The following is a 57,671-nucleotide window of genomic DNA, read 5'->3' on the forward strand; positions in this document are numbered from 1 at the left end:
AAGATAAATTCCTATGTCTTATTATTATTATCGGTAAAGAATCGCCAACTTCAATATGTAATTAGGTCAATTATATGAAAAGCATCTAGCGCTATTATCTTTTATAAAGATTTTACAGTTTTCGTCAAAAATACAACACACAAAAAAATTGACAGCCAATTAAAGCAATCGGCTGCCAATTTATCATATTCCAATTCTGTAATCATATTCTTTCGCTTTATCGGGCTTCGAATTTTCAAATTCGGTCTTTAAAAAAGGTTTATACGATGGTTCTACTTTTTTTACAAATGGCATGGATGCTAGTTTTTTAGATAGATCATCCACTTCATCTTGATTACAATATAAGATTACATATTTCATTCGCTTGGAAACAAAGTGCACATTTCCAAAACGCCGCAAAGATTTTGCGTTTTTTAAACTAAATAGCCAAATGATTAATCCCTGTCTTCCCTTAAGCATATGATTTCCCCTTTTTCATCATGCTACCATTTATGCGGAGCATCCACATCCTCCACCTGTTCCACAGCCACCACCACATGATGAACCACTTTCGAAGAATGGATTACCAGTAGGCACCTTGATATGCTCCGAGACGGACCTGCCAATTAATGTACTAACCTCATCTAAAAGTGATTGTAGGTCGGTCTCAGCCCTCCGAAAATTCGCTACATTTTCATCCATGTCCATTTCTCTTTTACATACACGAGTGTCAGTCATAATTTGCTTATAGTCTGGATGATACCGACCAAATCTTTGAACGTCTTCATAAAGATCCTTCATTTTTACAAATTCGGCAATCTTTTTTCGCGTTCCTGGATCGCTTTGTAATTTATGATAAAAGAGCCTATAATTTTCGGCAATATCAGATGCTATGATCCAATCTCCAATCATTTCAGCTTTTTCAATTAATTTTACACTTTCGATTGTAGCAAGCAAAAAGCTCACCTCCAATCGTTATTTTATCATGTTTTTACTACTCTTGCGACTACAATTAACTGATTATGACGGAAAACTTATCATACAGTCTATTTTGTTCGTTGTCCTTTATAACAACTTCCACTTTTATATCTTGTATACCTGGCTTTAAGTCTTTAACAATAAATGCTGCTGTATCATACTCTGCGTACTCTTCCCCATTTACGTATAACATTATTCTCACCTTATCATGAACCGTTTCTTTACTATCATAAAAGATACCTGGTATTATACACTCAATAAAAAGATTATTTCCTTGTACTGTATGACGAACTTTTAATTCTGCACTCCCCATATGACTATCAGCCATTGTCTCCGCATGGGCTGCTTCAGGCTCCGGAATTTGTTTACCGCATCCGACTATAAAAACGATTAAAAACATATATAGTACCGCTTTCCTCATTGTATCACTCCTCTGCCTTAGCTTTTACAAAAAAAAGAGGTTCATACTAAGAAAAGCGGAAGTCGCCCCTAGCGCCAGAAGCTAGATACCAAAGGAATAACGGCTAAGAGCGCCACGTCGTGTGGCAACGCCGTTATGACTCGCATCGTACGAGCCTAAGCGCCCGTTCAGTGAGTACGCCTAAAGACATACTCGGAACGGGCGCCAGGTAACAAATAATACAACATGCGTATCGGAACTAGATACAGTAGTATTTTATATAAATTGGTTAAACCTTATAATCTAATGTACAAAAAGTTACTCCGACGTATTCATCGACTGCAACATCCCCATCATCATCGATGCCATTTGTAACCCATTTGAAAATTTTTCAACTTTATGCGGAATCGTCTTTTGAAAATAATGTAGAGAAGCAATCTCAAACTGGCTAAAACTTTCCGGATCTCTCGATAATTTTCGATACCAATAAGGTTGCTCACGAATAAACCGGTTTAACTCATTGTTTTCACGTATATAATGCATAATATCCTGCCTCACACACATCTCTCCTTTAAAAACATCAATCTTTTCTAAAAGCAAATGGATGTTGCTTTGCCGATGGTTCTTGTTCCGTGGTTTGACCATTTTGTCCTTGGAATTGCGATAAAACTCCTTGAATTGCTCCTATTGCTTGGCTCAAATTATTCACTTGATTTTGCACCTGGTTTGCATCCATATTTTTCAAAAGGCCAGTAAATTGATTTATCCAACCTTTTTCCTCTTTTCCCGTGACGCTTTCCTTTTTCCCTATATTATTCTCACGGTAATCATCCCATTTTGGGTCTTCAGCTCCTAACAAATACCAATCTTCATATAATTCTTGCCAAGTATTTTCTTTATTTTTAACTATTTGTGTGATCTTCGGATGTTGCTTAACAAATTGTTTGAATTGCTCGACTGATGGATGTAATTTATTCACCATCATATACTCACCTCGACCATTATCTGACTTCCTCTTAACAGTTTATGAGAAACTGGGTCCCTTGTGCATATGCTTTATAATCGAAACGTTTGTTTGTTTATTAAAAAGAGGCTGGGACAAAACCTACCTCTGAAACGAAAAAGCCGGAGAAATTTTACGATGAGTAAAATTTCTCCGGCTTTAATTATTTTTTTAATAAAAAAAGGCCTACTTCTGATAAAATTAAGTTACCACACTAAATCCAATCAGAAAGTAGGATCCTTATGTTTAAAAATTATAACATGAATCAATTAGTTTTACCTTTAGATTTAGAAGTAAATTTGCAAAATAACGATATTGCCTTCCACATTCACTGTTTAGTTGAAAGCATCCCGCAGGAAGCCTTTGAACCATTTCTTCGAAATGAGGGATGTCCTGCCTATCACCCCCGCATGATGCTTAAAATCATCTTATGTGGCTACACTCAATCTGTATTTTCGGGTCGTAAAATTGAAGCACTTTTAAAAGACAGTATTCGCATGATGTGGCTCGCACAAGGATACGAACCGAGCTATCGTACAATTAATCGCTTTCGTGTGCAACCTGAAGTTAAAGAATTAATTCGTCAATGCTTTGTACAATTTCGCTGTCAGTTAGTCCAAGAAAAGCTTATTGACCAAGAAGCAATTTTTATTGATGGTACAAAAATTGAAGCGAATGCGAATAAATTTACATTTGTCTGGAAAAAATCAATTGAGAAATATCATCAGGGATTAATTGAAAAATCAAATCAACTCTACAATGAGCTACTTGAGAAAGAGATTTTACCCGAAATTGAGCGTGAAAGCGAAGAAGAATTAACCCTTGAGGAACTCGCCCGCATAGTTCAAAAAGCAGACGATGTCATTAACGACTATGACAAAAAGATTGAAGCATCTTCAGACAATACAGAAAGAAAAACGTTAAGGAGTGAACGGAAGTTCCCAAAACAGGTCCGCAAACAGTTACTGGATTACATCGTTCGTAAACAGAAATATGAACGACATTTTGAAATCTTTGGCACGCGTAATAGTTATTCGAAAACAGATCATGATGCGACGTTCATGCGTATGAAAGATGATTATATGAAAAATGGTCAATTGAAACCTGGTTATAATGTACAAATTTCGACCGAAGGTCAATATACACTTGCCTATAGTTTATTTTCGAATCCAACAGACACACGTACATTAATTCCATTCCTAGATGAAATCGAGCAACATTATCTTCCATTACCGAAGTACATTGTCGCGGACGCAGGATATGGTAGTGAACAAAATTATGATGATATTCTTTCAAATCGTAAACGAGAAGCGTTAATTACGTATAACATGTATTTGAAAGAACAAAATAAAAAATATAAACAAAACGAATTCAATTCAGTTAACTGGCTTTACGATGAAGAGAAAGATACCTATACTTGCCCTAATCAACAGCGCGTTGTCTTTAAATATCATTCTGTTCGTACAGATAAGTCAGGTTTCGAGCGAGAATTTAAAATCTATGAGTGTGAAGACTGTTCAGATTGCCCATTCCGTTCATTATGTACGAAAGCAAAAGAAGGAAATCATCGAAAGATAATGGTGAACAAGAAATGGGAACAACAAAAAGAATATGTGAGAGCGAAGCTTTCAGAAGAAAAAATGAATTCTATTTACCGTCGACGCAAAATCGATGTAGAACCAGTTTTTGGATTCTTGAAGGCTAATTTGTGTTTCACTCGATTTTCAGTTCGCGGAAAATCGAAGGTCGAAAATGAAATGGGCCTAGCGTTAATGGCCGTGAATTTACGAAAATTCACGGTCAACACATTGGTTCGAACATAAATAACAAACGATAAAAGAGAAAGGTGAAATTGAGCGCGCTCAATTTCACCTTTCTCACTATTTGGAAGCTAGTTATGTCCCAGCCTCTTTAATCTGGATTATTTTATTGTTATAAAATTTTGTGTGTAATATTTCTGGTAAACACCTACACCTAATTGTGTGAAATCTTTTCCCAATAATGCAGTTCTATGTCCTTCAGAATTAAGCCAACCTTCCACTACTGCTGGACCATCAATATAGCCTAATGCGATATTCTCGCTAGCCGCTTGAAAGTCTATATCGTTTGTATCCAATCTCTCAGATAAATCTCCATGATCAGGAGAACTGTGGGAAAAATAATCATTATCGAACATATCCTTACTATGTTCATACGCTACTTCAGCTACTGGTTCGTTCCATAATAATTGGTTTAATTCAAATCTTTTCCGAATCACATTTGTAATATCGAAAATTTGTCTGGCACTTCCTTTTTCAATTTCAGCCCATTCTGCCTCATTAGGCGTTGAAGGTGTTATTAGTTCGCCGCGATATGGCATTTCATATGGACTTTGGACCACGAGTGTTTTTTTATCTGAAAATCTAACACTTGACAATTCCCCAGTAAATTTATCAATAGCCAATTGAGCATATATATCTCCCAATTGAACAAGTGGACGGATGTTTAAATCCTCTTCCGAAAGTTCAAAGCGATATGTTCCTTGATCAAGGGTTATTGTAATCTCCGTATCCAGAAGTGTAGTTCGATAAATTTCCTCAATTGTTTGCCCAATTGTATATGGACTCACATTTAGACTGCTTCCAATAACATATAATGTCACGACAGATCCATTTTGTATGCCAGCTTGCATATAGGTTCCATCGAAACCATTATAAATCCACCATTCATAGCCATACGCTGTAGGATCTTTTCTACGTGGTTCTCCATAATCCTTAACCAATGATTCAGCAGACTTACCAATGTATACGGACAAGCCTTCTTCTGGCCTTTTCGTACCATCTTGAATGTCGTCATCCAAATTATTATCTATATCCTTCTTAGGCGGATTACTAAAATTATAATCCTGTAGTATCTCATCATTGTCAGGTGCTGAGTAATAGTAAATACTAATGATAAAAATAATTGCAGATATGATCATTACTCGAAAGAGAATACGCAGCAATACCGCTCCTTTCTTTGAAATTATGCCTACATTAAATATTGACATAAGGACGAAGATTTCGTGTATTCACCAATTATTGGCGAATACAATCATTTTCTATATTATATCATCAATTAATGGAGTTCACTAAATTATTGTGATGTCAATGAAAACCTATCAATGCACTATTCCATTTCTCTTGTAGATTTTGTCACAATTGAGATGTATATTTACTTAGCTTCTCAAATTCAGTTGCATAGCATTGCAACATATAGAATTTTCGACTATTATTAGACTTGAAGAAATATTATTGCTTAACCTATTAAAAGTCAATATTGGTGAATATTTAGGAGGGAAATTATAATGAGATTTGATAATAGTGGACTAGAAGCATTTAAAGTGGATTTAAACCGTCTTGATGAAATTATGGAACAAAACGGAATGATTCGTGCTGGACAATGGGATTATGAACGTGCAACATATGATCATAAATTCCAAATTAAAGAAGGTACATATTATTTACGAATTCCTAGCTATACGCTAAATGGAGATGTTGGTGCACACGATGCAGATATGCAGTTAATGCATCCATATCTTGGTAAGCACTACTATCCACATGGTGTGGAGTACGGAGAAGACGAATACTTCCCTGCACATCTTGTTAAACAGTGTGAACAAATCCTTGAAAAAATAAAAAAAGAAGTAGAAGTATTTGCCGAATAATACATTTAAATAAGGAACACGGATACCCGTGTTCCCTTATTTAATCATTAAGATATTTATTGGAGAGTGAGAGGGATCCTATTTTGATTGGTTTTCTTACTAGAAAGCATATTATTATTTTTTTCTTAATCCTTGTTCTTGTTTTATTATCATGGTATATTTTGCCTGTTTCTGTCCCTTTAATAGCCGCAATTATTACAGCTATACTTCTCGATACTGTTGTTGTATGGGCCGAGCTCAAACTTAAAATAAAGCGGCAGTTAGCGGTTATTATCACCTTTACCATTTTCACACTAATCTTAGGAGCAAGTGGATTCTTTTTAGCAACTAAAGTTATTGGCGAAGGAATTAAATTAATTGAAGACTCTCCCACCTATATTAATAATCTTACTATTATGTGGAAAAATATCGATATCTACTTTCAAAATGCAGCAATAGATTTTCCACAAGAAATGGTAACCGCAGTAACTGAAGAAGTAAATGATTTTTTCGAATCATTTGTAAAAGGTTTAAAGCAATACATAAATATTGAAAATATTAGTGCATTACTATCTTATATACCTAATTATCTCGTTAGCTTTTTAGTTTATTTAATTGCATTATTCATGTTTATGATTGATTTGCCTCGAATCCGCAGTGGATTTCATCGTTATTTAAGTGAAAAAACGGCTGCTAAAGTAAATTTTATGACTTCAAGATTATCCTCAGTTGTTTTAGGCTTTTTTAAAGCACAATTTTTAGTAAGCATCATTATTTTTATTGCTGCTTTTATTGGATTATTAATCATTCAGCCAAAAGTTGCGATTGTTATGGCGCTAGTCATTTGGATCATAGATTTAATTCCTATCATCGGCTCCATTGTAATTCTTGCCCCGTGGTCTTTGTATCACTTTTTTACTGGCGATATTGCCTTAGGAACAAAACTTGCTATATTAGCGATAATCCTGCTCTTAATTAGGCGAATTGTCGAGCCAAAAGTAATGGGAACACATATGGGACTTTCTCCATTAGCAACGTTAATCTCCATGTATATTGGACTGAAATTATTAGGCGTATTAGGACTTATTCTTGGTCCTCTTTTGTTAATATTATTTAAATCAGCAAAAGAAGCAGAGTTGATAAAAGTAAACTTTAAAATATAAAAAATGAGGCTGCTCCTATCAGAATCAAGATGATATATCCATCGTCAGATTCTTTTAGGACTAGCCTCATTTTTATTAAAACCCTAAAATAGCTTTGATTAATGACGTTGTTTCTCCGCCTTGATAAATAATATAAAGTAAGAGATACACAATGACACCTGTTATACCAGTAAAAAACCAGATAATACTCGTATAAGGACCTAATTTGCGATGTATCTCTCGCTTATTCTTATAACCCGTCCATAAAGAAATAATTCCTATAACTGCACCAGTAGTAGCAAGTGTAATATGAAAAATAAGAAAAACTGTATAAATCATTTTATATTCATCAGGTCCACCAAAAGAAGTATTGCCTACAAAGATCGTGCGGCTTGAATAAATAATAAAGAAAATAATCGCAAATACACCAGCAAGTGTCATCGCTTTTCTATGCCCTGCGATGTCGTTTTTTCTAATTTTACTCCAACCGATTGCAACGAGCACTGCACTTATGACAATACATACTGTACTTATTGTTGGCATTATCGGAACTGTCATAATCTATAATTCCTTCCTAAAACTTAATATATGTATGGAGAGCAGTTACCACCTATGATCATTCAGCATGACGAGGTTCTTGATGCTGGAGCCTTGTAGCTGCTTCATTGATTTGATTACCTTCTTCCTGCTCTCTCTTATACCATTCAAAGAAAACTTTCGCTAACATAAAACCAAGTACAATTTCTTGAATTAGTTTCATTATGACGCCACCAAGCTGTTGATCTTCTTGCGCTGGCATATTTGTAAATAATTCTGGTCCACTGATGGATAAGTTAGATAAAGTACTACCTGGTACACAAAGTGCCATCGCCTTCATCCACATTTCTCCATCAGTATATGTCCCATACATCGCCGCGGGAGCAAAAATGATTAATGCACAGGCAGGAGTAAGCAAGACACCATCACCGATAATATAACCTACTTTTTTCAAACCGTGTAATCGGTGTTGACCTTCTAATTTATTTAATAGTGGCCACCATAAGAAAATAGCTAAAACAAATAGAAATATTGTATATAGCGCATGAACCACTATATTCATTTTAACAGCATCCATTACTAATGGGATATGATAAATAGAAAAGAATCCATTAAATACAATCAAAGCAACTAATGGTTTTGTAAAAAAAGCAAAACCCTTTTTAATTGTCGGATATTCAATTACTTTAAGCCATACCCAATTCGGAATACTTGCTACAAGGATTGGTGGAATGACTATATATAGAAAAGCCATTTGCACCATATGAAAAGTGAACATAATATGTGCTACAAGATCTACTGGAGAGCCTTTTGTAACATAAAGCAAGATCATAGAAATTAAAAATAGGACTGCTTGGCCTTTTTTTAACGGTTCACTATCTTTAAATTTATGACGATATTTAACTGTTAGTAAAAAGTAACCCACAATCAATAACAAGACAAAAATCATAAAATATGGACTCCATAGTGCTCGGAATCCAAAAATACTTAAAGGCATTACACCCTCACCTCTTCTTTAGAATGGATCCACCTATCCTTCATTATACTTTTCCGTTCACCTATATTCAATGATAGCGATTGACAAGTTAATGACAATAAAAAAGCGGAATTGACCCTTTAAGAAATATAACACCTAAAATGGCACTTCCTGTGTCAACATCTGTATAACCACCATTCACAAGGCGACTACATACCCCTAGAAACCTCCGTATAAGACAAAGGGAGAATTTTTTATCAACTTCTCATAAGCAGTAGCAGAAAAGCGTGTTACTGTAGCCAGACAATAAAAAAATGAAGCACTGAATATTAGCTATTTTGTGGCTCTCCAACAAGCCAATCAAAGCATTGATGGTTTTAGGGTGGTAAACCTTAATCGATCATATCGTTTATAATGATGAATACTAACGCAAAAAGCCAGCCGAAACCGGCTGGCTTTTTATGAAATTACCACCAAACAATTGTCATGAATGTAAGGATTGTTACAAATCCAATAATCATGCCTCCGTACATAAACAATTGTGGAGCTTCATGCCCTTTATGACTCATATGCATGAAATAATAAAGTTGAAATATTACTTGAACAATAGCTAGTAAAAGAATTACTGGAATGACAAACCATTTATCAAAACCAGCGTAAACAGTAGCAAAAGCGATAATTGTTAAAAAAATCGATATCGCAAATGAAACCACTTGGTAACGCATTTCTTCTGCATTTTTTCTACGGCGATATTCATATTCAACTTGAGAATTGCCAGAAATCAAATGTTGGTTTTCCATCTTTTATCCCACCATTCCCATTAAATATACGACAGTGAAAATAAATACCCAAACAACATCAATAAAGTGCCAATATAGGCTGGCAACGTAAAACTTTGGAGCGTTGTATAGGCTTAATCCTCTCTTCGCGTTTCGAACCATCAGTGCAATGATCCAACTGAGACCAAATACTACGTGACCTCCATGGAATCCAACAAGTGTATAAAATGCTGAACTGAATGCACTTGAAGTAAATCCAAAACCTTCTTTAGTATAGTGCACAAACTCATAGATTTCTAATCCTAAGAATGTTACACCTAAAAGAACTGTTATTAATAACCATGCTTGCATTTTTTTGAAATGATAATTCTTCATATGGTAAATCGCATATACACTCGTGATTGAACTTGTTAGGAGAACCATTGTCATTAGAAATGCTAATGGTAATCCAAAAATATCTTTTGCAACGATATCCGTATTAGTAGGAACTTTATCCTTTAGCGCCAAATATGTTGCAAAGAGTGAGGCGAATAATACTGTCTCGCCTCCAAGAAAGAACCAGAAACCCAAAAATTTATTTTTTCCTTCTAAGCTAGCTCTTTCGGGTGCCTCAGGCCATGTTTTTGGTGTAAATTGCTCTTCAACATGCATTATGCCTTTACCCCCTTATTTTTATTATCGTCCTCTAATTCTGCTTTCGTAATATGGAAACCATGATCATCTTTCAATGATCTTATTAACATAGAACCAAATGCAATGACAAGTCCGATGATTAATACTGGAAGACCCCAAGCTTGCTCTGTGCGATAAATTACACCAAATGATGCAATAAACAGACCAAGTGAAATAAATATCGGTAAGATCGAACCGTTAGGCATATGCACATCACCGACTGGCTCTGCAGGTGTCATTTCCGTTTTACCTTCCATTTTTTCAATCCAGTAAGCATCAATTCCGCGAACTAAAGGAAGTTGCTTAAAGTTATAAAACGGAGGTGGTGACGGTATGGACCATTCAAGCGTACGGCCGTCTCCCCATGGATCGCTTCCAACCTTAACATTTTTCACTTGTGTGATAATAACATTATAAAGCAGAATTAAGATTGCAACAGCCATAAAGCCTGCCCCAATAGAACTGATTAAGTTACCTGTATTTAAACCTTGACCAGGTAAATAAGTTACAATTCTTCTCGGCATACCCATTAGACCTAAGAAATGCTGAATGAAGAATGTCAAATGGAAACCTAGTAAAAATAATACGAATGTTACTTTACCTAATGTTTCATTTAACATTGTCCCAAACATTTTCGGCCAATAAAAATGAGTCGCTGCCAATATTCCTAACACAACCCCACCAACAATTACATAGTGGAAGTGAGCTACGACAAAATATGTATCATGAAATTGATAGTCCGCAGGTGCTGCAGCAACCATGATACCTGTCACACCACCCATTACAAATGATGGGATAAATGCGGCCGCATATAGCATGGGAGTTGTAAATTTAATACTTCCGCCCCACATCGTAAACAACCAGTTAAATATTTTAATTCCAGTTGGCACGGCGATTGCCATGGATGCTACTGCAAAGATTGCATTTGCAATATTACCAAGACCAACTGTGAACATATGGTGAGCCCAAACCATAAATCCTAGGAAACCAATTAATACTGTAGCGAATACCATTGAAGAATATCCGAATAGGCGTTTCCTTGAAAATGTAGCGAATATCTCAGAAAATATACCGAATGCTGGCAATATTAGAATATATACCTCTGGGTGACCAAATATCCAGAAGAAATGTTCCCAAATAATTGTGTTTCCTCCCATTGTAACATCGAAAAAGTTTGCTCCAAACATTCTATCGAATGTAAGCAAAAACAATGCAACTGTTAGTGGAGGGAAAGCAAATAATATTAGTGCTGATGCAACAAAAGTTGTCCAAGAAAACATCGGCATGCGCATATAAGTCATACCAGGTGCTCGCATATTAATAAGCGTAACGAGGAAGTTAATTCCTCCCATTAATGTACCAAACCCAGATATCTGAATACCTAGTGCATAATAATCAATTCCATGGCCTGGCGAGGCAATCGAAAGTGATGCATATGATGTCCAACCTGCATCAGGTGCTCCTCCAAAGAACCATGAAAGATTTAAAAGCAATCCTCCAAAGAAGAAAAGCCAGAAACCTAAAGAGTTTAAAAACGGAAATGCCACGTCACGTGCACCGATTTGCAATGGCATTATTAAGTTCATAAACCCTATTAATATCGGCATGGCTGCTAGGAATATCATCGTAACCCCATGCATCGTAAGCATTTCATTAAATAGACTAGCATTAACAAAGTTGCTGTCCGGAACAGCTAATTGAATTCGTATAATTAGTGCTTCAAGTCCGCCAATTAAAAAGAAAAAACCACCTGCTGCAATATATAATACAGCAATCTTTTTATGGTCTACTGTTGTCATGTAGTCCCATAGCGTAGCTCCAAAACCCCTTTTTTGAGCAATACTACTACTCACATTTAGACCTCCTCTTCAAAAAAACTTATTTATTCTGTACTTTTAATCCCATTAAGTATTCCGTTAAAGCCTCTATTTCTTCAGGCTTTAATTCCGGATACGTACCAGTCATTTTATTACCTGGTTTAATTTTCTCCGGATCTTGAAGCCATCTCTCTAACTCTTCTTCTGTATGATCTAAAATCCCTGCAATCTTTTCTCTTTCACCAAAGTTAGTTAAGTTTGGTGCTCGTCTAGTTTGTGCAGGTGCTTCATTGCTAGGCGATACAGCATGACACTGGATACAGCTTTGAGTAAAGATTTCTTCCCCTTGTTTCGCAAGATCTGTCGTAGCTGCAGGCGCTTCAGCGTTTTGCATATCAGCTACCCAATTATCAAAATCACCTTTTGACATTGCTTTTACTTTAAAATCCATATATCCATGAGAAGGTCCACAAAGTTCCGCACATTTTCCGTAGAAAATATCGCCTGCTTCCTTCGATTTTTCAGGATCTACTTGCAACCAGAATTTATTAATATTATCTGGGTTTGTATCAAGTTTACCACCTAATGGAGGGATCCAGAACGAATGCTTAACGTCAGCAGATGTTACTTGAAAATAAACCTTTTCGTCTGTCGGTATAACAAGGTCTTGACTCGTTACGATACCTAGATCAGGATATTCAAATTCCCACCAATATAAATGTGCTCTAACGTTAACAACTAGCGCTTCAGGATTACCATCAGCATCTTTCTTACCAATTGCAGAAACATCTCCTTGACTGAATGTCTGTGCAACTGTTGGTACTGCTAAAATTAAAAGTAGTATGATAGGAATAACAGTCCAAACAATTTCTAAAACATGACTACCTTCAACCTGTTTAGGAATCTTGTTTTCGTCACCCTTTTTACGGCGAAAACGGACCATAATAATAGTAAATATTACTACCACTACTACGATAACCAATGCCATGATTCCGATACTAAGTAGTATCAAATCATATTGCTGCTGAGCAACTTCACCTGCTGGTTTTAATGCAGATAAAAATGGCTTGCCACAGCCTGAAAGTATAAGCGCTAACATCGTAAAAACTGATAATAAACGCCCTTTTCTCAGCCATTTTTTCATAGTGAATTCAAACCCCTCTTTCTTAATTGTCATTGCGGTAACAAAGACCGATTATTTCTATATATGGATTTCTTATAAAAGAAAGAATTCCCTAGCAATTAGTACACAGCATTTTATGCTGTTTGACGTGCCTTGATGTTTTCTTTAAATAACAGACAGGATGACCATTGCTGTAAACAGAATCGTCAAATAGTTTAAAGAATATACAAACATTTGTGTCGCCCATTTAATATCATCCTTTTTCCTATACCCCATAAGTCCGATTGTAAGCCAACCTAAATTTAAAACCGTCATAAGAATAATAAACGGAGTACCTAAGGATTTCATGAAAAACGGAATTGGGAGAAGCAATACTATCCACGCAACAATATGTAGTTTTGTAACAGCGAAACCTTTAACAACAGGCAACATAGGAATGCCAGCTGTTCTATATTCTTCCACTCTTCTCATTGCTAATGCATAGAAATGGGGAGGCTGCCAAATAAACATGATGAAGAACAGCATCCAAGCCATTGGAGGCAATGTAGGATCTACCGCCGCCCATCCTATTAATGGTGGAACAGCTCCAGATATGCTGCCAATAATCGTATTACTAACATACAATCTTTTCGACCACATACTATAGAGTACCACATATGTAAAGACTCCAATAACGCCGATAATTCCAGTAGTGATATTCATCATAAAAAGCATTAGCAACCCTATTATAACAAAAGTAAAACCGATTACTAGCACTTTTGATCCGCTAATTTTTCCTGTGACTGTTGGTCGGCCCTTTGTCCGTTCCATTACTGGATCAATATCACGATCGATGTAGTTATTTAATGCACATGCCCCTGCTATAATTAGAGATGAGCCTAACATCGTAATGATCACAATATTAAGGGATTGTAAGAAATGTCTATCTGTTAGCATAAACGCCAACCATAAACCAGTAAATGTAGTAATCGCGTTTGAATTTACAATACCAATCTTTATTAATGCCGTAAAATTTTTCCATGTAGATGTGGGATGACTTACAGCTTCTTCGACTGTTGTTAAAACACGACTGTTTCCCATTCTTATTACCTCCCTTCTAGAAATATAATAATTACATTCCCTTTCATACTATAATACATAAGTGCTAAGTTTTCTCTTATTTAATAAAGATTTCAGTATTTGTTCACTAATTTACCACTTTTTCCAACTATAAATATATTATGTATGACAAACGCACATAGTATATTGTATCATATTTGCCAAAAAAAAAGGAGTAGACCTATTAAGGCTTCTAGTAATTCATTGATATTGTCATAAGTCTATAACAATTAAATGGATTTACTGGGTTGTAACAATTTTGTCGGTTGTTTTTTTCTAATTGGTTATGTAGTATCGATAATGGAATTGATTATTATCACTTTGAAAGACTGAAATAAATTATCGTAAGAAGGTGAAGATTTGCTCCGCAGTTTAAAATGGTTCTCCGTACTGACAACATTAGTAATGACTGGTGTATTGATTGGTGGAGCTTTAGTTACAAAAACCGGCTCTGAGCTTGGATGTGGCAGAACATGGCCACTTTGCAATGGTAAATGGGTCCCAACCGAAATAACCCCTGAGCTTATCGTGGAATTGGCACATCGCCTTGTTTCCGGGAGTGCTGGCTTACTCGTTTTAGGTCTTGCAATATGGGCCTGGAAAGCAATTGGGCATAAAAGAGAAACGAAGCTTCTCGCAATTCTATCTGTTTCTTTCTTACTATTACAAGCATTAATTGGGGCTGCTGCAGTTATGTGGCCACAAACTGATTTTGTATTGGCGCTTCACTTCGGAATATCATTGATTTCCTTTGCAACTGTCTTTTTATTAACCTTACTAATATTCGAAGTGGATCAGAAATTTGATACGAAAACACTTATTATTGATGGGAGAATGAAGTTTCACATCATAGGAGTAACGCTATATAGTTATGCTGTTGTTTATACTGGGGCGTTGGTCAGACATACAGAATCAAGCCTTGTATGCAAAGATTGGCCGTTTTGTAATAATAGCGCTTTTTCATTACCAGCCAATTTATATGAATGGATTCAAATGGGACATAGATTGGCCGCAGGTCTAATTTTTATCTGGATTGGATACATTACAATCCTCGCAATCAAGCATTATAAACATCAGAAAGTAATGTACTGGGGATGGATCATCGCATTTATCATCGTGACACTCCAGGTTATCGCAGGAGCTGTTGTCGTACTTACAGGTTTAAACATTTATGTCGCGTTGGCACACGCATTTTTCATTGCTTGTCTGTTTGCTTTACTAAGCTATTTTGTTATGTTACTTACTAGAAACAACCTTACAAAGGATGTTCAAAAAGTCACCAAATGAGAACCAGAAAATTCCTTTGTTGCTCGGTTTTTCCGGTTCTCACGAGCTATATAGGAAGATCTTCTGTTAAAGAGGAACCTCTGTGTTGCTTATCTCATGTGAGCAACACAGAAATCAGCACATCCTGTGCAAGTCCGATTCAGAAAAACAAAAAACATGAACAGCGATTAATGCTGTACATGTTTTTTAATAGGTATTAGCTTATATTGTCAGTGCTTGATGAAAATTTCTGTTCCAAAGCTCCAAGATTCACATATTATTTATCCATTTCAATTAATAAATCTCCTGTTTGAATCGCCTCGCCACTTTCCGCATATATATTCTTAATTGTTCCCGTAAATGGAGCTTGAACAGTTGTTTCCATTTTCATCGCTTCCGTGATCATCAAATGATCCCCTTTGGTCACTTGCTCCCCATTTTTAATGAGTACCTTTAATACGGTTCCTGGCATTGTTGCACCTATATGCGCTTCATTTTTGCTATCGGCTTTCCGTTTTGTTTGCACAGAGGATTTAACACTCTCGTCTTTAATAACAACTTCCCTCGGCTGACCATTTAGTTCAAAATACACAATTCTCGTTCCATCAGGTTGCGGCTGACCAATAGAAATCAGTTTTACGATTAAGGTCTTACCAATTTCGATTTCGACTTCTATTTCTTCTCCAAGTCTCATTCCATGCAAGAAGGTCGGCGTGTCAAGCACACTAATATCACCAAATGTATTAATAGTGCGCACATAATCGATAAATACTTTTGGATAAAGTGCATATGCAGTCACATCATAGTCTGTTGGTTCCACACCTGTTTCAGCCTTTAATTCTTCCCGTAATTTAGTAAAATCTACTGCTTCTAACAATTCACCAGGTCGGACGGTAATCGGTTTGCGGTCTTTCAAAATTACCTTTTGTAATTGTTTCGGGAATCCTCCATGGGGTTGCCCAAGATATCCTTCAAACAATTCAATAACAGAATCAGGGAAATCAATTTTCATGCCATTGTCGAGGACATCTTCCTCTGTAAGATTATTTTGGACCATGAATAATGCCATATCACCTACAACCTTTGATGAAGGTGTTACTTTCACGATATCACCAAACATTTGGTTTACTTGATTATACATGGTCTTTACTTCATCCCAACGACTACCTAACCCAACCGCTTTTGCTTGTTGCTGTAGATTGCTATATTGCCCACCAGGCATTTCATGTTGATATACCTCTGCATGAGGAGCCACCATGCCACTTTCAAAGTCCGCATAATATTTACGTACATCTTCCCAATAATATGTGAGTTGATTTACTGCGTCCATATTAAATTCAGGTTCTCTTCCTGTTCCTTCTAAAGCATATAACAAAGAATTTAAACTCGGTTGTGATGTCTGACCTGACATGGAGCTAAGTGCAGTATCCACAATATCAATCCCTGCCTCAATTGCTCTAGCATACGTGAATATTCCATTTGCACTCGTATCATGCGTATGCAAATGAATAGGAATATTTACAGTTTCTTTAAGTTCTGAGATAAGCCGATATGCTGCTTGTGGTTTTAATAAACCTGCCATATCTTTAATTGCTAAGATATGTGCTCCTTGGTTCTCCAATTCTTTTGCTAAGTGCTTATAATATTCGACATCATACTTCGCTCTCGACGGATCATTAATATCACCTGTATAACAGATAGCTGCCTCCGCAATTTTCCCGGATTGACGAACAGTATCAATCGCTACTTCCATTCCTTTAACCCAGTTTAAACTATCGAAGATTCGAAAAACATCGATACCCGTTTCCGCTGATTGTTGTACAAACTCCTTGATGACGTTATCAGGGTAATTAGTATATCCTACAGCGTTAGAAGCCCTTAATAACATTTGAAAAAGAACATTTGGAATATTTTTTCTTAAAGATATTAGCCTTTCCCATGGATCTTCTTTTAAAAATCGATACGCAACATCGAATGTAGCGCCGCCCCACATCTCCATAGAGAATAGATCTGGTAACATTTGGGATGTTTGTTTCGATATTTGTAATAAATCATAACTTCTGATTCTTGTAGCTAATAAGGACTGATGTGCATCCCTAAATGTTGTATCTGTCAATAATACTTTATTTTGATTCTGTATCCATTTTACAAGTCCCTCAGGGCCTTTTTGATCCAATATTTGTTTTGTACCAGATAGCGTAGTCTGATCCAACGTCAACTTTGGTGTTCTTGGTTCAGGATAAACTGGTTTCTTTCTGTTTTCCACACTTGGAAAACCATTCACAGTAACTGTGCCTATATATGAAAGCATTTTCGTACCGCGGTCCTTGCTTTTAGCGAATGTAAATAACTCGGGTGTTTGATCTATAAAAGACGTATCATAAGCACCTGTCATAAATTGTTCATTTTCAATGACATTCACTAAGAATGGAATATTAGTCTTAATTCCTCTGATTCGAAATTCTTTTAAATTTCTTACCATTTTAGCTGCTGCTTGTTTAAATGTCATTGCATGAGTTGATAACTTCACAAGTAATGAATCGTAATATGGCGTGATTACCGCGCCTTGAAAAGCATTTCCTGCATCGAGACGAACACCAAATCCTCCACCAGACCTATATGCCATAATTTTACCAGTATCAGGCATAAAATTATTTAATGGATCTTCCGTCGTTACACGGGATTGAATAGCAAAACCATTCGTTTTTATTTCATCTTGATAAGGAATTTGTATTTCTTCGCTATGTAATGAATGTCCTTCAGCAATAAGTATTTGAGAATGAACAATATCTATACCAGTAATCATTTCAGTAATTGTATGCTCTACTTGGATACGAGGATTGACTTCAATAAAATAAAACTCATCACCAGCTACTAAAAATTCAACTGTACCTGCGTTGATATATCCTACATTTTTCATTATATCAACAGCCGCGTCACAAATTTTCATTCTCAATTCATTCGATAAAGAAACGGAAGGCGCAGTTTCCACTACTTTTTGATGTCTTCTCTGCACAGAGCAATCACGCTCAAATAAATGCACAATATTCCCTAGCATATCACCTAATATTTGCACTTCTATATGTTTTGGATTTTCAATAAATCTTTCTACGTACATTTCCTCGCTGCCAAAAGCCGCTTTTGCTTCAGATTGGGCACGTTCATAGGCTTCTTTCATTTCTTCTGCCTTATGTACAATTCTCATCCCACGTCCGCCACCACCAAGAGAAGCCTTAACCATTAATGGAAAGCCACTTGTTTCACTAAAAGCAATGGCATCTTCCATACTTTCTACTGGCCCATCACTACCAGGTATCACAGGTATACCGGCAAGAAGTGCTTGCTCCTTTGCTTTGACCTTATCTCCAAACATATCTAAATGTTGAATCGATGGACCAATAAAGATGATTCCTTCTTTTTCACACCGTTTAGCAAGTTCAATATTTTCTGAAAGAAAACCGTATCCTGGATGGATTGCATCTGATCCAGATTTTTTCGCTATTTCAATAATACCGTCAATATCTAAATATGCATCGATTGGTTTTTTGTCTATCCCTACTATATATGCTTCATCAGCTTTATACCGATGATAAGATCCAGTATCTTCGCGTGAATAAATGGCAACTGTACGAATATCTAGTTCAGTACAAGCACGGAAGACCCTAATGGCAATTTCTCCCCTGTTAGCAACTAAAACTTTTTTGATTTTCTTCATACTACTCTCCCCTTCACAACAATTTCTGTATACAAAATTTATGATAAATGATCAACGTTGAGTCATATTACCGATCTGTTGTTTTGACCGGAATGAATCAAGCGTAGGATCAGACATTGATTTTTCTTTTTTGTATTTTTCATCATAATTTTTAAACATTGAAACATTAGTTAAAATTCCCATACATATGGACAAAACAATAATGGAGGAACCACCATAACTTATAAAAGGTAGTGTTACACCAGTTATCGGAATGATCCCAGACATTCCGCCCAAGTTGATAAATGATTGAAGTCCAAGCATCCCTGCTATTCCGATCGCAAGCATACTACCAAATGGATCACGACACCTAATACCAATAAAAATACCACGGAGCACTAAATAACCAATCCCTAATACAACAAAAGCCACTCCAAAAATGCCAAGTTCCTCCGCTATGATTGCCATGATAAAATCTGTGTGTGCCTCAGGTAAATATCCTAACTTTTGGACACTTTGACCTAACCCTAGACCTTTTAATCCTCCTGAACCTATCGCCAAGTATGAATTAACAAGCTGGAATCCTTGATCACCAGCGGTTCCAAACGGATCTAAGAAACCATCAATTCGTTTCATATTTCCATCGGTAAAGAAACTATCGAATTTTAAAATGACGAAAGGTGTAAGTAAACTAACTAATAGAATACCAAGCATAATAAGTTTCATAATAGTCCGAAACCGCATGCCTGAGCATAGGATAATCATTATACCAATTAAAAATGTAATCAAAGCTGTTCCATTGTCGGGTTCAATTTTAATTAAAAAACAAACAAATACTAAATAAATAACTGGCGGGAGTACCCCTCTATTGAGTTGATCAATATATTGTTGTTTATTCGCATAAACAGCCGACAAATAAATAATGACACTTATTTTAACGAACTCTGATGGTTGAATTTTCCTTGTACCAATATTGATCCAGCTTTGTGCATTATTCGTAACATGCCCGAAGAAAAAGACAGCAAATAACCCTGCAACAGCAAGAGACGTCATGATCATTAGTAACTTTTTATTTCGAAATGCCTTATATGGAAATATCGCAAAAAATATAAAAGCCGCAAATGCAAAAAGTAAATTCATCTTTTGTTTTTGATAGAAAAAATCAGCTGGATATTCATAATACTGCACAGCCATTATCATACTTGAACTGTAAATCATCACAAGACCAAACAAACAAAGTAGTATGTATACAACTATAATGGAGTAATCATATGATTTTAATATTTTTTTTAGCATCGAATTCTTCCAATCTATGATTAAGTTTAGAAAAAGAGCCTCGGCTAATTTCTATACCGGTGCAACCTACGCGTCATGCAGATTCGGAGGCGTTTGTCAGGGGTGACAGATATTGACGGATCTTGTCCTATAAAAAAACCCAAACAATTACATTGAACTGTTTGAGTTTTAATATAAAGTTATCGCTAAAAATCCTACGAATACAAATGATTTAAAGGAATATTGTAATAAAGATCCTTACTTTCTTAAAGAAGCCTCATGAAGTGCAGTAAGCTGTCTTTCTAAGGAATCCATTAATTCCTTCCCGTTTTTTTCATCTACTAGTCCTAGACGGACTGCAAAGTCTATCTCACGGGACAGGCCAAACATTTGTGTGTCCAGCACTTCCTCGTATAAAGGGCATTGAGGCATTGTTAAGTTGTCCATTTGCACCTGTATTAAACGTAAGATTTTCTCTGCGTCTGCCTTCAGAAGAGCAAAGGCTTTTTCTCGATGATCTATTATTATTTCAGACACCACATTAATCCCCCTGTCTCCGAACAAATAGACAATACTATCTTTAAATTTTACCGCTATTTCTGACAAATTGCAAGAGGAAAGCTAGAATTGAAATGTTGATGAAAATCATGCGAATGATTTGACAAATAACTTTTTTTAGCAAAATTCCAGAAAAGTCGTTTGGCATATTCACTTTTATTTTCAAAGCATTCACGATATAATCTAGATGATGGACGAAAGGAGTTTTTATCATGGATACAATTATTCCATATAAAGGAAAGGTCAAGTTCCCGATTACGCTTGATGCAGGTGTTTGGATTTTTGATGATCGCCGAATTGATTTAAATACATACTTCATAGATGGCCCAGAAAACACTAATGCCGATGAAGAAAACTTTACTGTTGTTTCGAAACATTGGGATCGTGTGATTAAGGAAGGCGCGATTGCACCACCTACACTAAAATCTGAGCGCCAATTTGAAAAAGTAAAAATCTTAACAGGTACATTTGGTATTAAGATGGAACCTTTTTTAAAAAACGCTGAGCCGTCGGAGGATGCAACATCATTAGTTATTGAAACAGCGGATGGTGAATTCCTAGTACCATTGGAAGAAGCATACCATTTAATTCTAGCCTTTTCCAAAGATGGAAAACCTTTAAGAGAAGATGGGCCTGTTCATATTATATTTGCAGACGGTTCCAATCAAAAGAATCCAATTAAAAATGTAAACGCATTTCGAGTAGAGTGACAAGAATATTTTTCGTACCCAAAAAGCAGGCGGAATCCCCGCCTGCTTTTTATTTTCACAGTAAATCTGCAGCAAGTTGAGCAAGTTTAGAGCGCTCACCTTTTATAAGCTTAATATGTCCTGCAACTGCTTCATCTTTGAATTTTTCCAAGATGTATACCAAACCGTTATTATATTCATCTAAGTATGCATGATCAATTTGTTCCGGATCACCCATGAAAACTATTTTGCTACTTTCCCCTACCCTTGTAAGAATTGTTTTAGCTTCATGCTTTGTTAAGTTTTGGGCTTCATCAATAATAATAAATTGTTCAGGGATACTGCGCCCTCTTATATAAGTTAGCGCTTCGACCTCAATGGAGCTCATCCCCGCTAAAATCGCATCAATTTCACCAGGCTTTTTCGTGTTAAATAAGTATTCTAAATTATCATAAACTGGTTGCATCCACGGCCTTAACTTTTCTTGCTTTTCACCCGGTAAATAGCCAATATCCTTTCCAACTGGTATTATCGGTCGGGTTACAAGAAGCTTTTTATATGCCCGTAAGTCTTCCGTTTGCATTAGCCCTGCAGCTAAGGCTAATAAGGTTTTTCCTGTTCCAGCTTTTCCAATCATTGTAACGAGCTGAATATCTTTTCTAAAAAGCAGCTCTGTAGCCATTGTCTGTTGTACATTTCTCGGCTTTATTCCCCAAACAGAATCATAATGGTTCACTAACTTCTTTATATATGTTCCGGTATGATCTGTCATCCCTATAGCCGAGGCTGAACTTCCAAGCTCATCTTTCATAATCAAGAACTGATTTGGATATAGTTTTTTATCAAAAAACTCTTTGCATTCAATTTGTCCTTTTTCATAAAAGCGTCTAAGTTTATCAATGTCAACAAAAATCTCTAGCATTCCTGTATACATATGATCGGTTTCAACGACACGGTCATTTAAAAAGTCTTCTGCATATAAACCAATTGCATCAGCTTTCACCCTAAGCAAAGCATCTTTACTAACTAGAATAACGGAACGGCCATCCAACTTCGTTTCTTCTTCCAATGCAATATTTTTAGCAACTGCTAATATTCGATTATCGTTTGTTTTTTCTATAAATATTTCCTGCAATTGGTGAAAGGAACGATGATTTAATTCTATTCTTAATGTTCCACCGTTATCTAACTTTATTTGCTCATGCAATTTTCCTGTTAATCTAAAGCCGTCGATCAATTTAGAAACATGTCTTGCATTCCGGCCAATCTCGTTCATATAACGTTTTTTAGAATCGACTTCTTCAAGTACAACTGCAGGAATGACTACTTCATTGTCCGCAAACGAGAATAGGGAGTTGGGATCTTGCAACAAGACATTCGTATCTAACACGTAAATTTTTGTCAAATTAATGCCTCCTGCTTCTTTTTAATATTCTATGTGAACTGTTAGTAGCCGGTTCCAATCAATTATTTGCAACGCAAGACAACTCCTTTTATTAAAATATATGTATTCCTGCATAAAGAAAGAATAAAAACACAAAATATATGAAGAAAAGCGGAAGCGTCAAGTAGCTTGATTAAAAAGGTCAGACTCTATGTCATCTTCGGCAGAGCTTCCCCCCTCAACCCGTTATACGCGCTGAAGACAGGTCCTAAACTACAACGTTGATTGAGGCGAAAAGGAGAATGTTTAGAGCTAGACTATTAATCACTATGTCAGTGTGATCTACATTCTGCGAACCTAAATAAATTGGAGGTAAAATGATGCGTAAAGTTAGTTTTATCATCATGCTTTTATTGTTTTTATCAGCCTGTTCACAAAATAACAACACCAAACCTAATATCCAAAATGAGAATACTTTACCGCAAGGAGTTTCTGTAAAAGACAGCCATATAAATATGAAGAACGAGACAATGTCAGATGAACAACGTGCTGAATACTTATCAAATTTGGCTGCTGGCATCCCAGATGTAAATAATGCTACAGCTGTAGTTATTGGGAATTTTGCTATGGTAGGAATTGATGTGGAAGCTAACTTAGATAGATCCAAAGTGGGAAGTATTAAGTATTCAGTAGCTGAAAGCTTAAAACACGATCCACATGGAGCAGGTGCCATGGTCATTGCAGATCCTGATCTATATGCTCGTTTAACAGAAATTGGTGACGATATTAGAAATGGTAAGCCTGTAGAAGGTTTTATGAATGAACTTTCAGATATTGCCGGACGATTAATGCCAGATGTACCTCCTCAGGAAAGTGGTAAAAATCCGGAAGATGCATTAAAGAAACCTAAAAAAGAAATGAATACGAAGAATCAACAACAATTAGACGAAGAACAACATGACCAGTCTCGTGAATAAAATATTATTGTTAACGATTATTTCATGATATACTATGTAGAAAATGAATGAGTTACATTCAGCAGAGGTGTTTTATCATGAAAGTTCAATGCGTCATCTGTGATCAGCAATCAACTATCGATACCGATTCACCACTAGCCAAAAAATTACGTAATCATCCAATACACACATTCATGTGTGTTACATGCCATAAACGAATTAAAGAAAATACAGAAGTACGACTGGCGAAAAGCTCTTTCCAATTATATACGTATAAAACTGAAATGAATGAGTTTTAAATATGGTATCGTTGAGATAACTCAAAATACAACGAAATAAAAACGTTACAAACAATTGAGGGCACTGAAAAAGTCTTAATTTAATGTAAGGATCTGTTATAGAATACAGTTGATTTCCGCTACAATCAACTTGGTTTTAGTAGTTTTGTCCCATTCATGCAAACGCAGCAAGATCGCTATACCTCCTGCGAACAATTAACGAATATTCACTTTTTCGCAAGGTCATCTGTACTATAATTGAGGTATCTTCTTATGAATTAGCTTTAGCTTATTCGTAATCATAGAGGATATATGAAATGCGACTTTCGGGAACTTATTCACACAGGCAATCACCGCAACCTTATGGGGCTTACCCTAAGGTTGCTTTTTTAATTGATCAATCTACAATCTGATTCTTAGTTTTTGCCCCCACCATGAGATTATTGACATCACCATGAAATATAGGATTTTCCTCCCCCTCTATTTCCCCTTTTATTGATTCGGTTCTATTACTGAAGATTACCGGATTGGTGCCGTTGGTGAGTCGGTTTCCTTATACGTATTCTAGATTCCAGCGTCCGCACGACTTCCCTTCACTTCTACTTTAAAAAAATAGTAGCACAAACCAGGGCCTTGGTTTGTACTACTATTTTTAGTATGTTTCACTCCATTCAACGGAAACAACTAAAAAATCAACATTCAAGCTTAATAGATCCTAAAGTAAAAAAGGTATAATACCCTGAATTCTAAGGGATTTATACCTTTTTTGCTTACAATTACTGTTTCAATATAAAATGGGTGGATAAAGTTTTTTAATTTAAAAACCTCAAACCCTAACCCCACTCTGATTTTTAGGACGGAGTTAAGATAAAGTTAGTTAATTTTAAATGTAAAATCATCACTATACTTAACCATATAACAATAAAGTCGTTAAAATCCGAATGTTATTACACAATCACTCCCTATATACAACCATTATTATAATGTGGTATAACTTGTAATAAATTGCGGGGTGAAGCCGGATTATTTATTTTTTGGAGGGAGAGATTTTCATGATTTCACTACGAAAAATCACATTAGAAAACCGACGCGAGGTATTCAGGTTAAAAGTTGCAGATGACCAATGCCGCTTTGTTGCATCCAACCTCTCAAGTGTTGCTTCGTGTTATGTTCTTGCCACCAATGGAGGTAGACCACTTCCTTTTGCAATTTATGCTGATGAGCAGGTGGTAGGTTTTGTTATGATAGTTTATGGCATTACTAGTTACGAGCTTCCGAAAATCGCAAATAAAAATTATTGTATATTGCGCCTTATGATTGGTGAACAGTACCAGAAACGGGGTAGGGAAGTTATGAAAAAAGTACTGGAGTACATACGCACATTCCCGGTAGGACACGCTCAATACTGTTGGATTTCATATGAAACCGATAACAACATTGCTAAAAATCTCTATGAAAGTTTTGGCTTTCATGATAACGGTGAGATATGCGAAAATGATCCAGTAATTGTATTAAAGCTCTAACTTGAATAGGAAAATAAACATAGCATGGAGCTGACAAATTTCAACTAAAGTATAATGATCCTAATAAAGGAAAAAAGACGACCAAAAATTCATACTTCTGAACTTTGGTCATCCTTTTTGTTTTAACTAAGTACCAATGTTACTGGCAATATTGAACATGGCTGCCCTAAACTGGCTACCGCCATTGACGACGGAAGCTTGCGCTTTTCTTGATTATATTCTACCAGCTTTTTTCTCGCGATTTAATCTAATCTTATAAATAATTAATATTAAAGCAGCAACCATAAGCCCTTCAGCTATTGGTAAAAATATCGCCAAAAAGGTTAAGAATAAACAGCCTACTATTAAAAATAGATAAATGACAAATGACTTTCCAAGTGGAAGCTTTTTAGCAAAGCCTAGTTTATATACCAAAATTGCCAATCCCGTAAGTGTAATCCAAAGTAACCAATTTGCAAGCGCTGGGCTATTAGTTAGATTGTAAAAAAAACGTAATGTAGGAGAAAATTTATCTATCGCCCTTTGATCCGCACTTGAAAGTGCTAAAATAAACATATTATTCATCATGAAGATTATACGTACTCCTTTCATTTTTTCGACCCTAATAAACCATTATTGGCGATCCAAAGATCTTAGTACTATACAATACTGCTGAAAATAAATAAAAAACCGGCCCCCATATTTCGGGGACCGTATAAAGCATACCATATTTTAATGTGAAACTAATATTGTTATTACTCTATTTACACGGTCTTTTTCTTTTTTATAGACTTTTCGCGTTCATTTTTATCCAAAATTTTCTTGCGCATCCGAATTGATTCCGGTGTTACTTCACAGTACTCATCATCATTCAAATATTCGAGCGCTTCTTCAAGAGACATTATTCTAGGCTTCTTAATAACAGATGTTTGGTCTTTATTTGCCGACCGTATATTTGTTATTTGCTTTGTTCGTGCAATATTGACCGTTATATCATTTTCTCTTGTGTGCTCTCCAACAATCATACCTTCATATATTTCCGTACCTGGTTCGACGAAAATTGTTCCGCGATCTTCTACATGCATAATACCATAGGTAGTTGATTTTCCAGTTTCCATAGAGACGATAACACCTTGTCTTCTACCACCAACTTGCCCTTTTTGCATTGGTTGATAATTTTCAAAAGTATGATTTAAAATTCCATATCCTCTAGTTAACGTCATAAACTCTGTCGTATAACCAATTAGACCTCTAGCAGGGATATGGAAAATCAAACGTACTTGCCCATTTCCATTATTGATCATATCGAGCATTTCGCCTTTTCGAGTACCCATCGATTCGATTATACTGCCAGTATGTGCTTCAGGAATATCAATTTGTACCCTTTCTATTGGCTCACATTTGATACCATCTATTTCTTTAATAATTACTTGAGGTTTTGAAACTTGCAGTTCAAATCCCTCTCTGCGCATATTCTCAATTAAAATAGATAAATGAAGCTCCCCTCGGCCTGAAACGATCCACGCATCTGGAGAATCAGTGTTTTCCACTCTTAAACTTACGTCTGTTTCTAATTGACTTCTAAGGCGTTCCTCAATTTTTCTAGATGTAATGAATTTTCCTTCTCTACCTGCAAACGGGCTATTGTTCACAAGAAACGTCATTTGTAACGTTGGTTCATCAATTCGTAAAGCCGGTAATGCTTCTTGATGTTCAACAGGACAAATTGTATCACCAACATCTATATTTTCCATACCGGAAACGGCGATTAGGTCTCCAGCGTATGCTTCAGTAATATCTACACGTTTTAAACCAAGGAAACCAGATAATTTAGACACACGGAAGTTTTTCGAGCTTCCATCTTGTTTTATTAGCGCTACTTGTTGGCCAACTTTAATTGTCCCTCTAAATACTCGCCCAATTCCAATTCTACCTACATAGTCGCTATAATCTAGTAATGAAACTTGAAATTGTAATGGTTCGTCTTTATTATCTATTGGAGCAGGTATATGCTCTATAATTGATTCGTAAAGAACCTGCATAGTATCATCTTGAGTTTCAGAATCAAGACTTGCCGTTCCATTAATACCCGAAGCATAGATGACAGGAAATTCAAGCTGATCATCGTTTGCATCTAATTCGATAAATAATTCAAGCACTTCATCAACAACTTCCTGTGGTCGTGCAAAATCTCGGTCGATTTTATTGACGACAACAATAGGAGTCAAGTTTTGCTCTAGTGCTTTTTTCAAAACAAATCTAGTCTGCGGCATACATCCTTCATATGCATCAACTACTAGAACAACACCATCAACCATTTTCAAAATACGTTCAACTTCGCCACCGAAATCGGCGTGACCGGGAGTATCTAGTATATTGATTTTTGTTTCTTTATATTGAACTGCAGTATTTTTCGCCAGTATAGTTATTCCACGTTCTCTTTCGATATCATCGGAATCCATTGCTCTTTCTGCTACTTGTTCATTTGTACGAAATGTTCCTGATTGCTTTAATAGCTGGTCAACTAAAGTTGTTTTACCATGGTCAACGTGAGCTATTATTGCAATATTCCTGATGTCTTCTCTTTTATTCAAAACTTTTCCTCCTGCCTAATTTAGAAAAACGCCAGCATCTGATCTTACTTAAATTTGAGATGCCAGTCGAAGAATTAGATAATAATCTAAAGACTTCAGTTTATATTTTTTTGTATCATTATAACCATTTATTAATAGGATTAACTGAGCTATTATATCACATCCTTTGGAAAAAATATATTTTTTTGTATAATAGATAGATAAAGGAGGCTGAAAAATGAACAATATTAAGTGGAATCTACTTTTACTTGCCACCCTAGCAACGTTTTCGATTATCGGAATAGGTTTTTCTATAGGGGCTAAAAGCATAGCAAGTGCGTCAATTTCAATTTTATGTTTAATTGGAATAATGGGATATGGGTTTATAACAAAGAAAAAAATGCGTGATGAAGGAAAACTATAAAAATGGATATAAAAGGGGGAGGCCAAAAAGTCATATAATTGGCCTTTTAGGAGCCCCTCTCAATTTTATTCTCATCACGAAAAAGGCAAGGCCTGGTCAGTTGGACGCACTTCGATTTCCCCTCACTGCAAAAAAGCAGGACTAAGGTAAATCGAACGCCCCCCACTCCAATCAACTTACATTTTTTTCAAATCAGAGCAAGATGAAAAGTTAGCAGAAAGCCGTTTTACCGATTTTCATACTTATCGGACGACTCCTTTTACTTTCGTTTTTTCGCTTATATTTTTTACTAGCTTGAATACTTTATACGATTATTGTGACTAACCATAGCAACCAACTTACTGTTTCTTTAAGTATTTTCGGAAAATCTCCGCATGTAATTCCGGCCCCGCTATTAATATGCTCCCCGTTTCAAGTAAATTTACCTGTTCACCTTGCAGATTCGTTACAATTCCTCCTAATTCCTCAATTATGATCTTCCCAGCAGCAATGTCCCACGGGGCAAGTCTCATATTAATATAAGAGTCAAGACGCCCCGTTGCAACATAGGCAATTTCTAATGCTGCTGAGCCATAAGAACGCGTACCACGTACGTCTTTAACAAGTGGAATAAACTGATGATGATCCATATAATTATTTGAGACCACCCAGGAGGCATTAAATCCAACAAGCGCATTTTCGATTAACACTTCTTTTAATCGCGATAGCTTTTTTCCATTACAATATGCACCTTCTCCAGCTTTCGCATAATATAATTCATCATGAACAACGTCATAGAGATAACCTAATTTTCCCACCCCATTATGATATACTCCTATTGAAATAAAAAAATTTCTTTGTTGGTGGACAAAATTCATCGTCCCATCAATAGGATCAATAATCCAAACAACTCCATCAAGATCTTTAAATTTATCACCGAATCCTTCTTCTGCCATAATTCGATGTTCAGGAAATTCCGATCTGATATTATGGATGAAAAATTGTTCAACATCTTTATCCATATTCGTTACAAGATCATTCACATTTGCTTTTGTCTGAATATCTAGTACAGTTTCGAATGACAAAATGATTTTTTCTCTCGCTTCTTTTATCCAATGTCGAATTAATTCATCAATTTTGTTCCACTGTCCCATACTTTCGCCCCCATAATAGATTCAATTGATCTTTATTTAGCTTAGAGATAATGTACTAACTTTTCAAGTAGCCAACCTTATTTGAGACTTCCCCGGCTAAAGCCGCAAGCACCAAACCTTCTGGTTAAACAGGTGGGATCGACTTTTCGTTCGCAGTCCATTTCTGGTTTGAACAGGCCTGCAAGTTAAGGGGCATCTCATTACCCCGCCCTGTTTTGTTCTGCATATAAAAGGTAAGCATGTACCAAAACAGGCGCTGTCGCTATGACCACGACACGAATGTTAAACTGTTTTCCTTTTGGATCACCCACTCACAGCATTAGCGATGTTGAAAGATGCATTCACATCCGCATGGCTTTGATAGCCACATTCCATAAACGGAAGACATCCTGGTTGCGGTTTCCTTTCTCCACATGTCCGCATATACACATTTGCGATGTATGTTTTGAATGTACAATTCAACCTTGATGCCTGCCATCAAGGCTTTGGTACTGAATGAACTGCTGCAATTGAAAGTGGGACCAGCTGTGCAAGTTTCGCCCTGCTTCTTTATGCGACTTCCTCGTATGACGGATACCTGTCAAATCTTTCTTTCAGATCAGACGAACACCGTTCCCTAATGCGGAGTTGACGATCTGACGGCTTATTTGATGGTTCGTATCTTTCATCCACCGGGATTCCTTACTTTTCAACTCGCGAATGCCACTGAGCTTTTTCGCTTGGCCAAGTTTTCGTCTATGCGAAACGAAACGCCTTCTTCGATAGGCCATTTCATCCCCACGCCAATACAAGCAACCGCAAGTTTGAGCAAGCAAAGGTCAATGCCCATGGTGTTATGTAGAGCACGATGGAATGGTGTTTGTTTCACTTCTGAATGACAATGTGATAGCGACAAACCAACGACCTCTTTTTTCATGGAATTCTACTGTATCTTGTATCATCTCGTCAGCCAATATTGTTGATAATCTTTGACGATGATTGGAACACCGAACCGTTTTTTAAGTGTTGGAAAAGAAACTTTATATACATGATTTTCTTTCTCTACTTTACAGTTCTGATTGTGGAAACTGCACCAAAAACAGTATTGATTCGTTTTTTGTTTTTTGTTTTTTGTTTTTTGTTTTTTGTTTTTTGTTTTTTGTTTTTCGATTGCACTATCCTATTTGTTTGATTCACAATAGCTGAAGGAAGATCTCCATCGGAAAATAAGTGAAACACCTTCGATGTAACCGATTTCAATTCTTCAAAATGTAACAGCCAATTCGAAAAAGCAGGGTGTTGATCTCTGTCATTTTCGGTAGATGGCCATTTCCTTATTTGTCGGCTTTTGAAGTTCCAGTTTGAGTGTATGGTCTGCATATGGCTTTCACCTTCAGTTTCTATCATACCACAAAATGAGAATATACGTTCCGTTTTTGTGTTTTTATGTGTTAGAAACGCTGGATACACGTACACATTTTTATTCCAATATGGATCTACAAAAAAGCGTTTCAAATACTTGTGGCACAATCATTGCCATTCCGTATTTGACCTTACTTTCATCCCACGCCTTAAGGCAGTGGGCTTTCCCGTTCGGGAATGATGTAAAATAATACCTTACTTTCAAGCAAACAGTATTATTTAAAGTGAACAAAATAAAAAAACGAACATTCCCTGCTAAAAAAAGACGGGAAGCTCGTTTTTAACATTAACATTTGCATCATAATGCTTCTAATTTCACTAATTCTTGGCGAATTCTTTCTAACTTCCGTTTTGTTTTTAGTTTAACTTCCTCATTTTCTTCTTGTAGCGCTTCGAATAATACAGCTAGCTCATAATTTAATTCTAGACGAAGGACAGCGAGTTTTTGTTTATCCAAGCTTCTTTTTCGATAAGCATTCATTACTTGTTTCATGATGAAACACCCCTTCCCAAATTAATATGGATGGAAAAAATCAGCTTTCGTTAATTGCTTGTTATAGTGTATGTTAACCGGATATTGCCGGTAACAAAATTGTGTGTTTACCTATGAAGCCATTTTATTTCAAACTGAATACTTGGCCTCATTGATGTAAGAAAAGGAATTTACTATTAGTACGTTAGTTATTTATTACCCATTTCTATACTTTTATAAACGTCCATACTATGTAGCCGCTAATCCCATTAGGTGTATTTCACATTTTTATGATAGAATCTTCGTCTGTCTTTTTCATCTTTTGGATTGTCTTATACGACGAATATCCGCTAACACCTTCAAACTCATTACAATATTTTTTTTCATCAGCTTTACCGGGAACAATTTCTTTGAATCTGCGATAGGCGGCTAATAATTCTGTTTTACGGATTCCTTTTTCATGTGCTCGTTCAATTGCATGAAAAAATCCCACTACATCAATTACCTCATCGGTTGTCCAATCATATGAAAATGGATATTGATAGTCCATTTTTCTCCCCCTTCAAGGTTTATTATTTACATGCGTATGAATACTAATCACCCATGTACTTATATATAATTTATACCCTACATTATTTTCATTCATACTAGTAGTTATTATCCCATAAAAGTAAATATGGCATACCTGGTTAGCGACCATTTGGCGAACGTTCTTCCCTCTGCACCTACATAACTAAAAACGTGTAGAACATCCACAAGCGCATATTTTACTACTCATTGCTTAAGATACGCAATATTTGTCAATCATTCTCCTGATGGTGTTTCAATCAATATAGGATCAAGTAATTCATAGCCTTTGTCTCGCAAACCTTTTACAATTTTTTCGAGACCTGCATTTGTCCATTCTCGATCATGCATTAGTAAATTGGCTCCGTTATTTAATAATTCCGTATTGACCATAATATCTGCAATTGCATCTTTAGTCATATATTGCGACTCCCAATCATATCCATATGTCCAATTCATCACTAACATCTTTTCTTCTGACGCAATCTTACGACTTTCATCCGTATTGCTACCAAAAGGAGCACGAAAGAATTTTGGGCGTTCGCCAGTAATTTCTTCTACCTTGTCATTTACAGACATAATTTCTTCCTGTTGTTCTTCGTTCGAGAGCGTCTTTAAATCATTATGCGAATATGTATGGTTACCGATCGGAAAACCAAGCTCATGAATTTGTTTTACTATGTCTTCTTTCTCAGGTGAATGAATTAAATGGCCGTTTACAAAAAAGATCGCTGGTGCATCTAATGCTTTTAATGTCTTAGCCATCTCCAAGGCATATTTATCAGGTGCGTCATCTATTGTAATCAATGCCACTTTTGCATTTGCATCAGTGATTGGCTCAATCACAAACGTATCTTCATTCATTTTATAAGTAGGTTCTTTTTGTTTATCAACCTCTTTATCAATTGCTTCTAGATCTTCTTCCTCACTAGGTTTTTCAACTTCTTGTTCACCTTCATTTGTTTCTTTGGACTGATTATTAGCAGTATCTTGTTTTTGATTATCCTCTTCATTTTTATCCACTGAAGTTGGTTGGCTGCCACATGCGGATAAAAGAAAAATAGCAGCTAGCATGATGCTGAATACTTTATTCATTTGTTTCTCCTCTCATTTTACTTGAATACTTAATCTCTTTTTCTTTTAAACAGTATATCTTCTATCATTATCGATGTCCAAAAACCACTACAGAAAAAGAGGAAATAGTTCTTTAGTTTTATAGAGTAATTTTCCCGATAAAAATGATGTGTAATATCATATTCATCATTTGATATACTGTTAAGCTTAAAATAGTAATCCATATTGTGCGCTTTCGCGTTTTTAAAAGAGCTTTCGCTAGTAAAAAGGCCAAATAAAAGAACACAATAAATAAAATTACTTTTGAAATTGAATGATCTTTTCTAGATAACCAATCAACTAAAGTAAAGCCACTCCAAATAAACATTTGCAAAATCATTGCGATATATTTTTTTATCAGCATAAAGGATCACCTTCATTTTCATAGAAATATACTATTACTGATAATATGCAGGCACTTGAATTGGCAATATAAGTTTATCCGATTTTATTTTCCGAAAACAAAAAAGCACCATTTCCATTTTTGGAAAAGGTGCTTTTTTGTCTAGCTACAGGCGCTAAGGGCTCGTAGTCATAAGAGGCAATCCACCAAGTAGGTATAGACCAACCTCCTCGCCGTCTTGTATTATGCTTGTAGCCCTTGAACGAGCGCTTTTCGCTATTTTACAATATGAATTGGTGTGCCCAAAGCAACTTCCGCTGCTTCCATTGTAATTTCACCAAGCGTAGGATGTGCATGAATAGTCATTGCAATATCCTCCACAGTCATGCCAGCTTCAATCGCTAATCCAAGCTCAGAAATCATATCTGAAGCACTAGCACCAGCAATTTGTGCACCTACAACAAGACCGTCTTCCTTGCGCGTTACAAGCTTAACAAATCCATCTGTATTATTTAGCGCTAATGCACGACCGTTTGCAGCAAATGGGAATTTAGATGCATTAACTTCTAATCCCTCATCTTTTGCTTGCTTTTCAGTATAGCCGACTGTTGCAAGTTCTGGCTCAGAGAAAACTACTGCTGGAATTGCTAGATAATCCACTTCTGAAGTTTGTCCAGAAATTACTTCTGCAGCAATTTTTCCTTCATAAGATGCTTTATGCGCCAATGGAGGTCCTGGTACAATATCGCCGATCGCAAAAATGTTTTTCACGTTCGTTCTGCATTGTGCATCCACTTCAATGACACCACGGTCTGTCATTTTAACCCCTACTTGCTCTAAGCCGAGCTCATCTGTATTCGGTTTACGTCCAACCGTAACAAGCACGTAATCCGCTTCTACTGTTTTCTCTTCACCTTTAGCTTCGTAAGTAACGATGACACCATTTTCCGTTTCTTTCACACCTTTAGCCATTGCTTTTGTTACGATTTCAGTGCCTTTCTTTTTCAAGTTACGTTTAACAAGTGCGGTCATTTGTTTTTCAAAACCGCCAAGAATATCATCCGTACCTTCAAGAATTGTTACTTGTGAACCGAGGTTTGCATATGCAGTTCCAAGTTCAGTACCAACATATCCGCCACCGATGACAACAAGTTTCCCAGGGATTTCATCCAAGTTTAACGCACCAGTTGAATCGAGCACTCGTTTTGAATACTTGAAGCTTGGAAGTTCAATTGGTCGTGAGCCTGTAGCAATAATAGCATTTTTAAAAGTATACGTCTGCGATGAGTTTTCATCCATAACCTTAAGGCTGTTTTCATCAACAAAGTATGCTTCTCCTTGAACGATGTCAACTTTATTCCCTTTTAATAAACCTTCCACTCCACCAGTTAGCTTCTTTACAACTCCAGCTTTCCATTCTTGCACTTTCGAAAAGTCTACAGTTACTTTTTCAGCTGTAATTCCCATATCGTCTGAATGTAGTGCTGAATCATAGCGATGTGAGGCAGAAATTAAAGCTTTAGAAGGTATACAGCCTACATTCAAGCAGACTCCACCAAGCGTTCCTTTTTCAATGATCGTTACTTTTTGACCAAGTTGTGCAGCGCGAATTGCCGCTACATATCCACCTGGACCCGCACCAATGACAATTGTATCTGTTTCAATCGGGAAATCTCCTACTACCATGTTTTACGCCTCCATTAATAATAGTTCAGGGTCATTCAACAGTCGCTTAATTTGGTTTAGCGCCATTTGAGCACTTGCACCATCGATAGCACGGTGGTCAAAGCTCAATGATAATGCTAACACAGGAGCAGCTACAATTTCACCATTTTTTACTACAGGTTTTTCTGCAATTCGTCCAACACCCAAGATAGCAACTTCCGGATGGTTAATTACAGGAGTAAACCATTGTCCACCTGCTGAGCCAATATTTGAAATCGTGCATGAAGCACCTTTCATTTCGTTTGGTGCAAGCTTACCGTCACGTGCTTTGGCGCCAAGTTCATTAATTTCCTGTGAAATTGCGAATACAGATTTTGTATCTGCGCGTTTTACAACAGGTACTAATAAGCCTTTTTCTGTATCTGCAGCAATTCCAATATTATAATAATGCTTTTGAACAATTTCACCAGCATCATCATCAATGGAAGTGTTAAGGATTGGGAATTCACGTAACGCACTTACAAGTGCCTTCACAATATACGGAAGGAATGTCAGTTTAATATCCTTTTGTGCTGCAATTTCTTTAAACTTTTTACGATGTGCAACAAGTGCAGACACTTCTATTTCGTCCATAAGCGTGACATGCGGAGCTGTATGTTTCGAATTCACCATTGCTTTTGCAATTGCTTTACGAATACCACTCATTTTTTCACGCGTTTCTGGATATTCACCTTCAGGAACAACAGATGCAGCAACTTTTGATTCTGTCGCTTTTTCAGCTGTTGCTGTTTGCACCGTTTCTTCTTGTGTAGCTTGGCCACCGCTTAAGAAAGCATCAATATCATCTCTTAGAATGCGACCATTTTTACCTGAACCTGATACACTGCGAATATTCACACCTTTTTCACGCGCGTATTTTCTAACAGATGGCATAGCAACGATCAATTTATTCGAATCAACGTCATTAGTTTCAGCTGATTGAACTCCAGCTCCTGTTGCTTCAGCCTGAACTTCTTGTTTAACTTCTTCTTTTTTTATGTCTTGACCTGCTTCAGCAGTTGATTGGACATTCGCTTCTGTTTCAGCATCGTCTTCACCTTTGAGATGCTCATAACCTGGTGCATCGAATGTAATAAGCACATCACCAACTGTAGCGGTAGTTCCTTCTTCCACATGAACTTTTTCAACCGTACCAGCTACTGGAGACGGTAGTTCAACAACAGCTTTGTCGTTTTGTACCTCACAAAGAATGTCGTCCTCTTCTATCTTGTCACCTGGTTTAATAAACCATTTGACAATGTCACCTTCATGAATTCCTTCACCGATATCCGGCATTTTAAATTGAAATGACAAAATTATTCACCCTCCTGAAACAATTTTTATTACTTTTTATTGTGATGAATTAAAATTCAAGAACCTTCTTCGCCGTTACCATAATATCTTTATGGTTTGGTAGCCATACTGGTTCTGCTTGAGCAAACGGATAAACAGTATCAGGAGCAGTTACTCTTAATACCGGAGCTTCTAAACTAAGGATTGCACGATCATTGATTTCAGCTACAACATTCGCAGCAATACCTGCTTGTTTTTGAGCTTCTTGAACAACAATTGCACGATTTGTTTTTTCAACAGATGCGATAATTGTTTCAATGTCTATTGGGCTAATTGTACGTAGATCAATAACTTCTACCGAATGTCCTTCTTTTTCTAGCTCTTCCGCAGCTTTAATAGATTCATGTACCATTGCACCATAAGAGATGATCGTCAAGTCAGTTCCTTCTCTTTTCACATCCGCTTTTCCAAGTGGAATTGTATATTCTTCTTCAGGAACTTCCTGTCTGAATGAACGATACAACTTCATATGCTCAAGGAAAATAACCGGATCATTGTCGCGAATCGCTGAGATTAGTAATCCTTTCGCTTCATATGGAGTTGACGGAATTACTACTTTCAAACCAGGTGACTGAGCCATTAATCCTTCAAGGCTATCTGCATGCATTTCAGGCGTGAAAACTCCACCACCAAATGGTGCACGAATTGTTATTGGAGCATTCATTGTGCCGCCTGTACGGGATCTCCAGCGAGCCATTTGTCCACTGACAGAATCCATTACTTCAAATATAAAGCCAAAGAATTGGATTTCTGGAACAGGACGAAACCCTTGAGTAGTTAACCCAATGGCAAGACCACCAATACCTGACTCCGCAAGCGGTGTATCAAATACACGATCTTCACCAAACTCTTTTTGTAAACCTTCCGTAGCTCGGAAAACTCCGCCGTTCGCTCCTACGTCCTCACCGAAAACTAGAACATTTTCATCTTTGCGCAATTCCGTACGAAGCGCATCAGTGATAGCTTGAATCATAGTCATTTGCGCCATTGCTTATTTCGACTCCTTCTCTGTATAAATTTCATATTGTTCTTGTAGATTTACTGGTAATTCTTCAAACGTATTTGAAATCAAATCAGTCACCTTTTGTTTTGGAGCCTCATCTGCTTTTTTAATTGCTTCTTTTATATCTTCCTTTGCTTGCTCAATTACTTCATTTTCCTTTTTCTCGTTCCAAATACCTTTATCTTCAAGATATATCCGGAAACGAACAAGCGGATCTTTCTTTTCCCACTCATTGTCAGTGTCAGTTGTACGATAACGAGTCGGATCGTCTCCTGCCATAGTATGTGGACCATAACGGTAGCACATTGTTTCAATCAACGTCGGACCGCCGCCATTAATCGCACGTTCACGAGCTTCTTTTACAACTGCATAAACCGCTAATGGATCCATTCCATCAACAAGAACTCCCGGGATTCCAGCAGCCACTGCTTTTTGTGCTATCGTTGCACCCGCAGTCTGTTTGTCGCGAGGAGTAGAGATCGCAAATTGGTTATTTTGAACAATAAATATAGCGGGTGCTCCATATGCCCCAGCAAAGTTGATACCTTCATAGAAATCTCCTTGTGAAGATCCTCCATCGCCTGTATATGTAACAGCGACTGCTTTTTTATCACGCTTTTTAAATCCAAGAGCAACACCTGCAGCTTGAATAATTTGCGCCCCGATAATAATTTGGGGTGGAATGACATTGACTCCTTCAGGTAATTGCATTCCCATGAAGTGTCCACGTGACCACAAAAACGCTTGATATAATGGCAAACCGTGCCATACAATTTGGGGAACATCCCTGTAACCCGGAAGAATAAAATCTTCTTTTTCAAGTGCAAATTGTGATGCGATTTGTGATGCCTCTTGCCCAGCAGTCGGTGCATAAAAACCTAAACGTCCTTGACGGTTAAGTGAAATACTACGTTGGTCTAAAATTCTCGTATAAACCATTCGGCGCATTAATTCTTCAAGCTGTTGATCGTCCATTTCAGGTACAGCAGCATTTTTAAGCACTTTACCATTTTCATCTAAGATCTGTACCATTTCAAATTGACTTTCAATATTTTCGAGCGTTTTTAACGCATCGTATTGTGTCTTTTTTGCAGTTGAAGCCATTGAAGCCACCTATCCTCTCTATTACAATTTATTTACTAACATTATTTTTGATTGCATTTAAAACAAGCAATAACAATAATTGTTTAATATAGCAATCAAAGTGCGAACATAAGGGATACTACAATAGGTTTTCCACAATTCGCATGAAGAAAAACAGTAAAACTTTCCTTTATCCTAATAAAAAATCTGTACTACTGTTTTTATTCATTCATATAACACAAGGAATTATTTTATCACAATCTTAGATTACATGATATATGTGATTGCGTCAATGCAAAAGCTTAGACTTACGAAATAACTTCTAATTAGTACCTTACGATTTATAAATCTGTACTAATACCCGGATTTATTCTGTACTACAAATAAACATTTTTTTACACCCTGTTATACATTAGAAAAGTACGCAGCGTCTACCAACATAAGTATTTAATAGAAAGCATCATTAGCTAATAGTTATAATGGCTGGCTTACGGCAGTTCCTAGTATTACGAAATATAAAGGTCGACAAAATGTAAAATGGTTTTTTCGCCCTCTGCAGTATGCCTTCATCTGGACCAGAAACAGAAGCTTCTTTGAAATTATATTTCTAAAAGACGTATTCTTACATATGTAATGTAAAATACAGACAGTATATAGTAATGATTCTCCTGCCAACTTAATTTATCCTGCCTTTTCAACCTTTATCCCTGCTTCTTTGTAGAACTTCGCTTTCGCTTTATTAAACTTTTCTGTTTGCTCATTAAATTGACTGTTTGCTTCAAATACATTTTCATATACTTTGTTGGTAGTTTCAATTTGCGTTTGCAGATCTTCCATTCTTAATTCTTTATCTTTAATCATTTCATAGGTTTTACGGTCTTCGCCAATTCCTTCTATATATGAGGAGTATAAATTATCATAACTTTCATATCGTTTCTTCATAACATTTTGAAGATTTTCTGCCTCCTTTTTAATATTGTCCTCTTCCAAATTAGAAACTTCCTCACTTATTTTGCTAAATGTTTCTTTTGATGCGTCTATCGATTCTTTTTCTTTTTTCAAAAGTGCTTCTCTTTTATCGAGGTTAGCTAATCCTTCATCTGCCTTTTGAGAAATTTTCTCGAAATCCTTCATACCTAATTCCATTATCTCATCAAAAAGTGCTTTTTCTGCTATTTCGAGCTCTGTCAACGGTTTCTGTTGCTGTTCAAAATTGCTTTCTTTCCCTACAGTATCTTCTAAAGTTTGATAAATATTTTCTTCCGGCGCTGAACAGGCTGACATAATCACCGCCATAATTAACATACATGTAGTAATGATAATCTTTTTCATCATATTCCTCCTCACTATTTCACCCCTTACTATAACGGGATATAGCGTATTTGACAACAATCAACAAAACATTTCAAAAATAAGAAGGCAAGGCAGCTATGCCCTGCGGCATCATCAACACTAACATTTCTTTAGGCAGAGATAAAGCAGGCCGACAATAAATTTGGTAGCTATTTTTTCGGACTTTTTATTAACTTTTTTACTTTTTGGCAATCATTTGGTACACTATTTTTTATGAAGTGTGCAGAAACAGGAGGATCCAAGATGATTCTAATGAAAGATATTATACGAGAAGGTCACGAAACATTAAGGGAAGTTGCAAAGGAAGTTCCACTTCCGCCTTCGCAAGCAGATATAGATACATTGAATAAAATGGAGGAATTCTTAATTAATAGCCAAGACGATGAAATAGGGGAAAAATACGGTTTACGTCCTGGTGTTGGGCTTGCTGCTCCACAAATCAATGTTTCTAAAAGAATGTTTGCAGTTCGAGTTGAAGATGATAATGGAAAAGAATATTATTATGCGTTGATAAACCCAAAAATTGTCAGTCATTCGGTAGAAAAATCATATTTGACGTCTGGCGAGGGCTGTCTATCTGTTGATCGTGATATACCCGGATATGTTATGCGATATTCAAGAGTAACACTAAAGGGCTTTGATAAAAATGGGACAGAAGTAAAACTTAGATTACGTGGGTTACCAGCTATTGTTTTCCAACACGAGCTAGATCATTTGAATGGCGTTATGTTTTATGATCATATTAACAAACAAGATCCTTTCCATATTCCAGAAAACGCGATACCTATAGAAAGATAAAAATATCCGGGGTATCTTCCCGGATATTTTTAATTCAAATTCAGATTTATTTTATCGTCTCAAAAGCGCTTGACAATAATCCTACTTCTTTTAATCCATTAACAATACCATCATCATCTACATCAGTTGTTACAAAATCAGCATACGTTTTGACTATTACATGAGCGTTCCCCATCGCAACCCCAGTTCCGACTGTTTTCAACATTTCAATGTCATTCAATCCATCTCCAAATGCATACACATTTTCCATTTTGAAACCTAATACATCAATCATTTTCTTAATTCCTTCTGCTTTTGAACCGCCTTTTGGGACTACATCTAAAGCCTCTTCATGCCACCGAATAAAATCAAACCTATCTTCAAAAGCTTCTAAATATGTAGATTCCTCTTGTCTAGCGAATAATAGGGTTTGATATATTTCATTTTTTTCATAAAACTTTTGATCAAATTCCGGATGTGGCATTTCCAAGCTTTTCATACTATCGGCTATTCGTTGGTCAAATTTTATATTAGCTTTTAAAGTATTTTCATTCATATAGACTAAGGATTGATTACGTTTGGTAGATTCCTCAGCTAATTTTTTTAAATCCGTACGCTTAAATGGATTTTTATACAATACTTCATTTCCAGACACCACATATTGCCCATTAAAAGAAACATATGACTTAATATTTAACTCTTTCAATAAATAGGAAAACATGAATGGACCACGACCAGTTGCAATAGCAGTATAAATCCCATTCTTTTGTAGAGTAAAAATAGCTTCCTTTGTTGATGCTGGCAAGTTTTTTTGATGATCAAGTAGCGTCCCATCTATATCAAAAAAAACAATTTTCTTCATTTTTATATCCCCTCGCTTTTCAGTTTCACTATAGCATGCTAACTAGATTCCATGTATGACCAATGATAAAACAGGCCTTTCTGATAAATAGTCTTCTAACAGCATATAATATAAACAAAAAATATGCACAAAAAAGAGCATTCCAATACCAAGATGCTTTTACTTTAGTCGCGAATCGGGTAAAATAGAATATAAGGAGTGATCCACCATGTTAAAGAAGCTACGTAAGAAGCTTTTAAAACAGTGGAATGAATTGCTTAGAAAAAAAACAATTGCCTAATATCAATTGCTTTCATTCAAGGCCCCTCTGTTACCGGAGGGCTTATTCTTTATTTATGTTATTAATTGAAGCGCGTAATATCCGATTAAAAAATAAGATAAAGTTATTCCTTACTATAAAAAAACAATTATTAAGGTTAACAATCCAAATTAAAAGGAGAGAGTATTGATGATTTTTAAAGTATATTATCAAGAGAATGAAGCAGAAATTCCTGTACGAGAAAACACAAAGACATTATATCTCGATGCAGAAAACGAACGTGCAGTGCGCCATATTCTGAAAGACCGCCCAATAAACATTGAATATGTGCAATTAATTGATGGTGCGTATCTAGAATACGAAAAACAATCTGAGTTTTTCACTCTATTGGAGTCTAAGTAAATCATGAAATTCGTAAAAAACGATCAGACAGCAGTTTTCGCACTTGGCGGTTTGGGCGAAATTGGTAAAAACACATATGGCGTTCAATTTCAGGATGAAATTATTTTAATCGATGCGGGAATAAAGTTTCCAGAAGATGAACTACTCGGTATTGATTATGTTATTCCTGATTATACATTTTTAGTTAAAAATGTAGATAATATTAAAGGCTTGGTCGTTACACACGGACACGAAGACCATATAGGTGGAATTCCGTACTTATTACGCCAAGTAAATATCCCTATCTACGCAGGAAAATTAGCTTGCGGATTAATTAGAAATAAATTAGAAGAACACGGTCTATTACGGCAAACTCAATTAATCGAAATTGAAGAGGACGATATTATTAAATTCCGGAAAACTTCTGTATCGTTTTTCCGAACGACCCATAGTATTCCTGACTCTTATGGAGTAGTAGTAAAAACACCTCCAGGTAATATTGTTCATACTGGTGACTTTAAATTTGATTTTACTCCGGTGGGTGAACCAGCTAACTTAACGAAAATGGCCGAGATTGGTAAAGAAGGCGTACTTTGTCTTCTTTCAGATAGTACAAATGCCGAGGTTCCAGATTTTACAATGTCAGAAAGACGCGTTGGGGATAGTATTGATGATATCTTTCGGAAGGTAGAAGGACGAGTCATTTTTGCAACGTTTGCGTCTAATATTCACAGATTACAACAAGTGATTGAAGCCGCAGTTATAAACGGAAGAAAAGTTGCAGTTTTTGGTCGAAGTATGGATACAGCAATAGAAATAGGTCAAGATCTAGGGTATATTAATGCACCTAAAGATACATTTATTAGCACACAACAGCTTAATCGAATCCCAGCTAATAAAGTAACCATTCTTTGTACTGGAAGTCAGGGAGAACCAATGGCAGCTTTATCAAGAATCGCCAATGGCACACACCGACAAATACAAATACAACCTGGTGATACTGTTGTCTTTTCATCTTCTCCAATCCCAGGAAATACAATTAGTGTAAATCGTACAATAAATTTACTTTACCGCGCAGGTGCGGATGTAATCGCAGGTTCTTTAAATAATATTCATACATCTGGTCACGGTGGCCAACAAGAACAAAAGCTTATGCTACGATTAATGAAACCGAAGTTTTTCATGCCGATTCACGGGGAGTTCCGGATGCAAAAAATGCACTCCCAACTCGCTATCGAATGTGATGTCCCTGAAGAAAATTGTTTCATTATGGATAACGGTGATGTACTTGCATTAACTAGTAATACAGGAAGTGTTGCCGGAAAAATTCCATCTGGTTCAGTTTATATTGACGGTAAAGGTATCGGCGATATTGGAAATATTGTTTTAAGAGATCGAAGAATATTGTCTGAAGAAGGACTTGTTATTGTTGTCGTTTCCATTGATATGGACAAGCATAAAATCTCTGCTGGGCCCGATATCATTTCTCGTGGCTTTGTTTATATGAGAGAGTCTGGTGACTTGATCCATGAAGCTCAAAAAATGATTGGGAAACATTTGAATAAAATTATGGATCGCAAAACAACCCAATGGTCTGAGATAAAAAATGAAATTACAGATACATTGACACCATTTCTTTATGAAAAGACAAAACGTAGACCAATGATATTACCTATTATTATGGAAGTATGATAAAAAAAGGGTAGGATGCTCGTAACAAGCATCCTACCCTTTTTATCTTGATCTTTTATCTCTAAGTGAAGTGTAGATGGGATCAAGCAATCACCTGATTCCTTTTGATGGTTCAGCTATGTTGAAACAAGATTAGTAGTAATTTCTTGCTCTATTTTATTTATTCCATTACCTTTTTCTCAAAGCGGTTGATATCAGAGTCGGCACCAATCACGATAAGGATATCTCCTTTTCTAAATGGTTCTTCAGCCAATGGAGAAACATTAATTTCAGTGCCACGTTTTATAGCAACGATATTTAGCCCATATCTTGCCCTTACATCTAATTCTATAAGTGTTCGCCCTGCTAAGCGCTCATTCACCATTATTTCTACTATACTATACTCATCTGATAACTCTAGATAATCTAGCACATTATTTGATACGATAAAATGAGCAATTCTTTTTCCCATATCTCGTTCAGGGTGGACAACATGATCTGCACCAATTTTTCGTAACACCTTTTCATGATAATCATTTTGCGCTTTTACAGTAATATGATTCACACCGACTTCTTTTAGTATTAAAGTTGTCAAAATACTTGACTGGATATCATCACCAATTGCCACAATTACATGATCGAAGTTACGGACCCCCAGACTTTTTAACACACTTTCGTCAGTTGTATCAGCAATGACAGCTTGTGTAGCGATAGAAGCAAATTCATTTACTCTATCTTCATCCTTATCCATCGCAAGCACTTCCATACCATGTTCAATTAATTCGCGGCAAATGCTACCGCCAAAACGCCCAAGACCAATAACTGCAAATTGTTTTTTCAAACTTATTCCTCCATATATACTATTGAACACATTTTAGCATAGCTAGACAAATATACGCATTCTATTTACAATACAAAAAAAACAAAAAACATCCATTTTTTTGTTGGTATCCTTAACAATAGGAACTATAGTTTCGCATAAATGATAACAAAGTCTATTTGTTAACGAGCTTATTTTGGAATGCATAAATCACTGCCTGTGTTCGATCTTGCACCTCGAGTTTTCCTAATACATTACTAACATGGGTTTTTACTGTTTTCAAACCAATAAAAAGTTGATCAGCAATTTCTTGATTTGATTTTCCTTCTGTCATCAATAACAGAATTTCACGCTCTCTATTTGTAAGACTTTCATGGCGCGGAGACTCTTTTCCTTTTTGCATTCTCTCCATCATTTTTCCTGTGACCTCAGGCTCTAGAACAGATTGACCTTTATATGTAGTTCTAATAGCCTCGGCTATTTCATTTGCATTTGAAGTTTTCAAAATATAACTTACTGCACCTGCTTCAAGGGCAGGATATACTTTATCATCATCCAAAAAACTTGTTACTATAATAATTCTCGCTGTTGGCCACTTTTCTATTATTGCTTTCGTAGCCTCAATCCCATCCATAACATCCATAACGAGATCCATTAAAATAATATCAGGGCGCAATGCCAGCGCTTGCTCTACGCCAAGTAAGCCGTCCTCTGCTTCTGCAATAACTTCTATATCCGGTTGCAAAGATAGGTAGGCTGATACACCAATTCGAACCATTTCATGATCATCTACTAATAATACCTTAATCATTTATCTCATCCTTTTGCATTAAAATTGGCACCTTCACTTCAATGCTTGATCCTTTTCCAATAATACTTACTAGTTTTATATTACCGCCAATTTCGGAAGCACGTTCTTTAATATTTGTTAGACCATATGAACTAGTTTTCGTGCTATCCACGTCAAATCCCTTACCATTATCAGCGATTTTTAAAAATACCATTTGATTTATCTGTCTCAAAACTACTTCCAATCTAGTCGCCTTCGCATGACGCAATGTATTAGAAACTGCTTCCTGGACAATTCTGAATAAATGGTCCTCCACACCTTTATCTAATTTTATATTTTGTATATTCCAGACCACTTCCATTGGAAGTTTAGCTGTTAATTCAGACAAAACTTCTTCCATTCCTTTTTTTAAACTCTTACCTTCTAACTGAATAGGTCGTAAATGTAAAAGTAACGCCCTCATCTCTGATTGCGCTTCATTTATTATTCCTTCAACCAAATTACGTTGTTTTACAGCAGTTTCACTGGAAGGATCAGGATTTTGATTGATTGCAGATAATAACATCGTAGCCGCAAATAATTGTTGGCTGACGGAATCATGTAGTTCTCTCGCCAATCTATTTCTTTCTTTCGTTAATACCTCTTCTTTTAATTGGCTATTCCACTCGACACGCTCACTGGCTAATTTTTGTTGAATGTGCGTCTGCTCTTTTAAGCGTAGAGAAATTCTAACAATTTTTTCCCAGATAAAATCGTCTTTATATTTTGTCTTTAGATTATCTAATTGATAATTTCCTTGTTCTATTTCCATCAACCCTGCTGCAATCTCTTCATTTTTTTGATGTACTGTTGTTCCAATGATCCATCCCGTTACAGCCCCAAATAAAACGCTAGAGAATAAAATAAAAATGCCGCTTGGGATGAGAAATATTTTATTTTGCAATAGCGTATCATACCAATTGGCATCAACTATAAACAGTAATATGATACCAACAAATAAAGCTGTGACAATTGAAACAAAAGCAAAGTACCAAGAGAATGTCATTTGGGTCTTCATATTCTCTTCACCTCAACGTTACCAATCATCACATTCGTGATGATTTTCACCGTCCGTAAAGCTGTTTCCCCACTGTCCGGATAATAAATAAGATTGGAATTAAATAATTCCGATTCCTCGTTAAACACGGTTAACTTGCCACTGATAGTTGAATGATTTACGATAATATTTGCATCAAATGGAACAAGCAGTTGGACATCTCCTACAAAGCTTCTAATGACAACAACACTTTCACCGGGAGGAAACATGGTCATTCCAAGATCGATGACTGTATCACCAAATCCACACTGAATATTAATATCATCCCATTCAAACACTTCATTTACGATTCGCTTATTGCCGAAAAGTCTATTTTTTATAAATGGTGTTCTTTTTTTATAACTAGGTTTAGGTTCAGGTGCAGCAGTTTCTACTATTAATCTATGCGGTTCTTTTTTATATTTTGAATAATGAATGAGGAAGTAAATAACTGTAGCGATAATAAAAAACTTAAAAAAGGCGGAGGAAAGAATAGCTATAGCTACTAAAGAAATACCAGCAATTAGATAAATATTTCCTTTCCCTTTTTTATTTCGCTTTTTCATACTAATATAGATGAAGAAAAATCCTATTAAAAGAGGGACGAATATCCGCAAATTAAATAATAATTCCAAGCCCATCCCTATAGCTGTAATTAACATGAACCAGCCGACAAGACTCGTTTTGCTCATGCTTTTCATTCGACCCTCCCCTTTCCTCTGTGGATGCATTCTTAGAAGTAAGAAAGGCGTAAGGTCGCCTCTCTCTACAAGTTTAGAAAAATGAAGTCTTTCAGAGATACTTTATTTTATCTTTCTTGACGTGCGAGCTGCATAGACATTTACATTTGATACAGCATTAGATGACTATTCATTCTCTATCCTCTGTTCCATTTTACACTTAAATCAACGAACTAGGCTATTATATACTACTATAGTAAATGTTATTGTACCACGTTTTCAATGACCGGATTTGCTTTTTCAGTATGATTCATTTCTTTTGCTAGTTTTTGGATTTTTGCATCAAATACAGTAATTTCATATTCAGTATCCACATGTGCTTCTTTTCGATTCATTGTTGATTCAATACTTTCAAACTTCTCCGCAGCATTGCCAAACTCTGATTCATCAAGGACCTTATTCATTTTTTCTTTCATGGAAAGTATATTTTCCCTACCCATTAATTCCAGTCGCTTTATATGCATATCTTTGACTCGGTATTTCATTTCTTCATGCTTTTGTTCTAGATCTGCTAATTGATCCAAAGCTTTTTCATAAGACTCATTGAGACGTCCGGCTTGCTGCTCCGCCTGAACTTGGTACCGAAGAGCTGTTTCTGCAAGATCATGAGCACCAGCTTCTGTTGCCAATTTTACTTGATCTCTTCTCTTTTCAGTTAAAGCTTGCGAAATTTTTAATTCTTTGTAGAACTCATCTTTTAACATTCTTTGTCTTTCAATTAATTTACTTGCCTTTTCTACTTCAGCTTCACTTTCACGAACATATTTATTAAGTAGTGTAATCGGATTTTCTTTATCTGTCATTATTGACACTTCATTAAACTCCGTAGCGATAGATTGTTTTATTTTTTCAAATATATTTGTCATACTGTTTCCTCTCCTTATGCTTTATTATTTTCTAGATCTTTCCACTGACGATCAAATCCAGCGAACGGATCATCCTTTTCAGGTGCGGGTGTATAATCTTTTTTCTTCCAATGTTTATATCCTGTATAAAGGAAGTAAACTGCTACTATACCAATTACTCCAGGAATACTCCCCAATAGACCAGAAATTCCAATTAATCCAATCACAGCCCACATCACTTTCATCATAGTTGAGTCGGTAGCCATGAATTGTTTTAGTGAAAAGTAAACAATAAGCAAGCTAATCGCCAATCCTATTATCGGTCCAATACTTGAGAGAACTATAATCCCTAAAATCACAGCCGCTGAAATCCATAAAAACTTTTTCATTTCTTTTACCTCCTTTCGTTCCTTATGACTTTACTTTAAAGGATTATGTAAGAATCAGTAACCAGCCTGAGCAGGATTTTTAACTAAGACCTAAGACTGATAGATAGAAAAACGAAAACATCTTTACTTGGTATCGAGTTAATAGGACATTAGATAGGTTCTTCAAACGCCGACGAAATACGGGACTTACTTTAAAGCCATTAGTGCACTTTCTAGAAAAGAAAATAAACTAAAAGAACAAATGAAAAGCAAAATGTTTAATTTTATTTAAAAAGAGGGTATTAACTATTAAGCAGCTCGTTGTGAAAGGAAAGTGGAGGTTATTGATCACTGCAAAAAGGGAAAAGGATACTTTAATTATTCTTGAAAAGATAAAATCAGAGGAATACGAAGGAATAAATAACTTTTTTAGAAATAAAAGACCTTATGATATGGCAATGATTTTCCAAAGTCTTCCCGAACGCCACCGTGCATCTATTCTATTTAATATTGAGGATTCTACTTTAGCTAGCATCATCCAAAAGCTGAACATCACACACCAGCTAGAGCTGATAAGTAAAATTGGTCCAACAAGGGCAAATAAAGTATTATCATTATTAGATTCTTCCTTCCTCACTGCACTTTTAAGGAAATTCCCAAAAGTTCAATTAGAAAACTTTCTTAATGATACGAATGAACAATATGCAAATTATATTAAGCAAATGATGACCTATCCATCGGACTCGGCCGGTAGTCTAATGACAAATAATTATATATCAATAATTGGCACATGCACTGTATCCGAGGCAATTGAAAAGCTCAAATCATTAGCTCTCTATTCGGAAAGTATTAATCATATGTATATTGTAGATCCTCTTGGCGAATTAATAGGCATGGTCGCTTATCGAGATTTACTTCTCTCAGACAGGCAGGAAATTTTGGCCAATATTATGTTTGAACAAGTAATTTACGTTTCCGTTGATACAAAAAGAACAGAAATAGCCCGTCTTCTTAATAGATATGACTTTACAGCTTTACCCGTCATAAACGGAAATCAAAAACTGGTCGGGATTATTACTTTCGATGATATGTTAGATATTATCCTTCACGAAACAAGCGATGATTACACAAAGTTATCCGCAACAAGCAAAGAAATTGATTTTGATACAAAACCATTTATAGCAGCATACCGTAGATTGCCATGGTTAATCATTCTATTGTTTATCGGACTTGTTTCCGGCAGTATTATTGCAAAATTCGAATCTATTTTGGATCAGGTCGTGGCGTTGGCTTTTTTCATGCCTTTAATTGCTGGAATGACCGGAAATACAGGAACACAATCTTTAGCAGTTGTTATTCGCGGCCTTGCCGAAAAGGAAATAGATACAAACACAGTTTTTAAATTAGTATTTCGAGAATTAAAGGTTAGCTTAATCATTGGAGTAACTTGCGGATTCCTTATATCTGTCATTGCATTCATCTGGCAAGGAAACTTTTATTTAGGTTTAGTTGTTGGTACTTCACTCTTAATAACATTAATATTAGGGACAATAGCAGGTACGGTCATTCCACTTATTCTATATAAATTCAACCTGGACCCCGCTGTAGCTTCAGGACCACTTATTACAACAGTAAATGACATATTCTCTTTGATTACCTATTTCACTATTGCATCTTGGTTTATCAGGAAATTAATATAACACAAGAAAAGCATAAACATCAGCTGATTGTGACATCAATCCCGAGGCCTTCCCAAGCTAACTACATCTCTAATACGAAAACTTCTATAAAAAAAACAAAGGATCATTAAAATATCCTTTGTTTTTTCATTTTATTATTCTTTTATATTTGTCCATCCGTCGTTTTGGTTAATTTTCTCTTCTTTCATTAACTTGCCTAGTGCTCGTTTAAAAGCACCTTTACTCATATCAAATCTTGTCTTAATCTCTTCAGGAAGACTTTTATCACTATAAGGCATTGATCCCCCACGCTCAATTATATACTTGTATATCTTTTCCGCATCTACATCCATTTGTTCATAGCTTCTTGGCAGTAGTGAAACATTTATTGTTCCATCTTCTTTCACATCCACAACGCGGCCTTCTATCAACTGTCCAAGCCGCGGCTCCTCTTCACGCTGTGATTCATGAATAAAGCCCATATGCCCTTCTTCTGTAATGATAAATGAACCAGCTAGTAGTAAACGATAAACGGTACCTTTGATATTTTTATTAAATAGACTACGATCGGCAGGAATAGAAAGGTCTCTCATTACATCCTCTGTCCCTATTTTGCCAAATAACCTATCTTTATTATCCAATTTTAAGGAACAATATAGCTTGTCTCCAATACTTGGCCATAAATGATGGAGCTCAGGCAAATCGTCCATAGAAACGAGAATGTCTTTTTTTAAACCAATATCGACAAACGCGCCAAGATTTTTCTTTACTTCTACAACCTCTACCCAATCATATTTTCCCAACTGTACATTCGGTATTACTTCTGATGCACATAGCCGCCCTTCATGATCCTGGTATAGAAAAACTTCTATATCTTGATCAATAAATATTTCACCAACCACGTCGGTTTGGTGTAATAATACATCTTCTTCTCCATCTGATAAAAAATAACCAAATGGTGCCTCTCGAACTACTCTTAATGTTACGATCGTACCAGCTTCCATTATAAATCCCCTGCTTTCAAAAAATCCTTCAATTGATAATACTAAGTATAACATGTCCATAGAGACACGTATAATTACAGGAAATTCCGTAATTAATTTGCCATCACTGGCTTATTTCCCTCATCCTTGCGATATTTTATATACAAAGAGAAACAAATTCCCGCCCCAATTAAAGCAGAAATTGATGCTCCCTTATATATAAAACCCGCTCCATAATATTCCATGAAATAGCCGCCCAATGAATTACCAATTATCGCTCCAAGACCTGCATATGTTGCAAAATATATTGTCTGCCCTGTCGCTAGCATTTCTCTAGGTACGATTGTTGCTACATATTGTAAACTAGCCACCATAAAAATGGCAAAAGTAACGCTATGCATCGTTTGAGAAAGAACCAGCATAAGAGGATCCTCCAGATAAGCGTATAAAAACCATCGTAGCGAATAAAACACTCCCGAAATACCGATTAATACGAGCAATGGTATTCTTTTCATCAGTATGTACATTAGTCCTATCACGGGAACTTCACTTAAGGATGATGTCATCCACGCTAGACCAACTTGACTTTCAGATGCACCAAGATTTTTCAAATAAAGACCGAGCATTCCATCATTCATTCTAGTCGTTGTACCAATAAACAATGAGGCCATCAAAAACATTAAATACTTCGGATTTTTCAATGTATCTTTTATTGCCTCGGCTGTAATTGGCGCCCTACTTACTTGTGAATCTTTTAATCTGGTTGCAATAATAAATGCTAGTACAATGAGTGCTGCATACACATACCATAAATACTCGATCCCCACTTTCCCAATCAAATAACCAATAATAAGAGAAGCAAAAGCAAAACCAATGGAACCCCAGATACGAATGGAACCATAACTAACACCTTTTTCTTGCGCATATGCTGTTGACATACTATCAAGAAGCGGTTGAACAGGTGACATAAAAAAATGAAATACTAACATCGCAGCGGTTAAGAACAGCATGGATGTACCAAAGAAAATACCTGAACTTGTAAATAAGGAGATAACTAGTAAAAATAAAATAATCCTCTTAACCGTTTGCTGTCTATCTGAGATAATGCCCCAAAGTGGTTGGGAGAAAATAGCTATCAATGGGCCAACTGACAATAATAAGCCTATTTCTCCCGGACTCATTCCTTTATACCGAAAAAACAGTGGTAAAAAGGCATTAATTAGGGACATTGTCCAATAATAAAAGAAATTAAATAAGGATAAAGGAAGCATATTATGTAATCCCCTTGTTTATTTTTTAACTTGTTTTTAGCATATACTTTAAAACAACGATAATAGCCTATATCGGATTTTTGAACATACAAAAAGCCTATTTTCAGAACTTATATTTTTCGGAAACTTATTGGTCCTATTTTTATCATAAAAAAGGATGTGCGCAATCGAATGAGCACATCCTCTTTCTTCTTATATGGCTTCCATCACTTTAAATTGTGCTTTTACAAGACGGAAATATTCACCTTTTCCATTCATTAGTTCCTCATGACTTCCTTCTTCGATGATATGTCCTCTTTCAAGAACAAAGATTTTGTCTGCATCCCTAATCGTAGATAGTCTATGAGCAATAATAATAGAAGTTCTACCTTTTAGCAAAGTTTTTAAAGCATATTGGATCTGAACTTCCGTTTCCGTATCAATGCTCGCTGTGGCTTCATCTAAAATAATAATTTTGGGATTTGCCAATAGTGCTCGAGCAAAAGACAATAGTTGTCGTTCACCAACAGATAATATATTTCCTCGTTCTTCTACCTCTGTCTCAAAACCATAAGGTAATTTTTCAATAAACTTATTAGCTCCTATCGCATTTGCAGCAGATATTACTTCGTCATCTGTCGCCGATGGTCTACCAAAACGAATATTTTCCATAATTGTACCCGAGAAGATAAAAGTTTCTTGGAGGACAACACTAATTTGATTGCGCACACTTCTCAATGACACATCTCGCAAATCATGACCATCAATTTTTACTGCTCCCCCAGTTGGATCATAAAAACGCGTAATCAGATTGGCGATTGTTGATTTTCCTGATCCTGTATGTCCAACCAAAGCAACTGTCTGACCAGGATTCATTTCAAAAGATATCCCTTTAAGTGCCTTCCGTTTATCGTCATATGAAAATTCAACTTGATCAAAGTTTATTTTGCCGGCAATATCTTGTAAAGCAATTGCTTCTTTTTTCTCATGGACAATAGGTCTCTCATCTAAATACTCAAAAATACGTTCAGATGAAGCCATCCCCATTAGTAATTGATTATATACTTGGCCCAGTCTAGAAATAGGTTCCCAAAACATTCCTAGATAAAAGGCAAAAGATACAAATTCACCTAATGAAAGGCTATCTGCTTGAATTAAATTTGCACCATACCAAATGAGAACCGCAGAGCCGACCGCATTGGTCAATTCTACAAGTGGACGAAACATCGCACTTTTTTTCGAAGCGATTCTCCAAGCTTCATAGTTTTCGTGATTCACACCATCGAAAAATGCGATATTTTCTTCTTCCTGTGTATAACTTTGTGTGACTCTAATTCCTTGAATGCTTTCATTTAAATGGGAATTTAATTTAGATTGTTTTATTCTCATACTTTGCCATGCCCTACGAATACTTTTCCTTAATGTCGTAGAAATGAAAAACATCAATGGTAAAATAACTAGTACTGCTAAAGTCAGCTGTGGGCTTAAAGTAAATAGGATAAAAATAACTCCTATTAGCATAACAATATCCATGAATATATTAATTACACCATTCGTAAACAATTCCTGAAGAGAATTCGTATCATTCATAATTCGTACAAGAATTGATCCTGCTGAACGTTGGTCAAAGAAACGATGTGATAAACTTTGGACATGTGTAAAAATATGTTTTCTTAAATCGTAAATGACCCCTTGCCCCAGTTCATAACTCCATTTTATCCGATAAATATTTGCGATATAGGAGAGGATAAATAAACCAGCAATAATGGCAACTATGATCATTAACATAGTAAAATCCTTTTTTTCATTAATTGCTTTATCCAATGCATAGACACCGATTAATATTGGAATGATTAATCTCACAGCTGTTGAGATTAATACTGCAATAATCGAAGCTGGTAGGAGTCTTTTGGAATATGGTTTTAAATAGCCGATAAGGCGCGACATTTGTTTCCAGTTAAACGGCTTTTCAATAATTTGTTCAGTTGAATAACGGAAACGCTCCATCATTTGTGGATTCATTTTTTTCTGTTTTGTCATTTACTCCTCACCCTCTCTGACCTTGTAGTATTGCCTCACGGTCTTGAAACTGGATATTAAAAATTCTCTCATATGGTCCTTTGTTTTGTAACAAATAGGAATGTGTACCTCTTTCAACCACTTTACCCTCTTCAAGCACTAAAATTTCATCTGCATGCTTTAGTGATGAAATACGATGCGCAATAATAAATGTCGTCCTTCCTTGCATAACATTTCGAAGTGCTTCTTGTATTTTAAATTCTGTTTCCATATCTACAGCACTCGTCGCATCATCTAAAATAAGAATACTAGGATCAAGGCAAATGGATCTAGCTATTGAAATCCTTTGTTTTTGCCCACCAGATAAGCCTAGTCCTCGCTCTCCTAAAACAGTATCATATCCATCTTCAAGTTCCATAATGAATTCATGAGCATCAGCCCTTTTTGCAGAATCAATAATCTGCTCCATTGTTGCATCTGGCATTCCATATGCAATATTTGCCTTAATCGTAGATGAAAATAAAAAGCTCTCTTGATGAACAAACCCTATATTCCTTCTTAATGCTTTCAATGAATATTCTTTTACGTCTTTTCCGTCAATTAACACTTTACCTGAAGCAGGTTCATAAAATCGTGTAATCAATTGCGTTACACTGGTTTTTCCTGAACCAGTCGCTCCAATTAAACCAATTATTTTACCGGGTTCAGCTTTAAAACTAACATCTTTTAGCGCCTCATTATCATCACCCGCGTAGCGAAGCGTCACATGCTTAAATTCTATTTCTCCATTCAAACGTTGCGGAATAATAGCATTATCCATATCAAAAATTTCCTCTTTCGCTTCCATGATCTCCAACAAACGCTCACCTGAAGCCTTAGATTGCGAAAACATATTGATCGTGAATCCTAAGTTCATAATCGGAAATAAGATGTAACCTACTAAACTATAAAATGCTACGAGTTCTCCCGGTGTCAAAGAACCTTGGATTACTAAATATCCTCCGTATGATAATAGTGCTAACACACAAATATTTCCTAGCAACTCCATTAAAGGAAAATACTTAGCCCAAATATTTGATGTGAAAATCATTTGATCTTTATAGTCTGCATTCGAATGATTAAATTTCCCAGTTTGGAAATCCTCTCTTGATAGCGATTTAACCGTATTTATTCCAGATAAATTTTCTTGGACATTCGTATTTAATTTTCCAAATGACTTACGGACGCCACGAAATGCAGGATGGACAGCTCTATCAAATTTATAAACAACAACAAATAAAAATGGTAAAGAAATCATCGTTGCAAATGTAAGTGGAACAGAATAATAAAACATCATACTAAAACTAACAGTAAGCATTAAAATGAAGCGGAATAATTCTGAAAAACCAAATGATAAGAAAAATCTAAATGATTCTACATCAGCAGTAAGACGTGACATTAAATCACCTGTTTTAGCATTATCATAGTATCTGAATGGTAAATATTGTAGTTTTTCATATAAGGCATTCCTCATACTATAAACTGATTTAATACCAAACAAATCTCCAGTATACTGCTGAATAAACGTTGCCACCCCTTTAAAAATCATAATACCAATAAATCCAAAAGCCAGTATCGGAATCCAACCGAATTCACCTTTTAAAACCACTTCATCAATTGTAAGTTGTAAAATAACAGGATACACTACTGTAATCGCTGTCACAAACAACAAAAATACCATGGATATGAAGAAGTGTTTTTTGTAAGGCCAATAATACTTTTTTAACTTTGAAAATGTTTCCAAGCCTTTTCCCCCCTATCGACCAATTGTCGTATTTATTAATATATCGACTTCCGAAATACATTTCCAGTATTAGTTCTTATTTTTGCAAATTTATTTTTAAAAACAATCAATACAAAAAAAGACACCCTGAAATTATATGGGTGTCTTCTTCATATTATGAATGATTGGTAAAATTAATAATAAAGATCAAAGCCTTATTGTTATAAGAATTACTTTTCAGCATTTATTTCTAATAATTATTTACAGTTATATTTATGCTTTTTCAGATTCACCTAACACACGATTAACTCTTTTTTCCAGCATTTTCATACCGCCACCGCCAGCTTGAAAATGACGCAATTTACCTTCTTTATCGAAAACATAGTAAGCAGGTACATATTGATTTTCTAACGCATCAGCAAATTTCAATTCATTGTCTACAAAGATTGGTTGGTCAATATTATGTTCAGCTGCAACTTGTTTAATTTCTTCTAAATCAAGATCTTTTTCTGACCGAGGCATATGAACTGCTACTACATTCAATTTACCTTGATATTCATCCCGGAATTGGTTTACTTGTGGCATCGCTTCTTTACAAAGATGACAGCTAATAGACCAAAAGTGAAATAATGTTGGTTTTTCTCCTACTAGTTCTTCTTTTGTTACTTGCCCGTTAAGCCATTCTGTAGCTCCTACAAGCTCAGGCATCGGTTCACGAAGTTTCATAATTGTATCCTCCCTTTATTAAATAAGGACAGGCATAATAGATGCCTGTCCCATTTAGGTGGTAGCACGAGTCATACAGGCGTTGCCATGCGACGCGGCATTGTCGTATTCTTTAGATGTTCAAATAGTTACCAAATGATAGACTACGAATTTCTTCGTTGGCTATTAGGTTTCCTTTACTAATGAATTTGAACACGCAATTATAGTGTTTCTTGACCAGGTCTCCAGTTTGCGGGGCAAAGTCCACCTGTTTGTAATGCTTGAAGTACACGAAGTGTTTCATCTACGTCGCGACCAATATTGTTATGGTTAACAACTGAATACATCATTTCGCCTTCCGGGTTGATGATAAATAATCCACGAAGAGCAATT

General features: G+C 36.0%; 56 protein-coding genes (1 of these 56 only partly in view). 13 read left to right on the forward strand and 43 right to left on the reverse strand.

Annotated features, from left to right (window positions below; translation table 11 throughout):
• Nucleotides 1-183 precede the first annotated feature (183 nt).
• The 5 genes from MHB53_RS06400 to MHB53_RS06420 all read right to left on the reverse strand — a co-directional run bounded on the left by MHB53_RS06400 (nt 184) and on the right by MHB53_RS06420 (nt 2,339).
• Complete coding sequence (locus tag MHB53_RS06400) at nt 184-459, reverse strand: YlbG family protein (protein ID WP_340916377.1); 276 nt, start codon at nt 457-459, stop codon at nt 184-186.
• A 30-nt stretch (nt 460-489) separates the two neighbouring features.
• A complete protein-coding gene (locus MHB53_RS06405) occupies nt 490-936 on the reverse strand; it encodes a YlbF family regulator (RefSeq protein ID WP_340916378.1) in 447 nt (148 codons plus the stop codon).
• Between the two features lie 55 nt (nt 937-991).
• Entirely contained in the window at nt 992-1,378 is a 387-nt protein-coding gene (locus MHB53_RS06410) for a hypothetical protein (protein WP_340916379.1), read from the reverse strand.
• A 297-nt stretch (nt 1,379-1,675) separates the two neighbouring features.
• A complete protein-coding gene (locus tag MHB53_RS06415) occupies nt 1,676-1,921 on the reverse strand; it encodes a YlbE-like family protein (RefSeq protein ID WP_445661405.1) in 246 nt (81 codons plus the stop codon).
• Between the two features lie 16 nt (nt 1,922-1,937).
• Nucleotides 1,938-2,339, reverse strand: a complete 402-nt coding sequence (locus tag MHB53_RS06420; protein WP_340916383.1) for a YlbD family protein — start codon at nt 2,337-2,339, stop codon at nt 1,938-1,940.
• A 263-nt stretch (nt 2,340-2,602) separates the two neighbouring features.
• Here MHB53_RS06420 and MHB53_RS06425 point away from each other — a divergent pair, with 263 nt between their 5' ends.
• Nucleotides 2,603-4,183 (forward strand): IS1182 family transposase, encoded by a 1,581-nt coding sequence (locus MHB53_RS06425; RefSeq protein WP_340916385.1) that lies wholly within the window; start codon nt 2,603-2,605, stop codon nt 4,181-4,183.
• Between the two features lie 98 nt (nt 4,184-4,281).
• Here the strand turns inward: MHB53_RS06425 and MHB53_RS06430 are convergent, their stop codons facing one another.
• Entirely contained in the window at nt 4,282-5,343 is a 1,062-nt protein-coding gene (locus MHB53_RS06430) for a CAP domain-containing protein (RefSeq protein WP_340916386.1), read from the reverse strand.
• A gap of 342 nt (nt 5,344-5,685) precedes the next feature.
• Between MHB53_RS06430 and MHB53_RS06435 the strand changes: the two genes are divergently transcribed.
• Nucleotides 5,686-6,045 carry a YugN family protein gene (locus tag MHB53_RS06435; protein ID WP_340916388.1) on the forward strand — a complete coding sequence of 120 codons (360 nt, stop codon included), beginning with the start codon at nt 5,686-5,688 and terminating at the stop codon, nt 6,043-6,045.
• Between the two features lie 83 nt (nt 6,046-6,128).
• Nucleotides 6,129-7,187: a sporulation integral membrane protein YtvI gene (gene ytvI / locus MHB53_RS06440; RefSeq protein WP_340916389.1), complete on the forward strand. Its 1,059-nt coding sequence runs from the start codon at nt 6,129-6,131 to the stop codon at nt 7,185-7,187.
• Nucleotides 7,188-7,262: 75 nt separating this feature from the next.
• Here the strand turns inward: ytvI and MHB53_RS06445 are convergent, their stop codons facing one another.
• The 7 genes from MHB53_RS06445 to cyoE form a co-directional block, all read right to left on the reverse strand.
• The gene (locus MHB53_RS06445) at nt 7,263-7,724 is read right to left on the reverse strand and encodes a DUF420 domain-containing protein (protein ID WP_340916391.1); all 462 of its coding nucleotides are present in this window, start codon (nt 7,722-7,724) and stop codon (nt 7,263-7,265) included.
• A gap of 58 nt (nt 7,725-7,782) precedes the next feature.
• On the reverse strand, nt 7,783-8,700 hold the full coding sequence (ctaG, locus tag MHB53_RS06450; RefSeq protein ID WP_340916392.1) for a cytochrome c oxidase assembly factor CtaG: 918 nt from the start codon (nt 8,698-8,700) through the stop codon (nt 7,783-7,785).
• A gap of 446 nt (nt 8,701-9,146) precedes the next feature.
• On the reverse strand, nt 9,147-9,479 hold the full coding sequence (ctaF, locus tag MHB53_RS06455) for a cytochrome c oxidase subunit IVB (protein ID WP_340916394.1): 333 nt from the start codon (nt 9,477-9,479) through the stop codon (nt 9,147-9,149).
• Between the two features lie 3 nt (nt 9,480-9,482).
• Nucleotides 9,483-10,109, reverse strand: a complete 627-nt coding sequence (locus MHB53_RS06460; RefSeq protein WP_340916397.1) for a cytochrome (ubi)quinol oxidase subunit III — start codon at nt 10,107-10,109, stop codon at nt 9,483-9,485.
• On the reverse strand, nt 10,109-11,929 hold the full coding sequence (ctaD, locus tag MHB53_RS06465) for a cytochrome c oxidase subunit I (protein WP_340924520.1): 1,821 nt from the start codon (nt 11,927-11,929) through the stop codon (nt 10,109-10,111). The genes MHB53_RS06460 and ctaD overlap by 1 nt, the downstream gene beginning before the upstream one ends.
• Before the next feature lie 79 nt (nt 11,930-12,008).
• The gene (gene coxB / locus MHB53_RS06470) at nt 12,009-13,091 is read right to left on the reverse strand and encodes a cytochrome c oxidase subunit II (RefSeq protein WP_340916399.1); all 1,083 of its coding nucleotides are present in this window, start codon (nt 13,089-13,091) and stop codon (nt 12,009-12,011) included.
• Nucleotides 13,092-13,235: 144 nt separating this feature from the next.
• Nucleotides 13,236-14,150 (reverse strand): heme o synthase, encoded by a 915-nt coding sequence (gene cyoE / locus MHB53_RS06475; RefSeq protein ID WP_340916401.1) that lies wholly within the window; start codon nt 14,148-14,150, stop codon nt 13,236-13,238.
• A 378-nt stretch (nt 14,151-14,528) separates the two neighbouring features.
• On the opposite strand from cyoE, the gene MHB53_RS06480 reads away from it, so the two are divergent.
• Nucleotides 14,529-15,455, forward strand: coding sequence for a COX15/CtaA family protein (locus MHB53_RS06480; protein WP_340916402.1), 927 nt, complete (start codon nt 14,529-14,531; stop codon nt 15,453-15,455).
• Between the two features lie 256 nt (nt 15,456-15,711).
• Here MHB53_RS06480 and pyc read toward each other — a convergent pair whose 3' ends face one another.
• The 3 genes from pyc to MHB53_RS06495 all read right to left on the reverse strand — a co-directional run bounded on the left by pyc (nt 15,712) and on the right by MHB53_RS06495 (nt 20,943).
• A complete protein-coding gene (gene pyc / locus MHB53_RS06485; protein ID WP_340916403.1) occupies nt 15,712-19,149 on the reverse strand; it encodes a pyruvate carboxylase in 3,438 nt (1,145 codons plus the stop codon).
• A 51-nt stretch (nt 19,150-19,200) separates the two neighbouring features.
• Nucleotides 19,201-20,424: an FtsW/RodA/SpoVE family cell cycle protein gene (locus MHB53_RS06490; protein WP_340916404.1), complete on the reverse strand. Its 1,224-nt coding sequence runs from the start codon at nt 20,422-20,424 to the stop codon at nt 19,201-19,203.
• 237 nt (nt 20,425-20,661) lie between these two features.
• Entirely contained in the window at nt 20,662-20,943 is a 282-nt protein-coding gene (locus MHB53_RS06495) for a YlaN family protein (protein WP_340916405.1), read from the reverse strand.
• Nucleotides 20,944-21,173: 230 nt separating this feature from the next.
• Here MHB53_RS06495 and MHB53_RS06500 point away from each other — a divergent pair, with 230 nt between their 5' ends.
• On the forward strand, nt 21,174-21,671 hold the full coding sequence (locus tag MHB53_RS06500) for a peptidyl-prolyl cis-trans isomerase (protein ID WP_340916406.1): 498 nt from the start codon (nt 21,174-21,176) through the stop codon (nt 21,669-21,671).
• Nucleotides 21,672-21,726: 55 nt separating this feature from the next.
• Here MHB53_RS06500 and MHB53_RS06505 read toward each other — a convergent pair whose 3' ends face one another.
• A complete protein-coding gene (locus MHB53_RS06505; RefSeq protein ID WP_340916408.1) occupies nt 21,727-23,055 on the reverse strand; it encodes a PhoH family protein in 1,329 nt (442 codons plus the stop codon).
• A gap of 359 nt (nt 23,056-23,414) precedes the next feature.
• Between MHB53_RS06505 and MHB53_RS06510 the strand changes: the two genes are divergently transcribed.
• The 3 genes from MHB53_RS06510 to MHB53_RS06520 all read left to right on the forward strand — a co-directional run bounded on the left by MHB53_RS06510 (nt 23,415) and on the right by MHB53_RS06520 (nt 25,791).
• Nucleotides 23,415-24,011 carry a YhcN/YlaJ family sporulation lipoprotein gene (locus tag MHB53_RS06510; RefSeq protein WP_340916410.1) on the forward strand — a complete coding sequence of 199 codons (597 nt, stop codon included), beginning with the start codon at nt 23,415-23,417 and terminating at the stop codon, nt 24,009-24,011.
• 77 nt (nt 24,012-24,088) lie between these two features.
• Nucleotides 24,089-24,289, forward strand: coding sequence for a YlaI family protein (locus MHB53_RS06515; RefSeq protein WP_340916412.1), 201 nt, complete (start codon nt 24,089-24,091; stop codon nt 24,287-24,289).
• A gap of 1,031 nt (nt 24,290-25,320) precedes the next feature.
• Nucleotides 25,321-25,791 carry a GNAT family N-acetyltransferase gene (locus tag MHB53_RS06520; protein WP_340916413.1) on the forward strand — a complete coding sequence of 157 codons (471 nt, stop codon included), beginning with the start codon at nt 25,321-25,323 and terminating at the stop codon, nt 25,789-25,791.
• Nucleotides 25,792-26,004: 213 nt separating this feature from the next.
• Here MHB53_RS06520 and MHB53_RS06525 read toward each other — a convergent pair whose 3' ends face one another.
• Together MHB53_RS06525 and typA are read right to left on the reverse strand one after the other, a co-directional pair.
• Nucleotides 26,005-26,346 carry a YlaH-like family protein gene (locus tag MHB53_RS06525; RefSeq protein WP_445661501.1) on the reverse strand — a complete coding sequence of 114 codons (342 nt, stop codon included), beginning with the start codon at nt 26,344-26,346 and terminating at the stop codon, nt 26,005-26,007.
• A gap of 188 nt (nt 26,347-26,534) precedes the next feature.
• Entirely contained in the window at nt 26,535-28,364 is a 1,830-nt protein-coding gene (gene typA / locus MHB53_RS06530; RefSeq protein ID WP_340916417.1) for a translational GTPase TypA, read from the reverse strand.
• Between the two features lie 217 nt (nt 28,365-28,581).
• On the opposite strand from typA, the gene MHB53_RS06535 reads away from it, so the two are divergent.
• The gene (locus MHB53_RS06535; protein WP_340916419.1) at nt 28,582-28,767 is read left to right on the forward strand and encodes a DUF5325 family protein; all 186 of its coding nucleotides are present in this window, start codon (nt 28,582-28,584) and stop codon (nt 28,765-28,767) included.
• A gap of 338 nt (nt 28,768-29,105) precedes the next feature.
• Here MHB53_RS06535 and MHB53_RS06540 read toward each other — a convergent pair whose 3' ends face one another.
• The 11 genes from MHB53_RS06540 to MHB53_RS06590 all read right to left on the reverse strand — a co-directional run bounded on the left by MHB53_RS06540 (nt 29,106) and on the right by MHB53_RS06590 (nt 40,271).
• On the reverse strand, nt 29,106-29,900 hold the full coding sequence (locus tag MHB53_RS06540) for an inositol monophosphatase family protein (protein WP_340916421.1): 795 nt from the start codon (nt 29,898-29,900) through the stop codon (nt 29,106-29,108).
• A gap of 1,041 nt (nt 29,901-30,941) precedes the next feature.
• Nucleotides 30,942-31,259, reverse strand: a complete 318-nt coding sequence (locus MHB53_RS06545; RefSeq protein WP_340916423.1) for a hypothetical protein — start codon at nt 31,257-31,259, stop codon at nt 30,942-30,944.
• A gap of 340 nt (nt 31,260-31,599) precedes the next feature.
• On the reverse strand, nt 31,600-31,794 hold the full coding sequence (locus tag MHB53_RS06550) for a hypothetical protein (protein WP_340916424.1): 195 nt from the start codon (nt 31,792-31,794) through the stop codon (nt 31,600-31,602).
• 259 nt (nt 31,795-32,053) lie between these two features.
• Nucleotides 32,054-32,323, reverse strand: coding sequence for a UPF0223 family protein (locus MHB53_RS06555; RefSeq protein ID WP_340916426.1), 270 nt, complete (start codon nt 32,321-32,323; stop codon nt 32,054-32,056).
• Nucleotides 32,324-32,577: 254 nt separating this feature from the next.
• Nucleotides 32,578-33,435, reverse strand: coding sequence for a polysaccharide deacetylase family protein (locus MHB53_RS06560; protein ID WP_340916428.1), 858 nt, complete (start codon nt 33,433-33,435; stop codon nt 32,578-32,580).
• A 118-nt stretch (nt 33,436-33,553) separates the two neighbouring features.
• Nucleotides 33,554-33,817, reverse strand: coding sequence for a hypothetical protein (locus tag MHB53_RS06565; protein ID WP_340916429.1), 264 nt, complete (start codon nt 33,815-33,817; stop codon nt 33,554-33,556).
• Between the two features lie 255 nt (nt 33,818-34,072).
• Complete coding sequence (lpdA, locus tag MHB53_RS06570; RefSeq protein WP_340916430.1) at nt 34,073-35,482, reverse strand: dihydrolipoyl dehydrogenase; 1,410 nt, start codon at nt 35,480-35,482, stop codon at nt 34,073-34,075.
• A gap of 3 nt (nt 35,483-35,485) precedes the next feature.
• The gene (locus MHB53_RS06575) at nt 35,486-36,814 is read right to left on the reverse strand and encodes a dihydrolipoamide acetyltransferase family protein (RefSeq protein ID WP_340916431.1); all 1,329 of its coding nucleotides are present in this window, start codon (nt 36,812-36,814) and stop codon (nt 35,486-35,488) included.
• A 49-nt stretch (nt 36,815-36,863) separates the two neighbouring features.
• Complete coding sequence (locus tag MHB53_RS06580) at nt 36,864-37,841, reverse strand: alpha-ketoacid dehydrogenase subunit beta (RefSeq protein ID WP_340916433.1); 978 nt, start codon at nt 37,839-37,841, stop codon at nt 36,864-36,866.
• A gap of 3 nt (nt 37,842-37,844) precedes the next feature.
• Nucleotides 37,845-38,960, reverse strand: a complete 1,116-nt coding sequence (pdhA, locus tag MHB53_RS06585; protein ID WP_340916435.1) for a pyruvate dehydrogenase (acetyl-transferring) E1 component subunit alpha — start codon at nt 38,958-38,960, stop codon at nt 37,845-37,847.
• A 660-nt stretch (nt 38,961-39,620) separates the two neighbouring features.
• Nucleotides 39,621-40,271, reverse strand: a complete 651-nt coding sequence (locus tag MHB53_RS06590; protein ID WP_340916437.1) for a YkyA family protein — start codon at nt 40,269-40,271, stop codon at nt 39,621-39,623.
• 264 nt (nt 40,272-40,535) lie between these two features.
• On the opposite strand from MHB53_RS06590, the gene def reads away from it, so the two are divergent.
• On the forward strand, nt 40,536-41,090 hold the full coding sequence (def, locus tag MHB53_RS06595) for a peptide deformylase (protein ID WP_340916438.1): 555 nt from the start codon (nt 40,536-40,538) through the stop codon (nt 41,088-41,090).
• 46 nt (nt 41,091-41,136) lie between these two features.
• Here the strand turns inward: def and MHB53_RS06600 are convergent, their stop codons facing one another.
• Complete coding sequence (locus MHB53_RS06600; protein WP_340916439.1) at nt 41,137-41,931, reverse strand: Cof-type HAD-IIB family hydrolase; 795 nt, start codon at nt 41,929-41,931, stop codon at nt 41,137-41,139.
• Nucleotides 41,932-42,379: 448 nt separating this feature from the next.
• On the opposite strand from MHB53_RS06600, the gene MHB53_RS06605 reads away from it, so the two are divergent.
• Complete coding sequence (locus MHB53_RS06605) at nt 42,380-42,592, forward strand: DNA-dependent RNA polymerase subunit epsilon (RefSeq protein WP_340916440.1); 213 nt, start codon at nt 42,380-42,382, stop codon at nt 42,590-42,592.
• Nucleotides 42,593-42,595: 3 nt separating this feature from the next.
• Nucleotides 42,596-44,263 carry a ribonuclease J1 gene (rnjA, locus tag MHB53_RS06610; RefSeq protein WP_340916442.1) on the forward strand — a complete coding sequence of 556 codons (1,668 nt, stop codon included), beginning with the start codon at nt 42,596-42,598 and terminating at the stop codon, nt 44,261-44,263.
• A 160-nt stretch (nt 44,264-44,423) separates the two neighbouring features.
• Here the strand turns inward: rnjA and MHB53_RS06615 are convergent, their stop codons facing one another.
• The 6 genes from MHB53_RS06615 to MHB53_RS06640 form a co-directional block, all read right to left on the reverse strand.
• Nucleotides 44,424-45,083 carry a potassium channel family protein gene (locus tag MHB53_RS06615; protein WP_340916443.1) on the reverse strand — a complete coding sequence of 220 codons (660 nt, stop codon included), beginning with the start codon at nt 45,081-45,083 and terminating at the stop codon, nt 44,424-44,426.
• Nucleotides 45,084-45,237: 154 nt separating this feature from the next.
• Complete coding sequence (locus MHB53_RS06620; RefSeq protein WP_340916445.1) at nt 45,238-45,873, reverse strand: response regulator transcription factor; 636 nt, start codon at nt 45,871-45,873, stop codon at nt 45,238-45,240.
• Nucleotides 45,866-46,909, reverse strand: a complete 1,044-nt coding sequence (locus tag MHB53_RS06625; RefSeq protein WP_340916446.1) for a sensor histidine kinase — start codon at nt 46,907-46,909, stop codon at nt 45,866-45,868. Before MHB53_RS06625 ends, MHB53_RS06620 begins: the two co-directional genes overlap by 8 nt.
• A complete protein-coding gene (gene liaF / locus MHB53_RS06630) occupies nt 46,906-47,628 on the reverse strand; it encodes a cell wall-active antibiotics response protein LiaF (RefSeq protein ID WP_340916448.1) in 723 nt (240 codons plus the stop codon). Before liaF ends, MHB53_RS06625 begins: the two co-directional genes overlap by 4 nt.
• 242 nt (nt 47,629-47,870) lie before the next feature.
• Entirely contained in the window at nt 47,871-48,533 is a 663-nt protein-coding gene (locus MHB53_RS06635; RefSeq protein WP_340916450.1) for a PspA/IM30 family protein, read from the reverse strand.
• A 14-nt stretch (nt 48,534-48,547) separates the two neighbouring features.
• Nucleotides 48,548-48,901 carry a lmo0954 family membrane protein gene (locus tag MHB53_RS06640; protein ID WP_340916452.1) on the reverse strand — a complete coding sequence of 118 codons (354 nt, stop codon included), beginning with the start codon at nt 48,899-48,901 and terminating at the stop codon, nt 48,548-48,550.
• Nucleotides 48,902-49,224: 323 nt separating this feature from the next.
• Between MHB53_RS06640 and mgtE the strand changes: the two genes are divergently transcribed.
• Nucleotides 49,225-50,580, forward strand: a complete 1,356-nt coding sequence (gene mgtE / locus MHB53_RS06645) for a magnesium transporter (protein WP_340916454.1) — start codon at nt 49,225-49,227, stop codon at nt 50,578-50,580.
• Between the two features lie 134 nt (nt 50,581-50,714).
• Here the strand turns inward: mgtE and MHB53_RS06650 are convergent, their stop codons facing one another.
• The 6 genes from MHB53_RS06650 to MHB53_RS06675 form a co-directional block, all read right to left on the reverse strand.
• Nucleotides 50,715-51,563, reverse strand: a complete 849-nt coding sequence (locus MHB53_RS06650; protein WP_340916456.1) for a CvfB family protein — start codon at nt 51,561-51,563, stop codon at nt 50,715-50,717.
• A gap of 92 nt (nt 51,564-51,655) precedes the next feature.
• Nucleotides 51,656-52,813 (reverse strand): MFS transporter, encoded by a 1,158-nt coding sequence (locus tag MHB53_RS06655; protein ID WP_340916457.1) that lies wholly within the window; start codon nt 52,811-52,813, stop codon nt 51,656-51,658.
• Nucleotides 52,814-53,005: 192 nt separating this feature from the next.
• The gene (locus tag MHB53_RS06660) at nt 53,006-54,832 is read right to left on the reverse strand and encodes an ABC transporter ATP-binding protein (RefSeq protein ID WP_340916458.1); all 1,827 of its coding nucleotides are present in this window, start codon (nt 54,830-54,832) and stop codon (nt 53,006-53,008) included.
• 7 nt (nt 54,833-54,839) lie between these two features.
• On the reverse strand, nt 54,840-56,594 hold the full coding sequence (locus MHB53_RS06665; protein ID WP_340916460.1) for an ABC transporter ATP-binding protein: 1,755 nt from the start codon (nt 56,592-56,594) through the stop codon (nt 54,840-54,842).
• Nucleotides 56,595-56,846: 252 nt separating this feature from the next.
• Complete coding sequence (locus tag MHB53_RS06670; RefSeq protein ID WP_340916461.1) at nt 56,847-57,299, reverse strand: TlpA family protein disulfide reductase; 453 nt, start codon at nt 57,297-57,299, stop codon at nt 56,847-56,849.
• 200 nt (nt 57,300-57,499) lie between these two features.
• Nucleotides 57,500-57,671 carry the 3' portion of a peroxiredoxin gene (locus tag MHB53_RS06675; RefSeq protein WP_340916463.1) on the reverse strand. It continues 371 nt past the right edge of the window, so 172 of the gene's 543 nt are visible here — the last part of the coding sequence; its start codon lies off the right edge, out of view — the gene reads right to left on this strand; it ends in the stop codon at nt 57,500-57,502.

The organism is Bacillus sp. FSL K6-3431 (assembly GCF_038002605.1).
In the GTDB taxonomy this organism is placed as follows: domain Bacteria; phylum Bacillota; class Bacilli; order Bacillales; family Bacillaceae_C; genus Lederbergia.

Bases quoted from the DNA above. Each gene is read 5' to 3' on its own strand.
- MHB53_RS06400 (WP_340916377.1), bottom strand. From the start codon at position 459: ATGCTTAAGGGAAGACAGGGATTAATCATTTGGCTATTTAGTTTAAAA.
- MHB53_RS06410 (WP_340916379.1), bottom strand. From the start codon at position 1,378: ATGAGGAAAGCGGTACTATATATGTTTTTAATCGTTTTTATAGTCGGA.
- MHB53_RS06415 (WP_445661405.1), bottom strand. From the start codon at position 1,921: ATGTGTGTGAGGCAGGATATTATGCATTATATACGTGAAAACAATGAG.
- MHB53_RS06420 (WP_340916383.1), bottom strand. From the start codon at position 2,339: ATGGTGAATAAATTACATCCATCAGTCGAGCAATTCAAACAATTTGTT.
- MHB53_RS06425 (WP_340916385.1), top strand. From the start codon at position 2,603: ATGTTTAAAAATTATAACATGAATCAATTAGTTTTACCTTTAGATTTA.
- MHB53_RS06435 (WP_340916388.1), top strand. From the start codon at position 5,686: ATGAGATTTGATAATAGTGGACTAGAAGCATTTAAAGTGGATTTAAAC.
- MHB53_RS06445 (WP_340916391.1), bottom strand. From the start codon at position 7,724: ATGACAGTTCCGATAATGCCAACAATAAGTACAGTATGTATTGTCATA.
- ctaG (WP_340916392.1), bottom strand. From the start codon at position 8,700: ATGCCTTTAAGTATTTTTGGATTCCGAGCACTATGGAGTCCATATTTT.
- ctaF (WP_340916394.1), bottom strand. From the start codon at position 9,479: ATGGAAAACCAACATTTGATTTCTGGCAATTCTCAAGTTGAATATGAA.
- MHB53_RS06460 (WP_340916397.1), bottom strand. From the start codon at position 10,109: ATGCATGTTGAAGAGCAATTTACACCAAAAACATGGCCTGAGGCACCC.
- ctaD (WP_340924520.1), bottom strand. From the start codon at position 11,929: ATGACAACAGTAGACCATAAAAAGATTGCTGTATTATATATTGCAGCA.
- coxB (WP_340916399.1), bottom strand. From the start codon at position 13,091: ATGAAAAAATGGCTGAGAAAAGGGCGTTTATTATCAGTTTTTACGATG.
- cyoE (WP_340916401.1), bottom strand. From the start codon at position 14,150: ATGGGAAACAGTCGTGTTTTAACAACAGTCGAAGAAGCTGTAAGTCAT.
- pyc (WP_340916403.1), bottom strand. From the start codon at position 19,149: ATGAAGAAAATCAAAAAAGTTTTAGTTGCTAACAGGGGAGAAATTGCC.
- MHB53_RS06490 (WP_340916404.1), bottom strand. From the start codon at position 20,424: ATGCTAAAAAAAATATTAAAATCATATGATTACTCCATTATAGTTGTA.
- MHB53_RS06500 (WP_340916406.1), top strand. From the start codon at position 21,174: ATGGATACAATTATTCCATATAAAGGAAAGGTCAAGTTCCCGATTACG.
- MHB53_RS06510 (WP_340916410.1), top strand. From the start codon at position 23,415: ATGCGTAAAGTTAGTTTTATCATCATGCTTTTATTGTTTTTATCAGCC.
- MHB53_RS06515 (WP_340916412.1), top strand. From the start codon at position 24,089: ATGAAAGTTCAATGCGTCATCTGTGATCAGCAATCAACTATCGATACC.
- MHB53_RS06520 (WP_340916413.1), top strand. From the start codon at position 25,321: ATGATTTCACTACGAAAAATCACATTAGAAAACCGACGCGAGGTATTC.
- MHB53_RS06525 (WP_445661501.1), bottom strand. From the start codon at position 26,346: ATGTTTATTTTAGCACTTTCAAGTGCGGATCAAAGGGCGATAGATAAA.
- MHB53_RS06535 (WP_340916419.1), top strand. From the start codon at position 28,582: ATGAACAATATTAAGTGGAATCTACTTTTACTTGCCACCCTAGCAACG.
- MHB53_RS06540 (WP_340916421.1), bottom strand. From the start codon at position 29,900: ATGGGACAGTGGAACAAAATTGATGAATTAATTCGACATTGGATAAAA.
- MHB53_RS06545 (WP_340916423.1), bottom strand. From the start codon at position 31,259: ATGCAGACCATACACTCAAACTGGAACTTCAAAAGCCGACAAATAAGG.
- MHB53_RS06550 (WP_340916424.1), bottom strand. From the start codon at position 31,794: ATGAAACAAGTAATGAATGCTTATCGAAAAAGAAGCTTGGATAAACAA.
- MHB53_RS06555 (WP_340916426.1), bottom strand. From the start codon at position 32,323: ATGGACTATCAATATCCATTTTCATATGATTGGACAACCGATGAGGTA.
- MHB53_RS06560 (WP_340916428.1), bottom strand. From the start codon at position 33,435: ATGAATAAAGTATTCAGCATCATGCTAGCTGCTATTTTTCTTTTATCC.
- MHB53_RS06565 (WP_340916429.1), bottom strand. From the start codon at position 33,817: ATGCTGATAAAAAAATATATCGCAATGATTTTGCAAATGTTTATTTGG.
- lpdA (WP_340916430.1), bottom strand. From the start codon at position 35,482: ATGGTAGTAGGAGATTTCCCGATTGAAACAGATACAATTGTCATTGGT.
- MHB53_RS06580 (WP_340916433.1), bottom strand. From the start codon at position 37,841: ATGGCGCAAATGACTATGATTCAAGCTATCACTGATGCGCTTCGTACG.
- pdhA (WP_340916435.1), bottom strand. From the start codon at position 38,960: ATGGCTTCAACTGCAAAAAAGACACAATACGATGCGTTAAAAACGCTC.
- MHB53_RS06590 (WP_340916437.1), bottom strand. From the start codon at position 40,271: ATGAAAAAGATTATCATTACTACATGTATGTTAATTATGGCGGTGATT.
- def (WP_340916438.1), top strand. From the start codon at position 40,536: ATGATTCTAATGAAAGATATTATACGAGAAGGTCACGAAACATTAAGG.
- MHB53_RS06600 (WP_340916439.1), bottom strand. From the start codon at position 41,931: ATGAAGAAAATTGTTTTTTTTGATATAGATGGGACGCTACTTGATCAT.
- MHB53_RS06605 (WP_340916440.1), top strand. From the start codon at position 42,380: ATGATTTTTAAAGTATATTATCAAGAGAATGAAGCAGAAATTCCTGTA.
- rnjA (WP_340916442.1), top strand. From the start codon at position 42,596: ATGAAATTCGTAAAAAACGATCAGACAGCAGTTTTCGCACTTGGCGGT.
- MHB53_RS06620 (WP_340916445.1), bottom strand. From the start codon at position 45,873: ATGATTAAGGTATTATTAGTAGATGATCATGAAATGGTTCGAATTGGT.
- MHB53_RS06625 (WP_340916446.1), bottom strand. From the start codon at position 46,909: ATGAAGACCCAAATGACATTCTCTTGGTACTTTGCTTTTGTTTCAATT.
- liaF (WP_340916448.1), bottom strand. From the start codon at position 47,628: ATGAAAAGCATGAGCAAAACGAGTCTTGTCGGCTGGTTCATGTTAATT.
- MHB53_RS06635 (WP_340916450.1), bottom strand. From the start codon at position 48,533: ATGACAAATATATTTGAAAAAATAAAACAATCTATCGCTACGGAGTTT.
- MHB53_RS06640 (WP_340916452.1), bottom strand. From the start codon at position 48,901: ATGAAAAAGTTTTTATGGATTTCAGCGGCTGTGATTTTAGGGATTATA.
- MHB53_RS06650 (WP_340916456.1), bottom strand. From the start codon at position 51,563: ATGGAAGCTGGTACGATCGTAACATTAAGAGTAGTTCGAGAGGCACCA.
- MHB53_RS06655 (WP_340916457.1), bottom strand. From the start codon at position 52,813: ATGCTTCCTTTATCCTTATTTAATTTCTTTTATTATTGGACAATGTCC.
- MHB53_RS06660 (WP_340916458.1), bottom strand. From the start codon at position 54,832: ATGACAAAACAGAAAAAAATGAATCCACAAATGATGGAGCGTTTCCGT.
- MHB53_RS06670 (WP_340916461.1), bottom strand. From the start codon at position 57,299: ATGAAACTTCGTGAACCGATGCCTGAGCTTGTAGGAGCTACAGAATGG.